Source organism: Tyzzerella sp. An114 (assembly GCF_002161055.1).
GTDB classification, from domain to species: domain Bacteria; phylum Bacillota; class Clostridia; order Lachnospirales; family Anaerotignaceae; genus Fimicola; species Fimicola cottocaccae.
The window spans coordinates 230,687-288,357 of sequence record NZ_NFLT01000002.1 but is presented as its reverse complement, the minus strand read 5'-3'; the positions used below and the strand labels follow the sequence as shown (position 1 = coordinate 288,357).

Annotated in this window: 53 protein-coding genes and 1 pseudogene (1 of these 54 cut by a window edge); 14 read left to right on the top strand and 40 right to left on the bottom strand. The window is 34.8% G+C overall.

Annotated elements, in window-relative coordinates; genetic code table 11:
• From B5E58_RS03150 to dprA, 14 genes are all read right to left on the bottom strand, one after another.
• Positions 1–1,810: the start of a PolC-type DNA polymerase III gene (locus tag B5E58_RS03150; protein WP_088108226.1), read on the bottom strand. 2,528 nt of this gene lie to the left of the window's left edge; only the first 1,810 of its 4,338 coding nucleotides appear in the window; the start codon lies at positions 1,808–1,810; the stop codon falls past the left edge of the window.
• 26 nt (positions 1,811–1,836) lie between these two features.
• Positions 1,837–2,895 (bottom strand): flavodoxin-dependent (E)-4-hydroxy-3-methylbut-2-enyl-diphosphate synthase, encoded by a 1,059-nt coding sequence (gene ispG, locus B5E58_RS03145; RefSeq protein ID WP_088108225.1) that lies wholly within the window; start codon positions 2,893–2,895, stop codon positions 1,837–1,839.
• A 111-nt stretch (positions 2,896–3,006) separates the two neighbouring features.
• Positions 3,007–4,095: an RIP metalloprotease RseP gene (rseP, locus tag B5E58_RS03140; protein WP_158097652.1), complete on the bottom strand. Its 1,089-nt coding sequence runs from the start codon at positions 4,093–4,095 to the stop codon at positions 3,007–3,009.
• Positions 4,096–4,124: 29 nt separating this feature from the next.
• Positions 4,125–5,279 carry a 1-deoxy-D-xylulose-5-phosphate reductoisomerase gene (locus tag B5E58_RS03135; RefSeq protein ID WP_088108252.1) on the bottom strand — a complete coding sequence of 385 codons (1,155 nt, stop codon included), beginning with the start codon at positions 5,277–5,279 and terminating at the stop codon, positions 4,125–4,127.
• A 26-nt stretch (positions 5,280–5,305) separates the two neighbouring features.
• Complete coding sequence (locus B5E58_RS03130; RefSeq protein ID WP_088108223.1) at positions 5,306–6,121, bottom strand: phosphatidate cytidylyltransferase; 816 nt, start codon at positions 6,119–6,121, stop codon at positions 5,306–5,308.
• Positions 6,122–6,138: 17 nt separating this feature from the next.
• Positions 6,139–6,879 (bottom strand): isoprenyl transferase, encoded by a 741-nt coding sequence (locus tag B5E58_RS03125; RefSeq protein WP_088108222.1) that lies wholly within the window; start codon positions 6,877–6,879, stop codon positions 6,139–6,141.
• A 75-nt stretch (positions 6,880–6,954) separates the two neighbouring features.
• Positions 6,955–7,509, bottom strand: coding sequence for a ribosome recycling factor (gene frr / locus B5E58_RS03120; protein WP_088108221.1), 555 nt, complete (start codon positions 7,507–7,509; stop codon positions 6,955–6,957).
• Between the two features lie 39 nt (positions 7,510–7,548).
• Positions 7,549–8,247: a UMP kinase gene (gene pyrH / locus B5E58_RS03115; protein WP_242956581.1), complete on the bottom strand. Its 699-nt coding sequence runs from the start codon at positions 8,245–8,247 to the stop codon at positions 7,549–7,551.
• A gap of 318 nt (positions 8,248–8,565) precedes the next feature.
• Entirely contained in the window at positions 8,566–8,985 is a 420-nt protein-coding gene (locus B5E58_RS03110) for a DUF1810 domain-containing protein (RefSeq protein WP_088108220.1), read from the bottom strand.
• 17 nt (positions 8,986–9,002) lie between these two features.
• The gene (locus B5E58_RS03105) at positions 9,003–9,305 is read right to left on the bottom strand and encodes an HNH endonuclease (protein ID WP_088108219.1); all 303 of its coding nucleotides are present in this window, start codon (positions 9,303–9,305) and stop codon (positions 9,003–9,005) included.
• Positions 9,306–9,578: 273 nt separating this feature from the next.
• Positions 9,579–10,511 carry a translation elongation factor Ts gene (gene tsf / locus B5E58_RS03100; RefSeq protein ID WP_088108218.1) on the bottom strand — a complete coding sequence of 311 codons (933 nt, stop codon included), beginning with the start codon at positions 10,509–10,511 and terminating at the stop codon, positions 9,579–9,581.
• A 101-nt stretch (positions 10,512–10,612) separates the two neighbouring features.
• The gene (rpsB, locus tag B5E58_RS03095) at positions 10,613–11,344 is read right to left on the bottom strand and encodes a 30S ribosomal protein S2 (protein ID WP_088108217.1); all 732 of its coding nucleotides are present in this window, start codon (positions 11,342–11,344) and stop codon (positions 10,613–10,615) included.
• A gap of 186 nt (positions 11,345–11,530) precedes the next feature.
• Positions 11,531–13,630: a type I DNA topoisomerase gene (gene topA / locus B5E58_RS03090; RefSeq protein ID WP_088108216.1), complete on the bottom strand. Its 2,100-nt coding sequence runs from the start codon at positions 13,628–13,630 to the stop codon at positions 11,531–11,533.
• A gap of 11 nt (positions 13,631–13,641) precedes the next feature.
• On the bottom strand, positions 13,642–14,739 hold the full coding sequence (dprA, locus tag B5E58_RS03085) for a DNA-processing protein DprA (protein ID WP_088108215.1): 1,098 nt from the start codon (positions 14,737–14,739) through the stop codon (positions 13,642–13,644).
• 235 nt (positions 14,740–14,974) lie between these two features.
• Here dprA and B5E58_RS03080 point away from each other — a divergent pair, with 235 nt between their 5' ends.
• On the top strand, positions 14,975–16,501 hold the full coding sequence (locus B5E58_RS03080; protein ID WP_088108214.1) for a YifB family Mg chelatase-like AAA ATPase: 1,527 nt from the start codon (positions 14,975–14,977) through the stop codon (positions 16,499–16,501).
• A gap of 164 nt (positions 16,502–16,665) precedes the next feature.
• The gene (locus tag B5E58_RS03075) at positions 16,666–17,343 is read left to right on the top strand and encodes a fructose-6-phosphate aldolase (RefSeq protein WP_088108213.1); all 678 of its coding nucleotides are present in this window, start codon (positions 16,666–16,668) and stop codon (positions 17,341–17,343) included.
• Between the two features lie 107 nt (positions 17,344–17,450).
• On the opposite strand, the gene gap is transcribed toward B5E58_RS03075, so the two are convergent.
• Complete coding sequence (gap, locus tag B5E58_RS03070) at positions 17,451–18,458, bottom strand: type I glyceraldehyde-3-phosphate dehydrogenase (protein ID WP_088108212.1); 1,008 nt, start codon at positions 18,456–18,458, stop codon at positions 17,451–17,453.
• Positions 18,459–18,926: 468 nt separating this feature from the next.
• Entirely contained in the window at positions 18,927–22,703 is a 3,777-nt protein-coding gene (locus tag B5E58_RS03065; RefSeq protein WP_088108211.1) for a phosphoribosylformylglycinamidine synthase, read from the bottom strand.
• A gap of 224 nt (positions 22,704–22,927) precedes the next feature.
• On the opposite strand from B5E58_RS03065, the gene B5E58_RS03060 reads away from it, so the two are divergent.
• Positions 22,928–23,320, top strand: coding sequence for a zinc ribbon domain-containing protein (locus B5E58_RS03060; RefSeq protein ID WP_088108210.1), 393 nt, complete (start codon positions 22,928–22,930; stop codon positions 23,318–23,320).
• A gap of 37 nt (positions 23,321–23,357) precedes the next feature.
• Here the strand turns inward: B5E58_RS03060 and sigF are convergent, their stop codons facing one another.
• The 18 genes from sigF to ulaG all read right to left on the bottom strand — a co-directional run bounded on the left by sigF (position 23,358) and on the right by ulaG (position 39,612).
• Positions 23,358–24,074 (bottom strand): RNA polymerase sporulation sigma factor SigF, encoded by a 717-nt coding sequence (gene sigF, locus B5E58_RS03055; RefSeq protein ID WP_088108209.1) that lies wholly within the window; start codon positions 24,072–24,074, stop codon positions 23,358–23,360.
• 10 nt (positions 24,075–24,084) lie between these two features.
• Positions 24,085–24,522, bottom strand: a complete 438-nt coding sequence (spoIIAB, locus tag B5E58_RS03050) for an anti-sigma F factor (protein ID WP_088108208.1) — start codon at positions 24,520–24,522, stop codon at positions 24,085–24,087.
• Positions 24,519–24,869, bottom strand: coding sequence for an anti-sigma F factor antagonist (gene spoIIAA / locus B5E58_RS03045; RefSeq protein WP_088108207.1), 351 nt, complete (start codon positions 24,867–24,869; stop codon positions 24,519–24,521). Before spoIIAA ends, spoIIAB begins: the two co-directional genes overlap by 4 nt.
• A 162-nt stretch (positions 24,870–25,031) precedes the next feature.
• A complete protein-coding gene (locus tag B5E58_RS03040; RefSeq protein WP_088108206.1) occupies positions 25,032–27,140 on the bottom strand; it encodes a glutamine synthetase III family protein in 2,109 nt (702 codons plus the stop codon).
• A 266-nt stretch (positions 27,141–27,406) separates the two neighbouring features.
• Positions 27,407–28,111: an HAD family hydrolase gene (locus tag B5E58_RS03035; RefSeq protein ID WP_088108205.1), complete on the bottom strand. Its 705-nt coding sequence runs from the start codon at positions 28,109–28,111 to the stop codon at positions 27,407–27,409.
• Positions 28,112–28,363: 252 nt separating this feature from the next.
• Complete coding sequence (locus tag B5E58_RS03030; RefSeq protein WP_088108204.1) at positions 28,364–29,296, bottom strand: transketolase family protein; 933 nt, start codon at positions 29,294–29,296, stop codon at positions 28,364–28,366.
• Entirely contained in the window at positions 29,296–30,120 is an 825-nt protein-coding gene (locus B5E58_RS03025) for a transketolase (RefSeq protein WP_088108203.1), read from the bottom strand. Before B5E58_RS03025 ends, B5E58_RS03030 begins: the two co-directional genes overlap by 1 nt.
• 38 nt (positions 30,121–30,158) lie before the next feature.
• Entirely contained in the window at positions 30,159–30,812 is a 654-nt protein-coding gene (gene fsa / locus B5E58_RS03020; RefSeq protein ID WP_088108202.1) for a fructose-6-phosphate aldolase, read from the bottom strand.
• Between the two features lie 56 nt (positions 30,813–30,868).
• On the bottom strand, positions 30,869–31,558 hold the full coding sequence (locus tag B5E58_RS03015; protein WP_088108201.1) for an L-ribulose-5-phosphate 4-epimerase: 690 nt from the start codon (positions 31,556–31,558) through the stop codon (positions 30,869–30,871).
• A 2-nt stretch (positions 31,559–31,560) separates the two neighbouring features.
• Positions 31,561–32,223 carry a ribulose-phosphate 3-epimerase gene (rpe, locus tag B5E58_RS03010; RefSeq protein WP_088108200.1) on the bottom strand — a complete coding sequence of 221 codons (663 nt, stop codon included), beginning with the start codon at positions 32,221–32,223 and terminating at the stop codon, positions 31,561–31,563.
• 240 nt (positions 32,224–32,463) lie between these two features.
• On the bottom strand, positions 32,464–33,123 hold the full coding sequence (locus tag B5E58_RS03005) for an HAD family hydrolase (RefSeq protein ID WP_088108199.1): 660 nt from the start codon (positions 33,121–33,123) through the stop codon (positions 32,464–32,466).
• Between the two features lie 18 nt (positions 33,124–33,141).
• Positions 33,142–34,191: a hypothetical protein gene (locus B5E58_RS03000; protein ID WP_088108198.1), complete on the bottom strand. Its 1,050-nt coding sequence runs from the start codon at positions 34,189–34,191 to the stop codon at positions 33,142–33,144.
• A 15-nt stretch (positions 34,192–34,206) separates the two neighbouring features.
• Positions 34,207–35,052, bottom strand: coding sequence for an L-ribulose-5-phosphate 3-epimerase (locus B5E58_RS02995; protein ID WP_088108197.1), 846 nt, complete (start codon positions 35,050–35,052; stop codon positions 34,207–34,209).
• Positions 35,053–35,131: 79 nt separating this feature from the next.
• A complete protein-coding gene (locus B5E58_RS02990) occupies positions 35,132–35,917 on the bottom strand; it encodes a DeoR/GlpR family DNA-binding transcription regulator (protein ID WP_088108196.1) in 786 nt (261 codons plus the stop codon).
• Positions 35,918–36,090: 173 nt separating this feature from the next.
• A complete protein-coding gene (locus B5E58_RS02985) occupies positions 36,091–36,396 on the bottom strand; it encodes a PTS sugar transporter subunit IIB (protein ID WP_088108195.1) in 306 nt (101 codons plus the stop codon).
• Between the two features lie 112 nt (positions 36,397–36,508).
• Positions 36,509–37,987 carry a PTS ascorbate transporter subunit IIC gene (locus B5E58_RS02980; protein ID WP_088108194.1) on the bottom strand — a complete coding sequence of 493 codons (1,479 nt, stop codon included), beginning with the start codon at positions 37,985–37,987 and terminating at the stop codon, positions 36,509–36,511.
• A gap of 29 nt (positions 37,988–38,016) precedes the next feature.
• On the bottom strand, positions 38,017–38,475 hold the full coding sequence (locus tag B5E58_RS02975) for a PTS sugar transporter subunit IIA (RefSeq protein ID WP_088108193.1): 459 nt from the start codon (positions 38,473–38,475) through the stop codon (positions 38,017–38,019).
• Positions 38,476–38,508: 33 nt separating this feature from the next.
• Positions 38,509–39,612, bottom strand: a complete 1,104-nt coding sequence (ulaG, locus tag B5E58_RS02970; RefSeq protein ID WP_088108192.1) for an L-ascorbate 6-phosphate lactonase — start codon at positions 39,610–39,612, stop codon at positions 38,509–38,511.
• Positions 39,613–40,193: 581 nt separating this feature from the next.
• On the opposite strand from ulaG, the gene B5E58_RS02965 reads away from it, so the two are divergent.
• The 4 genes from B5E58_RS02965 to B5E58_RS02950 are packed head-to-tail and all read left to right on the top strand — an operon-like array spanning position 40,194 to position 43,855.
• On the top strand, positions 40,194–41,156 hold the full coding sequence (locus B5E58_RS02965) for an ABC transporter permease (RefSeq protein WP_330395602.1): 963 nt from the start codon (positions 40,194–40,196) through the stop codon (positions 41,154–41,156).
• Positions 41,144–42,121, top strand: coding sequence for an iron chelate uptake ABC transporter family permease subunit (locus B5E58_RS02960; RefSeq protein ID WP_088108190.1), 978 nt, complete (start codon positions 41,144–41,146; stop codon positions 42,119–42,121). The genes B5E58_RS02965 and B5E58_RS02960 overlap by 13 nt, the downstream gene beginning before the upstream one ends.
• A 1-nt stretch (position 42,122) precedes the next feature.
• A complete protein-coding gene (locus B5E58_RS02955) occupies positions 42,123–42,875 on the top strand; it encodes an iron ABC transporter ATP-binding protein (protein ID WP_088108189.1) in 753 nt (250 codons plus the stop codon).
• 14 nt (positions 42,876–42,889) lie between these two features.
• Positions 42,890–43,855, top strand: coding sequence for a siderophore ABC transporter substrate-binding protein (locus B5E58_RS02950; protein WP_088108188.1), 966 nt, complete (start codon positions 42,890–42,892; stop codon positions 43,853–43,855).
• A 41-nt stretch (positions 43,856–43,896) separates the two neighbouring features.
• Here the strand turns inward: B5E58_RS02950 and B5E58_RS02945 are convergent, their stop codons facing one another.
• On the bottom strand, positions 43,897–44,241 hold the full coding sequence (locus B5E58_RS02945; RefSeq protein ID WP_242956584.1) for a sigma-70 family RNA polymerase sigma factor: 345 nt from the start codon (positions 44,239–44,241) through the stop codon (positions 43,897–43,899).
• A 7-nt stretch (positions 44,242–44,248) separates the two neighbouring features.
• A complete protein-coding gene (locus B5E58_RS02940; RefSeq protein ID WP_088108186.1) occupies positions 44,249–46,078 on the bottom strand; it encodes a recombinase family protein in 1,830 nt (609 codons plus the stop codon).
• A gap of 88 nt (positions 46,079–46,166) precedes the next feature.
• On the opposite strand from B5E58_RS02940, the gene B5E58_RS02935 reads away from it, so the two are divergent.
• From B5E58_RS02935 to B5E58_RS02905, 7 genes are all read left to right on the top strand, one after another.
• The gene (locus B5E58_RS02935) at positions 46,167–46,541 is read left to right on the top strand and encodes a TnpV protein (RefSeq protein ID WP_088108185.1); all 375 of its coding nucleotides are present in this window, start codon (positions 46,167–46,169) and stop codon (positions 46,539–46,541) included.
• A 148-nt stretch (positions 46,542–46,689) separates the two neighbouring features.
• Positions 46,690–48,018, top strand: a complete 1,329-nt coding sequence (locus tag B5E58_RS02930) for a TrkH family potassium uptake protein (protein ID WP_242956580.1) — start codon at positions 46,690–46,692, stop codon at positions 48,016–48,018.
• Positions 48,019–48,036: 18 nt separating this feature from the next.
• Positions 48,037–48,684: a potassium channel family protein gene (locus B5E58_RS02925; RefSeq protein ID WP_088108184.1), complete on the top strand. Its 648-nt coding sequence runs from the start codon at positions 48,037–48,039 to the stop codon at positions 48,682–48,684.
• Positions 48,685–48,722: 38 nt separating this feature from the next.
• Positions 48,723–49,256 carry a hypothetical protein gene (locus B5E58_RS02920; RefSeq protein WP_088108183.1) on the top strand — a complete coding sequence of 178 codons (534 nt, stop codon included), beginning with the start codon at positions 48,723–48,725 and terminating at the stop codon, positions 49,254–49,256.
• Between the two features lie 73 nt (positions 49,257–49,329).
• Positions 49,330–51,327, top strand: coding sequence for a DUF4118 domain-containing protein (locus B5E58_RS02915; RefSeq protein ID WP_158097651.1), 1,998 nt, complete (start codon positions 49,330–49,332; stop codon positions 51,325–51,327).
• On the top strand, positions 51,293–51,991 hold the full coding sequence (locus tag B5E58_RS02910) for a response regulator transcription factor (protein ID WP_088108181.1): 699 nt from the start codon (positions 51,293–51,295) through the stop codon (positions 51,989–51,991). The genes B5E58_RS02915 and B5E58_RS02910 overlap by 35 nt, the downstream gene beginning before the upstream one ends.
• Before the next feature lie 285 nt (positions 51,992–52,276).
• Positions 52,277–53,602: a hemolysin family protein gene (locus B5E58_RS02905; RefSeq protein ID WP_088108180.1), complete on the top strand. Its 1,326-nt coding sequence runs from the start codon at positions 52,277–52,279 to the stop codon at positions 53,600–53,602.
• Between the two features lie 65 nt (positions 53,603–53,667).
• On the opposite strand, the gene mobQ is transcribed toward B5E58_RS02905, so the two are convergent.
• The 4 genes and pseudogenes from mobQ to B5E58_RS02885 all read right to left on the bottom strand — a co-directional run bounded on the left by mobQ (position 53,668) and on the right by B5E58_RS02885 (position 57,646).
• Positions 53,668–55,383, bottom strand: coding sequence for a MobQ family relaxase (gene mobQ / locus B5E58_RS02900; protein ID WP_088108179.1), 1,716 nt, complete (start codon positions 55,381–55,383; stop codon positions 53,668–53,670).
• 354 nt (positions 55,384–55,737) lie between these two features.
• Entirely contained in the window at positions 55,738–55,959 is a 222-nt protein-coding gene (locus tag B5E58_RS02895) for a DUF3847 domain-containing protein (protein WP_088108178.1), read from the bottom strand.
• A 128-nt stretch (positions 55,960–56,087) separates the two neighbouring features.
• Positions 56,088–56,930 (bottom strand): annotated as a pseudogene (locus B5E58_RS02890) (ATP-binding protein).
• Positions 56,927–57,646 carry a replication initiator protein A gene (locus B5E58_RS02885; protein ID WP_088108177.1) on the bottom strand — a complete coding sequence of 240 codons (720 nt, stop codon included), beginning with the start codon at positions 57,644–57,646 and terminating at the stop codon, positions 56,927–56,929. Before B5E58_RS02885 ends, B5E58_RS02890 begins: the two are co-directional and overlap by 4 nt.
• Positions 57,647–57,671 lie beyond the last annotated feature (25 nt).

Genomic DNA, 57,671 nt, shown 5'->3' with positions numbered 1-57,671 from the left:
TTACTGTACGACTAGATAAAACATTTATATCTTCAAGAGTATATACATCTTTATCTTTCATCATATCAATAAATTTTATAAAAATTTCAGCTGTAGCCTGAGCATCATTTACAGCTCTATGGTGTCCCTCTAAAGACACTCCAACAGCCTCAGCAACAATATCAAGTTTATGTTTTTTAAGGTCTGGAAGGAGAGTTCTTGCCAATTCAAGAGTATCTAAAACTGTATTATCAAAAGGTTTCATTCCTAAAACTTTAGTATTATGTCTTATAAAACCAACGTCAAAACCTGCATTATGTGCCACAATAACATAATCCTTACAGAAATCCATAAACTGTGAAAGAACAACTGAAATATCAGGAGCATCTTTTACCATATCATTTGTTATTCCTGTAAGTTTTGTTATATCCTCACTTATAGGTATTTGAGGATTGACAAATGTACTAAATTTATCTGTAATCTGACCTTTTTCTATTTTTACAGCTCCAATTTCTGTAATTTTATCTTTTTCCCTTGAAAGACCTGTTGTCTCAATATCAAATACAATAAATGTATCATCAATATTTTGACCTTTAGGACAAGTTACAACACTTCCAAGGTCATCTACAAGATAAGCCTCAACACCATAAAGAACCTTAATTCCAGCTTTTTTAGCTGCGTCCATAGCGTCAGGAAAAGCCTGAACAACACCATGGTCAGTTACAGCAATAGCCTTATGTCCCCATTTTGCAGCTCTTTCTATGTATTTTTTGACAGATGTAACACCGTCCATACTACTCATCTGTGTATGTAAATGAAGTTCAACTCTCTTTTCAAGGGCATTGTCCATTCTTTCAGGTGGTTTTTCAGCTATACAAATATCTTTTGCCAAAAGGTTTATCTCTTTTGCATATTTGTCAAACTGAACATCTCCCCTAACTTTAAGATAAGCATTGTTTTTAATAATACTACTTAATTCTTTATCAAAAACATTTTTAGAAACAAAGAATTTTACTGTTGTAGAGTCGGAAAGGTCTGTTATATCGAAGGATACAATATATTTTTCTCCTTTTATTTCTCTCTTATCCACATTGAAAAGGTGACCTTCTATTATTACCTTTTCCCCTTCTATCTTAGAATTTATAATCTTTATTACATCTCCTGTAATTTCTTTTCCTATAAGTATTCCGTTTTTAACTTTTTCAGCAACATACTCTATTTTTTCATCAGCCTTTGTTTTTTCTTCTTTAGCCTGATTTTCTATAACAGTATTTAAAATATCTTGCTCCCTATTTTCAACTTCTTTATAAAAACATTCTTTCTGTTCATCTGTAAGTTTTTCATTTTTAAAGAAAACACGTATATTTATATTATTTTGTTCTTTAAATTTTTCTTCAATTTTTTTATCCATGCCCTTTTTAAACATATAATAAGATGCATTATTTTTAACACGGATATAAAGTTTATTTTCTTCAATATCCCACATGGCATTTCTTATAATACCACGACAAAGAGGACTTTCCTCTGAAATCATATGAACTATATTATCCCAGCTTTTTTCAACAATATCTGAAACAGAAACCTCTCCCAGAATATTAAATGACAATGAAACTATAACATCATTAACCCCAGGAAGTTGTTCCATAAGCTCATATTTGAACACATCAAGAACTTTTTCATCTACTATATGGTCCATAACCATTTTTATTTCCATTATTTTTTCACGTTTGTGAATTTGTATAGAATTTATAACAGCTTCACCAAAAGTCTCTTTTATTCTAGGTGAAAGGGATATTTTTTCAAAAACAGTATTAAATTTTTTAGCAGTCATAAATTATCTCCACACTTTTCAAACTCTTAAAGTTTATCAATCTCTTTCATAAGCTCAGAAACAAGGATTTCTTCAGGAACTTTTCTCAAAATTTCGCCTTTTTTAAATATAAGCCCCTCGCCTTTTCCTCCAGCTATTCCAATATCAGCTTCCTTAGCTTCTCCTGGTCCATTTACAATGCAACCCATAACAGCAACTTTTATATCTTTATCAATGTTTTTACATTTTTGTTCAACTTCTTTTGCTATTGATATTAAATCAATTTGAGTTCTTCCGCAGGTAGGACAAGAAACAAATTCAATTCCAAATTTTCTCATTCCTAAGTCCTTTAAAATTTCTTTTGCTGCATAAATTTCATCAACAGGGTCGCCAGTAAGTGAAACACGTATTGTGTCACCAATTCCCCTTGAAAGTATAGCACCTATACCGACAGCAGATTTAACAGTTCCAGACCAAGTTGTTCCAGCCTCTGTTATTCCAACATGGAGAGGATAAGGAATTTCATCGGAAAGTATAGAATAAGCCTCAATACTAAAAGGAACACTTGAAGCCTTTATTGATACAACTATATCTTCAAAATTGTATTTTTCAAGTATTCTCACATGATTTAAAGCACTCTCAACAAGACCTCTAGGAGTTACACCCTTATATTTTTCAACAAGATATTTCTCCAAAGAGCCACTGTTTACACCTATTCTTATAGGAATATGTCTACTTTTAGCCATATCAACAACTTGTTTTATTCTGCTTTCATCACCGATATTTCCCGGATTTATTCTTATTTTATCAATGCCCCCTTCCATAGCTTTAAGGGCAAGTCTATAATCAAAATGTATATCAGCCACAAGAGGTATATGAATTTCTTTTTTAATTCCTTTTATAGCCTCAGCAGCTTCCATATCAGGCACAGCAACTCTTATAATCTCACAGCCGGCTTTTTCAAGGTCAAGTATTTGTTTTACTGTTGATTTAATATCTCTTGTATCTGTATTACACATAGATTGAATTGCAACAGGATTTGTTCCACCTATTAAAACATCACCTATTTTTACTTCTCTTACTTGTTTTCTCTTTATAAATTCCATAGCATTTTCCTCCGAAAAACACAAACTTTTCCAATAGTTAAAAACAGTCTGAACTTCATAAGAAATCCAGACTGAAATTTTGTAAAATATTTATCGTCAATATAATTGGTTTCAGCCTAAAAATATTCTTGCAATATCATTATAAGCTATAAAAACCATAAATGCCATAAGAAATGCAAAACCTATAAAATGAACCATACCTTCTTTTTCAGGGTCAATAGGTTTTCCCCTAAAGGCTTCTATTATAAGAAAAACAAGTCTTCCTCCGTCCATAGCAGGTATAGGGAAAAGATTTAAAGCTCCAAGGTTTGCACTGAGTAATGCTGCTATATATGATATATTTGCAATAGCTGCACCTATACTGTATTTTATACCCTGCTCGTAGGACTCACCAACAACCTCTATTATACCAATAGGTCCTGCAACTTCGTCCATAGACACATTAAATGTAAAAAGTCTTATAAAACCTTCAACAGTTGAACGTATATAGAAAAACATTGTATTAAAACCTGTCACAATAGTTTCACCAATTGTGGCTTTATCGAAACTATCATAATCTTTGTCAAATATACCTGTTTTTACTGCTGGATTAAAACCTATAATCCATCTTCCGTCCTCTGTTTTGTAAGGTTCAACAGTTATATTAACTTTTTCACCATTTCTCTTAACTTGAAGTTCAACAGTTTCACCTTGATTTTGTGCCATAAAAAGACTTAAATCTTCATATACAAATATATGAGTATTATTTATTTTAGTGATTTTATCACCTATCATTAAACCAGCTTCAGCAGCATTTCCACCTGCCTCAAGTCCTGCAACAATAGGCTGTGCAAAACCTGATGTTCCAACAAGACCTGTACATATTATGAAAGCAAGAACAAAATTCATAATAGGACCAGCTGCAACAACAGCTATTCTTTTAAATACACTTTTACTGTTGAAAGCTCTCTCATCTTTTAAATCTTCATCCTCTCCCATCATTCTACAAAATCCACCTAATGGAAAAGCACGTATTGAGTATAGAGTTTCACCAAATTGTTTTGAAACTAATATAGGTCCCATTCCTATGGCAAACTCCTCAACAAATATCCCACTTTTTTTAGCTACAATATAATGACCAAATTCATGTACTAATACAAGAATACTGAAAACAATTATAGCTATTATTAAAGGCAGAATATTTGAAAAAATATTTGTCAAATAAATCACCTCTTAAAAACAATATAGAATTATTTTACTGTCTGATTATATACGAACTCTCTAGCCCATTTGTCCGCTTCAAGAACAGTTTTCAAATCATAATTATATACAGGACTATATGAATTCATAGTTTTTTCTATCAATTCAGGTATCTGTAAAAATGATATTTCTCTGTTTAAAAATCTTTCAACGGCAACTTCATTTGCTGCATTCATTACAGCAGGCATTGTTCCACCTTCATTAATTGCTCTAAAAGCAAGACTTAAACATTTGAATGTATCCATATCAGGTTTTTCAAAAGTTAAATTATTATGTTCAAACAAATCAAGTCTAGGAAGATTTGTATCAACACGTTTAGGATATAACAAAGCATACTGTATAGGAAGTCGCATATCTGGTGCTCCAAGCTGTGCAATAACAGCTCCGTCCTCAAATTCAACTGCTGAATGAATAATACTCTGTGGGTGTACAAGAACCTGTATTTGATTTACATTTACATTAAAAAGCCATACAGCCTCTATAACTTCAAGTCCTTTATTCATAAGAGTAGCTGAGTCTATTGTTATTTTTCTACCCATAACCCAATTAGGATGTTTTAAGGCATCATCAACAGTGACATTTTTAAGTTCATCTATTGTTTTTCCTCTAAAACTTCCACCAGAAGCTGTTAAAAGTATTTTATAAATATTATTATCATGCTTTCCCTGTAAACACTGGAAAATTGCAGAATGTTCACTGTCAACAGGAAGTATTTTTATACCCTTTCCCATAGCTGTTCTCATTACAAGTTCACCGGCAGAAACAAGAGTTTCTTTGTTTGCCAAAGCAATATTTTTATTTGATTTTATAGCTTCAAGAGTAGGCTCAAGTCCCACATTTCCAACAACAGATGTCAAAACTGTTTCAACATTTTCCATTGTTGCAACTTTAATAAGACCTTCCATGCCTCCCAAAACTTTTATATTTTCACTTTTAAGTCTTTTTTTAAGCTCAATAGATTTTTCTTCATCCATAACAGCAACTATTTCAGGTTTAAATTCTAAAGCCTGTTTTTCAAGTAAATCTATATTATTATTGCCTGTTATACCATGAACTTTTATGTCATCACCCTTAACCGCTCTAACTACATCAAGGGCTTGAGTTCCTATTGAACCAGTTGAACCAAGTATTGAAATATTATTTATCAAAATATTCACCTCTTTATAGAGTTTTATCTCACATTAATAAGGAATAACATTAAATAATATACAACAGGAGCTGTAAGAAGAACGCTATCAAAACGGTCTATAATTCCACCATGTCCTGGTATAAGATTTCCAAAATCCTTTATGCCTGTATATCTTTTCATAGCTGAAGCGGCAAGGTCTCCAATCTGTGCCAAAACAGAGCCTATTGCTCCTGTAAGGACACATAAAAGAATAGTATTGACATGTTCAAGTACAAAATATGAGTCCATAACAGTTCCATATATAAAACCTATAACCATAGCTGTCACAATTCCACCAATAGAACCTTCTATTGTCTTTTTAGGACTCAATGTAGGTATAAGTTTGTGTTTACCTATGGCAACACCTGTAAAATATGCACCTGTATCACAGCCCCATGCACATATAAATGAAAGCCATACAAAATAGATACCATAAGAGTATTCTCTTATAAGGTATATGTGGGAAATAAGAAAGCATACATAAAAATATCCGAAAAATCCCACAAAAGATTCAGTTATATTTGTATGATTATGAAAAACAACAGTATATATAAGAAAAACAAGTATAAATACAGAAACAAAAATATTAAATATATTATTTTCATTTATTATTGTATTTATAAAAAGAATATATATTACTGCAAAAATATATCCTATATAAGCAACAGGCTTTTTATCTATTGAAAAAGCCTTATAAAATTCATGCATACCTATCAAAGATGCTGCAAGAATACCAATTTTAAGCCATATTCCTCCAAAAAAAACAACAGCTATCAAAACCGGAAGAAGAATAACGCTTGATATAATTCTCACCAACATAAAAATCACCCCTAAAATTATCTACCGCCAAATCTTCTGTTTCTGTTTTGATACTGATATACAGCCTCAACAAGGTCTTCCTCTTTGAAATCAGGCCAAAGTTTATCTGAGAAACAGAATTCTGAATAAGCTATCTGCCAAAGAAGGAAATTGCTTATTCTCTCCTCACCACTTGTTCTTATTATAAGTTCAGGGTCAGGAATATCCGCTGTATCAAGATTTTTAGAAATAATGTCTTCGTCTATATCGTCAGATGAAATTTTTCCCTTTTCAACATCTTTACATATTTTCTTTACACATCTTCTAAGTTCATCTCGACCACCATAATTTAAAGCGATATGTAAATTAAGAGCATCTTTATCCTTTGTAACTTCCTCAAGATTTTTAATACTTTCCTGAATATCATAATCAAGTCTTGTAATATCACCTATGGCATCCATTTTTACATTGTCTTTTTTAGCTCTCTCAGTATATTTCTTAACATAGCTTCTTAAAAGGTCCATTATACCGTCAATTTCTTCCTGTGACCTTTTCCAGTTTTCTGTTGAGAAAGCATATACAGTAAGATGTTTTATACCAATTTTTTTAGCAGCGTCAATTATACCTTCAAGAGCGTCAGCTCCCGCTTTATGACCGGCTTTTCTTGGAAGAAAACGCTTTTTTGCCCATCTACCGTTACCGTCCATAATTATTGCTACATGCTTAGGTATATTTTCACTGTCAAGTGTGACTTCCTCTTTACCATTAAAGTAAAACATATTAACCCTCCATGATTAAAAAAACACCCCTCAAAAAGAGGGGCAAAATACTTAAAAATACTTTTTATTTTTGTATTATACAGAAAGAATATCTTTGCATTTTGACTCTGTCTTTTTGTCTATTTCAGCAATGAATTTATCTGTAATTTTCTGAATTTTTTCTTCAAGAGATTTTAATTCATCTTCTGGAATTTCTTTTTTCTTTTCCATTTTTTTGAAAGCGTCAATGGCATCTCTTCTTATATTACGTATAGCAACCTTTGAAGCTTCTGATTTCTTTTTAACATCTTTTGTAAGCTCTTTTCTTCTTTCCTCTGTAAGTTCTGGGAAAACAAGACGTATAACTTTACCGTCATTTGATGGATTTATACCAAGCTCTGATGTATTTATAGCCTTTTCAATAGCTTTTAAAAGAGAAGCGTCCCAAGGCTGTATCTGTATAAGTCTAGCTTCAGGTACAGTTATATTTCCAACCTGGTTTATAGGAGTTGGTGTTCCGTAGTAGTCAACTGTTATACGGTCAAGTACATGAGGGTTTGCTCTTCCTGCACGTATTGTATTAAATTCAGCGTCAAGAGCTGCAATAGTTTTTGTCATCTTTTCCTCGTAAATAGCAGTTTCGTTTGCCATAAGATATTCCTCCTAAAAATTAAATTTTTTAAAAATGCATTAAACTGTAACAAGTGTACCTATTTTTTCACCTTTTACAGCACGCATAATACTTTTTTCTTCATTAAGTCCAAATATAACAACAGGTATTTTCTGTTCATAACAGAGGTTTGCCGCAGCCATATCAATAACTTTAAGATTATTCTTTATAATGTCATGACATGCAATCTCTTCAATTTTTTTAGCATCTTTATTTACAGCTGGGTCGCTGTCATAAACGCCATCAATATTTTTTGCAAAGAAAAGTGCATCTGCATCAAGCTCAGCACCTCTTAATGCTGTAATTGTATCTGTTGAGAAGAAAGGATGTCCTAATCCTCCTGCAAATATAACAACTTTGCCATCTTTAAGATGAGCAAGTGCTCTTTCTTTTGAGAACTGTTCTGTTATTGTACCTATTATTATAGGTGTCTGTACAACTGCACCAATTCCAGCCTGTCTAAAGGCATCAGCAACATAAATTGCATTCATAACAGTTGCAAGCATACCGATTTGGTCAGCTTTTGTTCTGTCCATTTTTGAATCGGCACTTCTACCTCTCCAAAAGTTTCCCCCGCCAATAACAAGACATACTTCTGTACCATTTTCAACAATTTCTTTGATTTGATTGACAAGTCCGGTAACAATATTGTCATCAAAATTCTCAGTTTCATTTGATAAAGCCTCTCCACTTATTTTAAGAATAATTCTTTTATACATTACAGCAACCTCCTTCATCTTATAATGTATCATAATACAGAGACAATTTCTATACCTATTTAATTATTATTATAAACTATAATGTAAAAACTGTAAAATACACATTTTGACATATTAAAAATTTTAGTAATTTTTCAATATGTTTTGTCACCGCCGAAAATTATATCATACTTACAAGTCTTATTCAACAAAATTCAACAGTATAAAATTAAAAATATAAAAAAATAATATTAGATTACAATATACCTATAAAAATGTAAAAATTTTCATAAAAAAACTGATTGAAAAATTCAATCAGTCTTCAGTAAAATATAAACTTTATTTAAAATCATTTAAAATTTTCAATGTAAATTTATCTTCCTCACCATTAAAAAATTTATCAATAACATTTTTAAATATTTCATTTCCAGAAACTTTCCAAAAAAGAGTCATTGAAGATTTAAGTTTCATATCATCAGGAAAACCAAATATCTCACTGGCATTATTTGACTTAAGTTTTAAAAGTTCCTGACATATTTCTATAAGACGACCACCTAAAACTTCATCTTCAATATAAGCTCTAGCCTCATCAATATCAGATATAGCATAATAAGCTGAATAAGAACTGTTGCCTAGTCCTTTAATCTGAGGAAAAATATACCACATCCAGCAACTATCTTTTCTTCCGCATTTTATTTCATTTAAAGCTGTATCATAACTATATTTTTGTGCTTCATGAAATCTTTTTAAACTTTCCATGGTATATTCTCCTTTCTTTACTTAAACAAATTTTTAATACTATTTTTTACATTCTTCTTAATATTCTTTTTTGTATTTTTGACAACATTTCTTGAGTAATCTTTTACAATATTAAAATCCACATTATCCTGTTTTGAACGGTTACAATGTTTACACATACATTGGAGATTGTTTAAGTTATGTTTACCTCCCCAATTTTGAGGTATAATATGGTCAATGTCAACATCACTTTTTCTCAATTTTTTGCCACATCTAACACATGTATACCAACCATGATTAGATTTATTGTTTTCAAAATATTTATCTCTATATCCAGCCATATAAATTCCTCCTTATTATACAATAATACAATAAATTGTATTAAAATGCTATATTTTGTCTACAAAATAAAACCATATATAATAAGAATTTAGAATTAAATTTTAAATAAAAAAGCCCTATTAAACCTATAATCATAAAATATTATGAATACAAGCTAATAGGGCTTATTTTATTAAATATAAAAGAAATTAAAAATATCTAGTATCCAAAATGTTTATGAGTATGTTGAAAAGATTGAATACTGTTAATTTTAAACTTCAAAATTAAATTTATTACTGAGCTGCTTTTGCTACTTCTTCAGCAAAGTTTTCTTCTTTTTTAGCTAAACCTTCGCCTGTTTCAAAACGAACGTAACGAGCGATTGTTATAGGAGCTCCTACAACTTTAGCTACTGAATCAATGTACTGTTTTACTGACATATCACCATCTTTAACGTATGGCTGTTCAACAAGACAGATTTCTTTCATTTCTTTGTTTAATCTACCAACAATCATCTTTTCAATGATATTGTCTGGTTTAGAAGCATTTTTAGGGTCGTTCTTAGCCTGCTGTGTAAGGATTTCTTTTTCTTTTTCAATGAAGTCAGCAGGTACATTATCAACAGCGATAAATTTTGGATTTAAAGCTGCAATCTGCATAGCAACGTTCTTTCCTAATTCTTCTAATTCTGGAGCTTCTTTTTCACAAGCAAGCTCAATAAGAACACCAATTCTTCCGCCACCGTGTACATATGATACTAAAGAACCAGCTGTTTCTCTAACGTATTTTTCAAAACGTCTGATATTTAAGTTTTCTCCAATTACAGCAACCTGCTGGCTGAGAGCTTCTTTAACTGTGAAAGCTTCATCAAGGCTCCATTTTTCAGCGAAGAACTCGTCCATGTTTGCAGCTGATGTTGAAGCAGCCTGTTTTGCAACATTAGCAACATAATCTTTGAATGTCTGGTTTTTAGCAACGAAGTCTGTTTCTGAGTTAACTTCTACGATAGCAGCTGTTTTCTTGTCATCTGATACATAGATGTCAACAAGACCTTCAGAAGCGATACGTCCAGCTTTTTTAGCTGATGCAGCTAATCCTTTTTCTCTTAAGAGTTCAACTGCTTTTTCCATATCTCCGTCAGTTTCTGCTAATGCTTTTTTACATTCAAGCATACCAACGCCTGTCATTTCTCTAAGTTCTTTTACCATACTTGCTGTTATAGCCATTTTAATATACCTCCATATCTGGGTTTTATATTTCGTTCTTTAACTTGAAAGACCTCAGCCCATTTATCTTATGGCTGAGGTCTGGGCATACTCTTTTAAAATTATTCAGCTGTTGCTTCTTCTACTTCTTCTTCAGCAGCAGTTGTCTGCTCGCCCTGTCTTGATTCGATAACTGCATCAGCAATCTTAGCAGCGATAAGTTTTACTGCACGGATAGCATCGTCATTACCTGGGATTACATAATCAACTTCTTCAGGGTCACAGTTTGTATCAACAATAGCAACGATTGGAATACCAAGTGTATGAGCTTCCTGGATTGCTATTCTTTCTTTTCTTGGGTCAACAACGAACATAACATCTGGAATTTTTTTCATTTCTTTAATTCCGCCAAGGTTCTTGTCTAATTTTTCTTTTTCGTGAAGTAATGCAGCAACTTCTTTTTTAGGAAGAACTTCGAAAGTTCCGTCAGCCTGCATTTCTTCAAGCTCTTTTAATCTTGCAATTCTTGTTTTGATTGTTTCAAAGTTTGTAAGCATACCACCTAACCATCTCTGGTTTACGTAGTACATTCCACATCTTTCAGCTTCTTCTTTGATTGAATCCTGAGCCTGTTTCTTTGTACCTACGAAAAGGATTTCTCCACCTTCTTTGATAGCTTCAGCAACTGCAAAGTAAGCTTCGTCAACTTTCTTTACTGTTTTCTGAAGGTCGATGATGTAGATACCGTTTCTTTCTGCGAAGATGTATTCAGCCATTTTAGGGTTCCATCTTCTTGTCTGATGTCCAAAATGAACACCTGCTTCTAATAACTGTTTCATTGATATAACGCTCATTTTTATCCTCCTCTGGTTAATCCTCCCCATCTCAATTCGCAGACAACAACCTTTTTAAAAAGCACCAGTTCTGCTTTGAGATAAGTGTGTTTTATTAGTTACCTGTGGTATTATATCATAACTAAAAAAATATTACAACTATTTTATTTTACAATTTATATTTTAATTTTTAATAAATTTAAAATACTATTTTTTTGACTCCTCTATATATCCACACTGTACATTGGAACAAACGATTTTAGGATTTTTAGTTCCCTTTTCAACCATATAGCTTCCACACTGTGGACATTTTTCACCTGTTGGCTTATTCCAAGACATAAAATCGCACTCAGGATTATTTTCACATCCAAAATATTTTCTACCTTTTTTAGTCTTTTTAATCTGAACTTTTCCGCCACATTGAGGGCATAAAACCCCTGCATCTTCAAAGAATGGTTTTGCATTCTGGCATTCTGGAAATCCTGGACAGGCAAGGAATTTACCATATTTTCCATATTTTACAACCATATTTCTTCCGCACTTATCACATATGACATCTGTAACTTCGTCTTTAATCTCAACTTTACTAAGTTTTTCTTGTGCATCAGAAACAGCTTTACTAAAATCAGGATAAAAATCTCTTATAATCTGTTTCCATTCCTGTTTTCCAAGTTCTACTTGGTCAAGATTATCCTCCATATGGGCTGTAAAATCAATATCAACAATATCAGGGAAATACATTTTCATAACATCATTTACAACTTCACCTAATTCTGTTGGATAAAGCATTTTAGCCTCTTTTACAACATAATTTCTTGATTGTATTATTGTCAATGTTGGAGCATAGGTACTTGGTCTACCTACTCCAATTTCCTCAAGAGTTTTTACAAGAGAAGCATCTGTAAAACGTGGTGGTGGCTGTGTAAAATGCTGTGCCGGTACTATTTCATTAACTTTTAACACAGTACCTTTCTCAACCTCCGGTATTTTACCTTCCGCCTTTTCATCATCGTTTTTATCATAAACTTCAAGGAAACCTTTAAATTTAATTACAGAACCTGACGCTCTAAAAACATATTTATCAGCAAATATTTTTATAGACTGTGTCTCATACACGGCAGGAGCCATTTGACTTGCTATAAATCTTTCCCATATAAGTTTATAAAGTTTATATTGCTCTTTTGTCAAAGACTCCTTAACACTGTCTGGAGTTCTCGATGCATTTGTTGGACGAATAGCCTCATGAGCATCTTGAGTTTTACCCTTTGATTTATATACAGCTCTTTCAGGATTTAAGTATTCACTAGGGAAATTCCCAAGTATAAAGCTTTTTGCGTCTTCATAGGCTTCATCAGAAATTCTTACAGAGTCAGTTCTTATATATGACACAAGACCAACTGTGCCCTCTCCCTGTATATCAACACCCTCATAAAGCTGCTGAGCAACCATCATTGTTTTTTGAGTTGTCATATTAAGATGTTTACTTGCTTCCTGTTGAAGTGTACTTGTTGTAAATGGAGCAATAGGATTTTTAACCCTTGTTCCCTTTTTATTTTCCTCAACAACAAAATCACAATTTTCAAGGTCTGAAAGTATTTTATCAACTTCATCTTTACTTTTAAGTTCTATTTTTCCATCTTTTATTCCAACAAATCTTGTTGCAATTTTTTTATTATTCTTATCTTTTAAAATAGCCTCTATTGACCAATATTCTTCAGGAATGAAACTGTTTATTTCTTCTTCCCTGTCACATATTATTCTTAATGCAACAGACTGAACACGTCCAGCACTTAAGCCTTTTTTCACCTTTTGCCATAAAAGAGGACTTATAGTATACCCAACAACTCTATCAAGAACACGTCTTGCCTGTTGAGCATTTACAAGGTCCATATCAATATCCCTTGCCTCTTTTATAGATTTTTTAACAGCATTTTTTGTTATCTCGTTAAATGTAATTCTGCTTACATCTTTTTCATCAAGATTTAAAGCTGTTATAAGATGCCAACTTATAGCCTCTCCCTCACGGTCAGGGTCAGTTGCAAGATAAACTTTATCAGCACTTTTAGCTTCTTTTCTAAGTTTGCTTAAAAGCTCACCTTTTCCTCTTATAGTTATATATTTAGGTTCAAAATCGTTTTCTATATCAATACCCATTTGGCTTTTAGGAAGGTCTCTAACATGACCCATAGAAGCCTCTATTTTATATGAACTTCCAAGAAATTTTTTAATTGTTTTTGCCTTTGCAGGTGACTCAACAATAACTAAATTTTTCTTGACAGATTTTTCTTTTTTATTTGCAGTAGCCATATTCCACCTCTTTAACTAAGTTTCCTAATATATTTCATAGAAGGCAGTTTTTGTATATACCCTGAAATTTCAAGGGTAAACAAAATATACTGTATCTCTGTTATATCTTTTTTAAGTTTATTTACTATTTCATCAACACTGACAGGTTCAAAGGAAAGAAATTCATAAACAGCCTTTTCATCATCTGACATATTTTCTGTTGTTTCATTTATATATTTTTCTTTTTCTTCTTCCTCATAGGATATACCAAGTTCAAAGAGAATATCATCAAAACTTGTTATAGGAGGACAACCTTGTTTTATAAGTTCATTTGTTCCAGCACTATATTTACTTGTTATATTTCCCGGAACAGCAAAAACATCTCTACCATTTTCCAAAGCACTTTCAACTGTTGAGAATGTTCCGCTGTTTAATCCAGCTTCAACTACAACAACAGCTCTAGAAAGACCACTTATTATTCTATTTCTTGCTGGAAAATTATAAGATAAAGGAGCTGTTTTAGGTGGATATTCAGAAATAACACACCCATTATTTATTATTTTTTCCATAAGACTTCTATTTTCAGAAGGATAACAAATATCAATACCATTTCCTAAAACAGCTATTGTTTTGCCTTTTCCAGCAATAGCTCCTTTATGTGCAACAGTGTCAATACCTCTTGCCATACCACTTACAATAACAAAGTTTCTTTCTCCCAAATCTTTCGCAATATTAAATCCTACACTTTTACCATATTCAGTACATCTTCTTGTGCCTATTATGCTTATTCTTTCAAGACCATCATCAGGCATTGTTCCTTTAATATAAAGACCTAAAGGGGGGTCATATATATTTTTAAGGCTTTTAGGATATTTATCATCAAAATACGATATGAAATTTATATTGTCTTTATCCATATTTTCAATAATTTTATAAATATTATCTTCATTTCTGGATTTAATTATTTTCATTACAGTTTCGTATTTTACGCCTTCAATCTTTGAAAGTTCAACACTATCTGCACTCCAAATATTTTCGGGGTTTTTAAAATATTCAATAAGTTGAAAAATTTTCTTTCTTCCAACGCCATAAATATTTGAAAGCCACAGCATATAAAAATCTGTATCCATATCTTTTATCCCCCCATTTTCTCATTATGCACACTATAATATATTCTTTTTGGAATAAATTCAATAAAATTTTTTTGTCCCACCAGTATAAAACTTTTAAAAAAATTATGTTTTTCCTTTAATTTAAAGCCTTTAAGCAATTCAAAAAATTTTTTAAAACTATATAAATATGTAGAAAAAATTTTAAATAATTGATATGATTTTTAATATAAAACAAGAAAAGAGGTTTTTTATTATGCTCTCAAAAATTATAAGCTGTGCTCTTTTTGGTATTGATGGAAATAGAATTGATGTTGAAGTAGATATAAGCAACGGAATGCCTGCTTTTGATATAGTCGGATTACCTGATTCAGCAGTCAAAGAGTCAAAAGAGAGAGTCAAAACAGCTATAAAAAATTCAAATATATCATTTCCTGTTAAAAGAATAACAGTAAATCTTGCACCAGCAGACATAAGAAAAGAAGGACCTTCCTTTGACCTTCCTATTGCTGTTGGTATACTGTCATGTATGGGTATTATAAATATAAAAAGTACAGAAAAATTTATGTTCACTGGTGAATTATCTCTTGATGGAACAATAAAGCCTATAAACGGCATATTACCAATGGTATTTTCACTCTATAACGAAGGAATTGAAAATTTTATTGTTCCTTTTGAAAACAGAAATGAAGCCAGTTTAATAAAAGGTGCAAATATATTCCCTGTAAAAAACATAAATGAATTAATAGATTTTTTAAAAAACAATAATATAAAACCTTATGTGAATAATATATCAGAAAATATTCAAAAATCATCAAGCTATAATTTAGACTTTTCCGATGTAAAAGGACAGGAAAATGTAAAAAGAGCAATGGAAATTGCTGCTGCTGGATATCACAATATACTTATGATTGGACCTCCCGGCTCTGGCAAAACAATGATGGCAAAACGTCTTCCATCAATAATGCCACCTCTTTCCTTTGAAGAATGTATAAACATAACAAAAATATACAGTGTGGCAGGACTTTTAAAAGACAAAAACTATTTATTAAAAGAAAGACCTTTCCGCTCACCTCATCACACTATATCATCAGCAGCTTTGGCAGGTGGTGGTAGAATACCTCGTCCCGGTGAAGTCTCACTGGCAACAGGAGGAATATTATTTCTTGATGAACTTCCGGAATTTAGTAGGAGTTCATTAGAAGTTTTAAGACAACCTTTAGAAGACAAAACAGTTACAATATCAAGAGCCCAAGGAATACTTACATATCCGGCAGATTTTATGCTTGTTGCAGCAATGAACCCTTGTCCTTGTGGATATTATGGCACAGATGACCGTTGCCATTGTACAGATAATGAAATTATAAAATATACTCATAAGATAAGCGGCCCTCTTCTTGATAGAATTGATATTCAGGTTGAGGCATCACAAATAAATTATGATGATTTTGAAAATTATTCAAAAACTGAAACTTCTGAAGATATATTAAAAAGAGTTATAAAAGCTCATAACATACAGAAAAAACGTTTTGAAAATGAAAATATTTTGTTTAACTCTCAAATGTCACCAGCACAAATAGAAAAATTCTGTGTTTTAGGTAAAAATGAAAAAGCTATTATAAAAAGAGCTTTTGAAGCTTTAAAAATGAGTGCCAGAGGTTATCACAAAACACTTAAAATTGCAAGAACAATAGCTGACATTGATAATTCTGAAAATATAACCGTAAAACATATTGGAGAAGCTATACAATACAGAAATCTTGACAGAAATTATTTTGAATAAAAACATTTGATGTCAGACATTTATTTACAATAAAAAACCTTTTTATACTATAATATTTACTTTATTTTGCAGTTATATTATAATTACCTTGAAAGGAGGATTTATAAATAGGGAAAATTTGATTTGATTATTTTAAAAACTTTATATTTAGGAGGCATAAAACAATGATTGTAATGATTGACAGTGCAAATTTAGAAGAAATCAAATATTTATTCAACTATTTTCCTTATGATGGTGTAACAACAAATCCTTCAATATTAAAAAAAGAAAACAGAAACCCTTTTGAACAGCTTAAAGATATTAAAAATATAATTCCAAAAGATACTATGCTTCATTGTCAGGTATTATCAAAAAATGCTGATGAAATGGTAAAAGAAGCTGAGTATATAGTAGAAAAATTTGGAAAAGATACATATATAAAAGTTCCTGTAACTGAAGAAGGATTAAAAGCTATAAACATACTTTCAAAGAAAGGTATTAATACTACAGCAACTGCAATATACACAGCCATGCAAGGTTATATGGCTGCAAAAGCAGGAGCAAAATTTGTTGCACCTTATGTAAATAGACTTGATAATTTAGGCTATGATGGTGTACAAGTTGCTAAAGATATACACACTCTTTTAAAAAATCATAATTTTAATTGTAAAGTTGTAGCAGCTAGTTTCAAAAATTCACAGCAAATTTTAGAACTTGGAAAATTTGGAATTGAAGCTATAACAGCATCTTTTGATGTTTTAAGAAATCTTTATATACATCCTGTAACAGACAAAGCTGTAAATGATTTCTGTAATGATTTTGAAAAAATAGAAGACAATCATAAAACAATGCTTGATTATTAAAGAAATTAAGAGCTGATATTTAAAATATCAGCTCTTTTTATTTGTCTAAAAATAATAAAAAAAGAGTGCAGAAATCTGCACTCTTTTATAGCAAAATAATATTAAAATTATTCAGCGTCTACTTTAGCCATGTGAAGGATAAGGTCACAAACTTTGTTTGAGTAACCCCATTCATTGTCATACCAAGATACTAATTTAACGAAGTTGTCGTTAAGAGCGATACCAGCTTTAGCATCGAAGATTGATGTATGAGGATCGCCGATGAAGTCTGTTGAAACAACATCGTCTTCTGTGTATCCAAGGATACCTTTTAATTCGCCTTCAGCAGCTTCTTTAACAGCAGCTTTGATTTCTTCATAAGTAGCTGGTTTAGCAAGACGGCATGTAAGGTCTACAACTGATACGTCAAGTGTAGGAACACGGAATGACATACCTGTTAATTTTCCGTTTAATTCAGGGATAACTTTACCAACTGCTTTAGCAGCACCTGTTGATGAAGGAATGATGTTGTTAGAAGCAGCACGTCCACCTCTCCAGTCTTTCTTTGAAGGACCGTCTACTGGTTTCTGTGTAGCTGTTGTTGAGTGAACTGTTGACATTAAACCTTCGATAACACCAAATTTGTCGTTGATAACTTTTGTTAAAGGAGCAAGACAGTTTGTTGTACAAGAAGCGTTTGATACAACGTTCATATCTTTTGTGTATTTGTCGTTGTTTACACCCATAACGAACATTGGAGCGTCTGCTGATGGAGCAGAGATAACAACTTTTTTAGCACCGCCATTGAAGTGAGCAGAAGCTTTTTCTGTTGTTGTGAATACACCTGTTGATTCAACAACATATTCAGCACCTACTGAAGCCCAAGGAATATCTTTAGGATCCATGCAGTTAAATACTGTGATTTCATTTCCGTTAACTACAAGTTTACCATCTTTGATTTCGATAGTACCTTTGAAACGTCCATGGATTGAGTCATATTTAAGCATGTATACCATGTATTCAAGGTCGATGAATGGGTCATTGATAGCAACAACCTGTGCACCCTCTTTTGTTAAAGAAGCACGGAATACAAGTCTACCGATACGTCCAAATCCATTAATACCAATTTTAACCATTTAAAAATTCCTCCTCTTATTAAAACTTTTAAAAAGCCTTAGGTTTATTACCTTTATAAATTATACCATAAAACAAGTATATTTTAAACATTTTTTATTATAACATTATTAAATATATGTTTGGAAAATTAAGTCAAAATACGCCACTTTTTTATAGATATATGACATTTATATTTAACTTATAACAGCATTTTTTAGTTATTTTAACAACTCAAATTATATCAATATGATAATTATGCTAAATTAGGGTTGGGATTGTTAAAAAATTATTTTAACAAAATTATACAACCCTAATTTAATAATGCACAAAATTATACAATATTATATAACAAATATAATCAATAATCTCTTTTAAGTATATTAATTATAGACACTGTAAGTAATGCAGATGAAACCACAAAAGCCACAGAGCTTAAAACCAAATTTGTTATTTTCATGTCCAAACCTCCCTAAACATATATTAATTATTTATTTAAAGTAGTTTACACCAGACTCAAAAATCTTCTGATTTTTATTTCCGGCAACATTTTTATAAAGACCTTTTCCAATACGCTCAGAATGTCCCATTTTTCCTAATACACGACCGTCTGGACTTGTTATACCTTCAATAGCCATCATTGAGCCGTTAGGATTGTATCTTATATCATAAGTTGCCTTTCCTGCTGTGTCAACATACTGAGTTGCAACCTGTCCATTTGCTATAAGTTCATCAATAACATGTTTAGGAGCAACAAATCTTCCTTCACCATGAGATACAGGTATTGTATGAATATCATCAGGTTCAACACCCCAAAGCCATGGTGATTTATTTGAAGTAATCTTTGTATCAACAAGGCATGAAACGTGACGACCTATTTTATTGAATGTAAGTGTAGGACTTTCAGCGTCAATATCTCTTATTTCGCCATATGGAACGAGACCAAGTTTAATAAGAGCCTGGAAACCGTTACATATACCAAGCATAAGACCATCTCTGTTATTTAAAAGGTCCATAACAGCTTCTTTTATTCTTGGATTTCTAAATGTTGCAGCGATAAATTTACCTGAACCGTCAGGCTCGTCACCAGCACTAAATCCACCTGGGAACATTATTATCTGTGACTGTTTTATTGTTTTTTCCATTTTAACAATAGTTTCTTCAAGAGCCTGAACAGAAAGATTATTTACAACAACAGTTTCAACGTCAGCACCAGCATTTATAAATGCTTTTGCAGAGTCATATTCACAGTTTGTTCCTGGGAATACTGGTATAAATACTTTTGGTTTTGCAAGACCTATTCCTGGGAATTTCTTTTCAGGAACAACAAATGTATCTATTATTGGAGCGTCCTCAAAATCTGATTTTGTTTTTGTTGGGAATACTTTTTCAAGTGGTTTTTCCCATGTATTAACCATATCTTTGATAGCTATCTCAGCACCCATAACTTTTATTACAGGTTCAGGTATAGTCTCTCCAAGAATTACAGCATCTATTCCCATAAAATCAATAACTTTTGCATTTGTAAGTTCAAGTACAAATGAACCATATTCAGGTTTGAAAAGTTCTGTTGCTTCTATTTCGTCTCTTAAATCAACACCAATATAGTTACCAAAGCTCATTTTTGAAATAGCCTCTGCAATACCGCCTGTTCTTACAGTATGAGCTGATATACAGATACCTTTCTCAATAAGACTTGAAACAAGTTTAAACATTTCTTTGATATAACCATAATCTGGAAGGTCATATTTATCACGTTTAACAGGAAGGTATACAACTTTATTTCCAGCCTTTTTAAATTCAGGTGATATAATATTATCAACATTGGCAACATCAACAGCAAATGAAACAAGTGTTGGAGGAACAGTTAAATCCATAAATGTTCCAGACATACTGTCTTTACCACCAATAGCAGCTGTACCCATATTCATCTGTGCTTGGAATGCACCTATAAGAGCTGCAAAAGGTTTGCCCCACTTAGCATGGTCTGTTCCAAGTTTTTCAAAATATTCCTGGAATGTAAGTCTTACACTCTCATAATTTCCGCCTGTTGCAACTATTTTAGCAAGAGACTCTATAACAGCATAGGAAGCACCATGGAAAGGACTCCATTTTGATATTTCTGGGTTATATCCATAACTCATAAGAGTTGCAGTTGTTGTGTCAGCTGTAAGCATAGGAACTTTTGCTGCCATAGCTTCTGGAGGAGTAAGCTGATTTTTACCACCATAAGGCATAAGAACAGTGTTTGCTCCAATAGTTGAGTCAAATCTCTCAACAAGACCTTTCTGACTTGCAACATTAAGATTTTTAAGGTTTTCAAACCAAGCTGCTTTTATATCATTTTCAATAAGTATTTTTTCAACAGATGTATTATTGAAATATCCACCTTTAACAGGCATTTTTACATCTACTTCAGTTCTCTGTGTTGCACCGTTTGTGTCAAGGAAATCTCTTGATATATTTACAATATCTTTTCCTCTCCATTTCATAACAAGTCTTCTGTCATCTGTTACAACAGCAACTGGAGTTGCTTCAAGATTTTCATCATTAGCAAATTTTATAAATTTGTCAACGTTTTCTTTCTCTACAACAACAGCCATTCTCTCCTGAGATTCTGAAATAGCAAGCTCTGTTCCATCAAGACCTTCATATTTCTTTGGAACAGCATCAAGATTTATAACAAGACCGTCTGCAAGTTCTCCGATGGCAACGGAAACACCGCCAGCACCAAAGTCATTACAGCGTTTAATCATTTTACTAACTTCTGGATTTCTGTAAAGTCTCTGAAGTTTTCTTTCAGTAGGTGCATTACCTTTCTGAACTTCAGCTCCACAAGTTTCAATAGATTCAATAGTATGTTCTTTAGAAGAACCTGTTGCACCGCCACAACCGTCACGGCCAGTTCTTCCACCTACAAGTATTATGATGTCATCTTTTGCCGGAACTTCTCTTATAACATTTTCTTTCTTAGCAGCTGCAATTACAGCACCAATTTCCATTCTCTTGGCAACAAATCCAGGGTCATAAACTTCTGCAACCTGACCTGTTGCAAGACCAATCTGGTTACCATAAGAACTATATCCTCTAGCTGCCTCTGTAACAATTTTTCTTTGTGGAAGTTTACCTTCTATTGTTTCAGAAACAGGAACAGTAGGGTCTGCCGCACCTGTTACACGCATAGCCTGATATACATAGGCACGTCCTGAAAGTGGGTCACGAATTGCTCCACCTAAACATGTAGCAGCACCACCGAAAGGTTCAATTTCTGTTGGGTGATTGTGAGTTTCATTTTTGAACATGATAAGCCACTCTTCTGTCACTCCGTCAACATCAACAGGAACAACTATTGAGCAGGCATTAATTTCTTCTGACTGGTCGAGATTATCAAGTATACCTTTTTTACGAAGAGTTTTCATACCAAGAACAGCAATATCCATAAGGTTTATATCTCTATCCTTAGCCTTATCTCCATAAACATAATCTCTTTCTTCAAGATATTCATTATAAGCTTTTTCAAAAGCATCTTTATAGAAACCATCTTCAAAAGATACTTTATCAATTTTTGTTTGGAAAGTTGTATGACGACAGTGGTCTGACCAATATGTATCAATAACTCTTATTTCTGTAACAGTCGGATTTCTCTTTTCAGTGTCTCTGAAATATTTCTGACAGAATATAAGGTCTTCATTGCTCATAGCTGTTTCAAGCTCATTTCTTAAGGCAATGATTTCTTCTTCAGATTTATCAATAAATCCTTCAAAGCTCTTTATATCCTCAGGATAATTCATTTCCATTTTAAGACTTTCTGGTTTTTCAAGAGAAGCCTCTCTACTATCAACAGGGTTTATACAATAATGTTTTATTCTTGAAACTTCATCATCAGAAAGTTCTCCTTTTAAAACAAAAACTTTTGCCACTGTAATAGTAGGCTTTTCTGCCTGTGAAATAAGCTGAACACACTGCATTGCAGAGTCTGCTCTCTGGTCATACTGACCTGGAAGATATTCTGTTGCAAAAACAGTTTCATCTTCGCCAAATTCAACTTTTTCTTCATAAATAATATCAACCGGAGCCTCTGCAAAAATTGTTGTTTTTGCACTTTCATAATCTTTGTCAGAAATACCCTCAATATCATATCTATTAAGTATTCTGATACCTAAAAGTCCGGCAATATTAAGATTTTCTCTTATGTCTTCAAAAAGATGTGTTGCCTCAACATCGCACCCTTTTTTCTTTTCAACATAAAGGCGTTTTATACTATCCATATATACATCCCTTCCGTATAAGATATAATTTGATGAACAACATAATTTACTTAACTTTTTTGTTGTAATATGTACTGTTTTATTTTATCATGTTAATTAAAATATGTAAAACATATATAATGGAGTTTGAATATAAAATTAATTATATATGTTATTTATAAATTTAAAAAATTTTAACAAAAGTATTAATACAATTGGTAAAATATTACGGAGGATTTTTTTAAATGTTTTTTATATTTGGTATTTCCAACGGAATTAAGGATTTGAATTTTTCAAAAATGGTAATTTGCAAAAATTGTGGAAAATATGGTCGAATTGAATTTTTTATGGTATATACATACCTAAGTTTATTTTTTATACCTGTTTTTAAGTGGGGTAAAAAGTTTTATTGTAAATCAACTTGTTGTAATGCTATATTTTCTGTAAGTGACGAAATAGGTCAAAAAATACTTAAAGGTGAAAATCCTGATATTGATGACAGTGACCTTATTTATGAGTATACAGAAGGATATAATAACTACAACAACTATAATAACAACTTTAAATGTCCTAATTGTGGTTATCCTGTAAACTCTGAATTTGAATACTGTCCAAAATGTGGAAGTAAAATAAAATAGCAAAAAAATCTCCTGATTTTACAGGAGATTTTTTATTTTATCTATAAAACTTTTTTCTTATGTTTTCTAAAACTCTTTTTTCAATTCTTGATACTTGTACCTGAGATATTCCAAGAATTTTTGAAATTTCCGTTTGAGTTTTATCCTCAAAATATCTCATAAATATAATACTTCTCTCTTTTGGTTCAAGTTTACAAAGTATTTCCTTAAGAGCAATTATATCAACAAAATTATCTTCCTCATTATCTTCTGATAATTTATCTATCAAAAATACAGGATTTCCATCATTTTGATAAACTGTTGAAAATATTGACTCAACATCTCTTGAAGACTCCAAAGCAACAATAATATCATCAACAGGTATTCCCGTTTTTTCTGAAAGTTCTGAAATTTGAGGTTCTCTCCCATTTTTTCTCAAAAATTCTTCTGTCTCATATTTTATTTTCATAGCTGTTTCTTTTACAGGTCTACTAACTTTTATTATTCCGTCATCTCTAAGAAATCTTTTTATTTCTCCAAGTATCATAGGTACTGCATATGTTGAAAATTTAACATCATAAGTCATATCAAACTTTTCAATACATTTTAAAAGACCAATAGAACCAATCTGAAAAAGGTCTTCCATGTCACAACCTCTAGTTCTAAATCTTCTAACAATACTCCATACAAGACCGGCATTCTCTTTAAGTATCTGCTCTTTAGCTTGTCTGTCTCCTTGCTGTGCACGTTCTATAAGTTCATAAATTTTATCCACAGCAATCACCTCACAATGATGAGGTTTTATCTATTTTTTTAGTCATAGTGACTTTTGTTCCCACGCCCTTTTCACTTTCAACAGTTACAGTATCCATAAATGTTTCCATAACTGTAAAGCCCATTCCTGAACGTTCTTCATCTATTTTTGTAGTAAAAAGAGGTGTTCTTGCTTTTTCAATGTTTTCAATGCCTTTCCCCTTATCTGTAATCTCTATGTACACTGTATTTTCTACATAACCACAAAAAAGCTCCACAATACCTTCTTTACCCTCATACCCATGTATTATAGCATTTGTGACAGCCTCAGACACAGAAGTTTTAATATCTGATATATCACTCAGTGTAGGGTCAAGCTGCATTATAAAAGCTGATACAGCTATTCTAGCAAAGGCCTCATTTCTTGAGTCAGAATTAAAAGACAATTTCATTTTATTTTCATAATTCATTTTATCACCCCCGAAATAGCAGAAACAGCCTCATCAAGGGTTTCATAACATTTTATAATTTTATAAAGACCTGATATTTTAAATATTCTGTCAAAAGTTTCATTTACTTTAGCAACAACAACTTTTCCGCCAAAATTTTTTACATACTTATATCTACCTATAACCATTCCTATTCCTGAGCTATCCATAAATGTTACTTTTGAAAAATCAAAAATCATATTTTTAACATTTAAACTATAAAATTCATCTTCTATTCTTGTTCTTATTTCTTCTGCTGTATGGTGGTCAATCTCACCTTCTATGGAAACAATAAGTATATTATTTACTTTATCAAAATTTAACTGCATTTTTATTCCTCCTTTTGATGAAATAATTATACAATATTTTCCATATTTTAAGATTGATAATCCTTCGTATTTTATTTACAGATTATTTTATAAATTTTTATATTAAAACATTTAACAACAAAAAAAGATGCTTTTTTAAAAAAAGCATCTTTTTTATAAATATTATATATTAAATAAAAGTTCTCCGTATGTTGGGAAAGGCCATACTTTCTGGTCAACAATAAGCTCAAGTTCATCTGCTGGTTTTCTAAGTTCTTCCATAGCAACAGCAACAGCATCTTTAAAGTATACAGCTTTTTCAGCTGTTTCTCCCTCAAAATTAACAGCTTTATCTGTAACTTCTGCAAGATGTTTAAGAGCATTGTTAAACTCCTTAAGGTTTTCTGTAACTTTTCCAAGTATCTCTTTTTCAACAGAAGGGTCTCCACCTGCTGCAATTATTGAATTTATATCATTAGCAAGCATTCCAGAGTATTTCATTACAGCTGGTCTTATCTGTTTTGAAGCCATATCAAGCATAGTTCTTGCTTCTATTGTTATCTGATTTATATAAGCTTCATATGTTATTTCCGCTCTTGAGTGAAGCTCAACATCTGAAAGAACACCATGACGAGTAAATACTCCAATAGCTTTTTCTGTAATAAGACTTGGAATAGCATCTACCATATATCTAAAGTTTGGAAGTCCTCTTCTTTCAGCTTCTTTAACCCATTCTTCAGAATATCCATTACCGTCAAAAAGTATTCTCTTATGCTCAACATAAGTTTTTCTGATAAGTTCATGAACACAAGCATTAAAATCTTCAGCTTTTTCAAGTTCATCAGCAAACTCTTTAAGTACATCAGCAACTATTGTATTTATAAAGAAGTTAGGTCCTGCTATTGACATTGAAGAAGGAACCATTCTAAATTCAAATTTATTTCCTGTAAATGCAAAAGGTGAAGTTCTATTTCTGTCTGTTGCATCTTTTTTAAGAGCTGGAAGTGTACTTACGCCAATCTGCATTTTTTCTCCCTGTATACTATTTTCAACATGACCTGCCTCAAACTGTTTTAATATATCTTCAAGCTGGTCTCCAAGGAATATTGAAATTATAGCTGGCGGAGCTTCAGCAGCACCAAGTCTATGGTCATTTCCAGGGTTTGCAGCAACCATTCTTAAAAGGTCAGCATGAACATCAACAGCTTTTATTACTGCAACAAGGAAAAGAAGGAACTGTGCATTTTCGTGAGGAGTTTTTCCTGGGTCCAAAAGGTTCTGTCCGTCATCAGTACAGAGTGACCAGTTATCATGTTTTCCACTTCCATTTACACCAGCAAAAGGTTTTTCATGAAGAAGACATACAAGACCATGATGACTTGCAATTCTCTTAAGAGCCTCCATAATAAGCTGATTATGGTCAGTAGCTATATTAGCATCAGCATATACAGGAGCAAGCTCATGCTGTGCTGGAGCAACTTCATTGTGCTGTGTCTTTGCAGAAACACCAAGTTTCCAAAGTTCAACATTAAGTTCATGCATAAAACAAGCAATTCTCTCTTTTATATTTCCAAAATAGTGGTCATCAAGTTCCTGACCTTTTGGAGGTTTAGCACCGAAAAGTGTTCTTCCTGTAAAAATAAGGTCTTTTCTCTGTTTGTAAAGCTCTCTATCAACAAGGAAATATTCCTGTTCAGCACCTACTGATACAATAATTCTTCTTGATGTTGTGTTACCAAAAAGTCTTAAAACTCTTAATGCCTGTAAATTTATAGCTTCAAGAGAACGAAGAAGAGGAGTTTTTTTGTCAAGAGCCTCTCCTGTGTATGAACAGAATGCTGTTGGTATACAGAGAGTAACACCGGAAGCATCTTCTTTTAAGAATGCAGGTGATGTACAGTCCCAAGCTGTATATCCTCTAGCCTCAAATGTTGTACGAAGTCCTCCTGATGGGAAAGAAGAAGCGTCAGACTCTCCTTTAACAAGTGTTTTACCGGAGAATTCCATTATAGCAGTACCATCACCCATAGGAGTAAGGAATGCATCATGTTTTTCAGCTGTAATTCCTGTCATAGGCTGGAACCAGTGTGTATAATGAGTAGCACCTCTCTCAATAGCCCAATCTTTCATAGCGTTAGCTACAATATCAGCAACATCTGAACGAAGTCTTTCTCCATTTTCAATAGTGTTTTTAAGCTCATTGTATATTTTTTTAGGAAGTCTCTCACGCATAACTGCGTCATTAAAAACATTCATTCCGAATATTTCAGGTATTGAAACCTTTTCGTACATAAAAAACCTCACTGTCCTTTCAATTTATAAAATTAAACCCTAGTTTGAAATTATTAACTTTTGAAATATTTTCAATTTTATCATTTTAATTGTTACAACGCAACGATAAGAGAATAATTTTATTATTATATATTTTTTATACAATATATAATTAATACTATATTGTACATAGCAATTAAAACTCTTTTTAAAAAATTTAGATTTTTACACAACAAAACAACAAAATTTAAAATTTTTAATATTAAAAAAGTATATTATTACATAATTCAAATACATATATTTTTTATAATTTCAAAAAGTTCTTCTTCATTTTTAGCACAATAATCAGCCTTTATATGACTTTCAACAACATAATTTCTTTTGTTAAGCCATACTGTTTTCCAACCGGCATTATATCCGCCCTCTATATCATTTTTAAAAGAGTCTCCCACATAATATATATCTTTTGATAAAAAGGCTTTTTCCGCCGCTTTAAAAATAGATTTATCAGGCTTTGCAAAACCTACATCCTCAGAAATAAAAATATTTTTGTCCTCTATCCATTTATAAAGACCTAAATTTTTTATTTTATTTTTCTGATGTTTTGTAAGACCATTTGTTATAATTCCAATATTAATATTTTTACTACAACAAAAATCAAGTATATTTTTAATTGTATCACTTATTTTTATATTGTTCTGATTTTTACTATATTCATATTGAAAATCAAGAGCAGATTTATCAGATACTTTTATACCTTGTGCTTCAAAAGCCTTTGAAATTCTATATATATACATCTCCTCCATTGTTATTTCGCCCTTACAGGATTTTTCAAAAACCTCATCACTGTATTTATGTCTATCTGAATAAAGTTTATTAATATCAACATTTTTTATATGACCAAAAACAGTTTCAAAGGCTTTTTCAAAAGGTTCTCTTTGATTGTAAAGTGTATCATCAACATCAAAAAATATAGCAATATTATTACTCATAATTCCCTCCAATACCAAAAAGGGCTGTTATAAATAACAGCCCTTTAAACTTTATTTTTTATAAACCAATTAAAACCATTAAAATATTATATAAACCGAAAGATTTTAAAAAATTATCACAAAGAGTATGTTTGTTGTTTGTTTATGTATTAAAAAATTAATACTTTAAATTGCAAGGTATTTTTTTATTCTTATTTTTTGTATTTTTTATTCATTATATCAATAGAAAGGTTTTTTGTAAATAAATTACTATTAAATAAATTTTTTGATAGAATTGTAAATTCCTTCACTGTCAAGACCATATTTCTTGATAAGCTCAACAGCTGGTCCAGACTCACCAAATGTGTCCTGAACACCTATTTTACATACTGGAACTGGGCATTTTGCTGATAATACATCACATACAGCACTTCCAAGTCCTCCTATTACTGAGTGCTCCTCAACTGTAACAACTTTTCCACATTCTTTTGCTGCTTCTACAATTAAATCTTCATCAATAGGTTTGATTGTATGTATATTAATTACTTTTGCCTCTATTCCTTCTTCAGCAAGTTTTTCTGCTGCTATAAGAGACTCATTTACTTCAAGTCCTGTTGCTATAATTGCAAGGTCTTTTCCTTCTCTTAAAACTATACCTTTTCCAAGTTCAAATTTATAGTCTGGTCTGTCATTTATAACAGGCACTGCAAGTCTGCCAAATCTTAAATATACAGGTCCCTGATGTTCATAAGCTGCCTCAACTGCTGCTTTTGCCTCAACATCATCAGAAGGGTTTATTACAACCATTCCAGGTATTGTTCTCATAAGTGCTATGTCTTCATTACACTGATGTGTTGCTCCGTCTTCACCTACGGATATTCCGGCATGAGTTGCTCCTATTTTTACATTAAGTTTTGGGTATCCAACTGAGTTTCTGACCTGTTCAAAAGCACGTCCTGCTGCAAACATTGCAAAGGAGCTGGCAAAAGGTACTTTCCCTGTTGCTGCAAGTCCTGCTGCAACACCTATCATATTACATTCTGCTATACCACAATCTATATGACGCTCTGGAAACTCTTTTAAAAATATTCCTGTTTTTGTTGCTCCTGCAAGGTCTGCATCAAGAACAACTACTTCAGGGTGTTTTCTTCCAAGCTCTAAAAGTGCATTTCCGTAACTTTCTCTTGTTGCGATTTTATCAGCCATTATAAAGCCCCCTCCTTCTCAAGGTCTGCCATTCCTATTTCATACTGTTCAGCGTTAGGTGCTGCTCCATGCCATGAAGCTTTATCCTCCATGAATGAAACTCCTTTTCCTTTTACTGTCTTAGCAATAATAGCTGTTGGCTGTCCTTTTGTGTTTTTTGCCTCATCAAAGGCTTTCTTTAAATCGTCAAAATCATGACCATTTATATTTATAACATGGAAATTGAATGCTTCAAATTTCTTGTCAATAGGATATGGAGAGTTTACATCCTCAATTTTACCGTCAATCTGAAGACCGTTATTGTCAACTATAACAACAAGATTATCAAGTTTTCTGTGTCCTGCAAGCATAGCTGCTTCCCAAACTTGTCCTTCCTGAATTTCACCGTCTCCTAAAAGTGTGTATACTCTGTAACTTTCATTTGAAAGTTTAGCTGATATAGCCATTCCAACAGCCGCTGAAATTCCCTGTCCAAGAGAACCACTTGACATATCTACGCCAGGTATATGTTTCATATCTGGATGTCCCTGAAGATATGAACCTACATGACGAAGTGTTTTTAAATCTTCTACTGGGAAAAATCCTCTGTTTGCAAGAGCTGCATAATATCCAGGAGCTGTATGTCCTTTTGAGAGAACAAAACGGTCTCTATCTGCTTTTTTAGGATTTTCAGGGTCAATATTCATTTCTTCAAAGTAAAGATATGTATATATGTCAGCTGCTGAAAGTGAACCGCCTGGATGTCCTGATTTTGCACAATAAACAGCTGTTAAAGCGTCTTTACGAACTTTATTTGCTATCTTTTTTAATTCTGTTTTGTCCATAATAACCTCCCAAAAAAAGTTATAATACAATCAATTTATTATTCTCCAAAAACTGCTTTGTAGTCTGCCTGGAATTTGAGAATGCCTGCATCTGTTAATGGGTGTTTTGTCATCTGTTCAATAACTGCATATGGAACTGTTGCAATGTCTGCACCTGCTAATGCACACTCCATTACATGGATTGGGTGTCTAACACTTGCTGCGATTATTTCTGTTTCAATTCCTGCTACACTAAACATTTCAGCTATTGTACGGATTAAATCTGCTCCATTTTCAGAAATATCATCAAGTCTTCCAAGGAAAGGAGATACATAAGTTGCTCCAGCTCTTGCTGCAAGTAATGCCTGGTTTGCACTGAATATAAGTGTAACGTTTGTTTTAATTCCTTCTTTTGAGAGAACTTTTACAGCTTTTAATCCTTCAACTGTCATAGGGATTTTTACAACCATGTTAGGGTGTATTGCTGCAATAGCTCTACCTTCTTTAATCATACCTTCAGCATCAACAGTTGTAGCTTTAACCTCACCGCTTATAGGTCCGTCTACTATTGTTGTGATTTCTCTTATTACTTCCTCAAAATCTCTACCTTCTTTTGCAATAAGTGAAGGGTTTGTAGTAACACCACATATTACTCCCATATCATTGGCTTTTCTAATATCCTCTACTTTAGCTGTGTCAACAAAAAACTTCATAAATAATCCCTTTCCTTTCTCTTTCTTATATTTTAAGTTTAAAATACCATTATCAATTATTTCTGACCATAGTAAGCATTAGCTCCATGTTTTCTGTAATAATGTTTATCTTTAAGTTCCTGTGGAGCTTCTTTAACTTTAGGCATAATCATTTCTGTTCTAGCAGCCATTTTTGCAACTTCTTCAAGAACAACTGCATTATGAACAGCCTCTTTACCATATTTACCCCATGTAAATGGTCCATGGTTTTTGCAAAGTACAGCAGGCATAGCAACATAATCTTTATCTTTGAAATAATCTGCTATAAGAACACCTGTATTTTTTTCATAAGCTTCTTCAATTTCATCTTTTGTAAGATTTCTTACACAAGGAATTTCACCATACATATAATCAGCATGAGTTGTACCATAGCAAGGAATAGCTCTACCTGCCTGAGCCCAGCTTGTAGCCCATGGTGAATGAGTATGAACAACTCCTCCAATATTAGGGAAAGCTTTATATAATTCAACATGTGTTGCTGTATCTGATGAAGGATTTAATTTACCCTCAACTTTGTTTCCATTAAGGTCAACAACAACCATATCATCTGGTGTAAGTTTGTCATAATCAACACCACTTGGTTTTATAACAAATAATCCTGATTCTCTATCAATTTCACTTACATTACCCCATGTAAAAGTAACAAGACCATGTTTAGGAAGCTCCATGTTTGCTTCATAAACTCTTTTTTTAAGTTCTTCTAACATATTTACTTTCTCCCCTCTTCAAAAATCTTACAAAACTCTTTTATTCTTTCCTCTTTATTTTCACCAAACACAGAGGAACCAGCTACAAGAACAGTTGCTCCCGCTTCTATAACCTCTTTTGCATTTTTAGGACTTATACCACCGTCAACCTGAATATCAGTATTTAAACCAAGTCTATTACACATATCTCGTGTATCTTTTATCTTTTGTGTCATTTTTTCTATATATGACTGTCCTCCAAATCCCGGATTTACTGTCATAATAAGAACCATATCTATATCCTGTATTATGTAATCAAGAACATTTATTGGTGTAGCAGGATTTAAGGCAACCCCAACCTTAAGCCCTAACTTTTTAATATTTTGTATTGTTCTGTGAAGATGTGTACAAGTTTCGGCATGTACAGTAATTCCGTCAGCTCCGCACTTAGCAATACTTTCAATTATGTTATCCGGATTACTTACCATAAGATGAACATCAAAAAACATATTTGATACTTTTCTCATAGATTGTATTACAGGCATACCGAGAGAAATATTAGGAACAAAAGTGCCGTCCATTACATCTATATGAAGCATTTTAACTCCTGCTTTTTCTATAACGTTTAATTCTTCTCCCAGTCTTGAAAAATCCGCTGATAAAACAGAAGGTGCCAATTGAACCATTCTATCATCTCCCATTTTATTTTTTATTTTTATTTATAAAATTTGTAACCTTGAAACCATATTTTTTTACTAATTTTTTCTATATTTTACTATATTTTACTTGAACAAAACCAAAAAAAATAAAAGCTATGCTAAAACTCGTAAAAATAAAGCTTTAGACAGTTACATTTTTAAAAATATAAATTTTTATACCATAAAATATATCAAAATCAACCTTCTCTAAATTTACAATTTTTATAATTAATATAACATTTCTTCGATATTATGTATAATGTCCCAATAAGAAATATTATTATACCAAACAGCTTTCATGCCACATTTTATAGCACCTTCCACATCATTTTTAAAGCTATCACCTATAAAAATACATTCTGAAGGCTTAAAAGTGGATTTCTCAATGCAATATTCAAAAAACTTTTCAGAAGGCTTCTCACACCCAACCTCTTCACTTGTAACAATAAAATCTATATATTTTGAAATCCCAAGTTTTTCAAGTTTTTTATACTGCATATATGCAGTCATATTTGTTCCAACACCTATTTTTATATTCAAACTCTTAATATACTCCATAAATTCCCTTAACCCCTTTTCAGGAATAATGTTGTCAATAAGTGTATTCCAATATAATTTATACATATTCATAGTATGTGGAAACAAAGGTTTGCCAAGTTTTTCAAGGAAAACTTCATAACGTATCAATCTATTATGAATTGCTGAACTATTTTTACCCAATCTCAATTCAATTTCCTTTTGAACCTCTTTATGCTGTCTGTAAAAGTCTTCTCTATCTATGAAAAAATTATCATGAACATAACAAGCCACCTTCTCAAAAGCTTTATTATGTGCAAAATCATAATCATACATAGTACCGTCAATGTCAAATATAACTGATTTAATCATAACCCCAATTATTTATAATCAATCTTTAGAAATATATAATGCAACTTCGTCAACCTCTCTATTTGTTGAAAGTATTACATCTTTTCCATCTTTGTTGTAAACACATATATTAGCTGGACCACAATCATGGTCAATTATTTCATAACCATAAGATTTTGTTTCTTTATTGTATGTAAATACTATAAGGTCTCTATCGCCTTTTCTGTGTCCAATAACGATAGCAGGTTTTCCACAAAGCATGCCACCATATATAGCATGTGTAAAGTCTGCACTCTTATCATAATCATATACTTTTTCAAATTTTCCATCTTTCTTTTTGTATATGCTTATAAATTCTCCATGGAAAGGAGCAAGTACAGCAAGTTCTTTTTCTCCATCTTCGTCAAGGTCAACAAGAACTGCATCAGATGCAGGTGTATCAAGAAGCTGTTTTATTTCCCATTCTCCCTCTGGTGTTTCTGGAGGAATAAACTGGAATACACCCTGGTCTGCTGATACAACAGAAGTCATAACTCCGTCTTCCATTACTCTGTAATATCCATGATTTTTAAGCATATTGTCTTTTATAACTTTAAGTTCAAGCTGATTGTCTTCATTAAATTTACTTAAATCTCCTGGAAGAACAGCTGCATAAACTTTACCCGGCATTGACCAGTCTTCTTTAAACTCATGACCTGATTTTAAAGCACAAGCTATAATATAACGAACTCCGTTTCTTTCAAGAATATCAAAACGGTGAACGTGTGGAAGGTCTACAAGAGTACGTACTTCCCAGTTTCCTTTTTCGATAGGTGTTACAATAACAATTTTTGCTTCTTTTGAATCATTTGGAGAATAGAATTTATGTGTAGAAAGGAACTGACCGTTTGTTCCAGGAACCTGAACCATTGTCATAACTCCGCCCGGCTCTGTCCAAACTGTGTCTTCCTCATTACCATCAAGGTCAAATAATATACAACGGTCAACTTTTTCAGCTGCTACAAGCATATGGTCTTTTCCGTTATAATGAAGTGGTGCAATAGAATAACATTTTGTTAAATTAGATATTACTTTCTTTTCAAATTTCATAATCCATACCTCTTTTTATATCTGTTTATTTAAAATACTACTCATCATGTCATGAGCTTCTTTAAGGTCTTTTTTCCAATCTTCACTGCCAACATACCAGAATTCTGTAACATACTTACGTACTCCCAAATCCCAAGCAGTTTTTATTGCAGCTTCAAAATCAACATGACCTGTACCAAAAGGAATTTCTCTAAATTTTCCCGGAACAGTTTCTTTAAGATGCATTGCAGCAATATGACCTGCACCTGTTTTTAAATCATCAAGGACATCTGTACCATAAGTTTTTGCCGCATTTGTAATATTTCCAATATCAGGATAAACCTGAAGATATACAGAATTTACAATATTTACATATTTCATAGCTTTTTCAACAGTGTTCATAAATTCTGTTTCCATTGTCTCAAAGCCCATTACAACACCGGCTTTTGCAGCCATTTTTGTTGCTTTAATAAGATTTTCTTCAAATCTTTCAACAGTCTCCTTTGAAGACTCCTCATAATATACATCATAACCTGCAAGCTGTATTATTCTTATTCCAAGGTCTTCAGCAAGTTCAATTGCTTTTTCCATTATTTCCATACCACGTTTACATGTTTCTGGGTCATTGCTTCCAAGTGGATATTTTCTGTGACCACTTAAACACATACTGCGGATTGGAACACCAACTTCATACATTGTTTTTACAAGTTCAAGGCGTTCCTCTTTACTCATATCAAGTCTTGCAAGTTTTTCATCTGTCTCATCAATACTTATTTCAACATAGTCAAAACCAGCTTCTTTTGCTGCACTAAGTTTTTCCTTCCAGGTAAGTGAAGAAGGCATAGACTTTTCATATAATCCTAAAGTAAAAAAATTTGCCATAACAAACCTCCTAATGTTAGTCGTTATGGCAAATTTTCTTTTCATACTCTGTTTAAAAATATGTCTTCGCCATAACGACTTATAAGAAATCACTCTTTTTAACCAGATGAATTTTAACTCCCTTTTCTCTAAGAAGTTCTAAAACATCAGCTGGAGCTTTTTCGTCAGTAATTAAATTTGTTACCTGTTCAATATTGCAACTTATAAAACTACTGTTTTTCCCTATTTTCGTATGGTCTGCGACAAGATACATTTCAACGGAAGCATGTTCAATCATTAACTTGTTTATGTTTACTTCATTGGCATTTTCTGTGGTCATTCCACTTTCTGGAGATATACCGCTACATCCTATAAAGGCTTTTTTAGCATACACTGTCTGTAAATTTCTGATAGCATAATCACCAACCATAGCCTCTTTTGGGTGTCTGAGCTCTCCTCCTGTCAATATAACGCTTAAACCATCATTTTTCTTAGCATGAATAGCTTTTCCGTTATTGGTTATAACAACAACATTCTGTTTATCTACAAATTCCAAAACTTTTAAAGCCGTGCTACTGGAATTTATAAAAATTGTATCCCCATCATCAACAAGTTTACCTGCATATCTGGCTATAAGCTCTCTGTATATTTGCACGTCGTCCTCATCTTGGTACTGTCTTTCCTGGTCTGCCAGTTTTGATAAAGCACCGCCATAAAAACGAACAAGCATCTTGTTGTCCTCCAGGTATTGCAAATCTCTTCTTATTGTAACAGGAGAAACATTAAATCTTTCTGCAAGCTGTTCAACCCTGACTTCATGGTTTTCTTCCACTGCCTCCAAAATCATATTCCTACGATTTTCTACATATGCTCGTTCCCGTTTCATTAATAATCTCCTTATTGTCAAAATAGATTTTTTTGCTTTATGCCTACATAGTTATAGTATCTCTATTTATCGAATAAATCCAGTATTTTTATTACAATTTTTTAAATTTATATGTCCTGTCTTATTTTACGAAAATAGTAATATACTTACTGTATCAAATTACCAATTAAACATTAGTCGATAATTCCGTGTTCTTTCATTTTCTGTTCCATTTCCTGAGCAGACATAATATTTCTAAGACCAATAACAGTTGTTCCTTTTTTCTCAGCATCTTTAAACATATTAGTAAAGTTCTGAGCACAGAATACTACATCAAACTGAGAAGCAGCGCTTTTTCCTTCTGAAAGTGCACAGTGATGAACTTTACTTGCTTTAATTCCTAATTTATCAAGAACTTTCTGCATTGTCATTTTCATCATAAGACTTGAACCTGCTCCATTTGCACAACATACTAAAAAACTCATATTATCTTTTGCCATGATAAATCCCTTACCTTTCTTAAAATAAATACTATATTTTTTCATCTTACCTGCAACAGTTTAAAATAAACTGTTACAGGCATTATATAATTTTTAAAGCATAAATATCAACTTATTTTACACGACTAGCTTTAAGTTCTTTATAAGCTTCATAATCTTCAGTCATTTTGAAGTAACCTTCTTTATCCAATCTGTACTGGATTTGAGGGATTGCAAGAAGTCCAATAACAACTATTGCGATACCAGCGTAGCTTAAGAATTTCATAAGTCCTGTCATTACAGGCCATACAACTGCCCAGTCCCACATTCCAAGGTATCCGCCATAAGCTGCAAGGCCAACCCAACCTGCAATTAAAGCTGAACCAAATACCTGACATAAACCAGATATGAAAGGAAGTATGAGAGCTGCTTTAATACCGCCTTTTTCATTAGCAAAAACAGCGATTGTAGCATTGTCGAAGAATACAGGAACGAAACCACATATAACAAGTACTGGACTCTTTAAAACTATTAATATAGCTATTGCAATAATCTGTCCTACGAAACCTGCAAGGAAACCTAAAGGAACAGCATTTGCAGAACCGAAACCAAATATAACAGCACAGTCAACACCAGGAACAGAACCTGGAAGAAGTTTGTCTGCGATACCCTGGAAAGAAGCTGTAAGCTCTGTTACGAAAGTACGTACACCAAGCTGAAGTATAGCAAGGTAAACTGCAAAGTATAAACAAGTCTGTATTACATAGAATACCATACTAGCACCTTCTGCAAGGAAGCCCTGTTCTGTAAGGTAATCTCTACCAAGTATAACAAGTATTGCACCAAAGAATATTAACATAAGTATTGAAGTACAAACCATGTTTTCGTTGAATATTGACATGAAACCTGGAAGTTCAATATCATCAATTTTTTTAGCTTTTTTACCTTTTCCACCGAAAAGTTTTTCTGCAAGCCATGTATTAAAAGCAATACCAAAATTCTGCTGATGTGCAAGACAGAAACCTGCACCGTCTGTTAATTCCTGACAAGGTTTAATTGTCATATTAGCACCTACTGCCCAGAAAGCACCAAGTACTAAAGCCATTACAATTATAAGTGTTACATCGTTTGTTAAAAGGAATGGACATGCAAAGAGTATTAACCAGTAAGCAGTAGCTGCCTGCTGTACCTGAACGTGTCCTGTTGTGAATAAAGCACGAAGTTTTGTATATTTGCTGAAACGAACAAGCAATATATTTACAATGAATGCTATAAGAAGAAGTATCATGGCATTACCAAAGCCTTTTCCAAAAACTTCTTCAACACCTGCTGTTACAGCGTTCTGTCCAAAATATGGGTCTATAACCATAGCGTCCATATTAAAACGGTCTTTAAGTCCTACAAGTACAGGACGGAAGTTGCTTACAAGTCCATTTGAACCTACTGTTAATATTAAATATCCTACAATAGCTTTAATTACACCAGCTAATACATCATACCAAGGCTTTCCTAATAATACATAACCTATAGCAACAATAAGACCAATCATAAATGCTGGCTGCTGTAAAACGTTAGTCGCAAAATATGACCATATACTCATCAAAATTTCCATAGATTTTCTCCCCCAAATCTTTCAATTACTTATTTATCAAGGTATTTTTCCTGAAGTCTAATGAGGTCTTCCGGAGTTTCTGCCTTTGCAAGCTCTGCAAGAAGCTCTTCATTTGAAAAGATTTCTGTAAGCTTCATAATATTTTCCATATGCTGGTCTGGGTTACATGATGCTATTGTGAAGAAAAGGCTTGCGTCTTTCTCTGGGTCATTTTCATCAAAACTTACAGGTTTTTCAAGTCTCATAAAAGCAATAGCTGTTTCATTAACTCCCTCTGCACTAAGCTGTGAATGTGGCATAGCTACATTAGGAACTATTATTATGTAAGGGCCGTATTCTGTAATACAATCTATAATTGAATTTACATATACTTCCTCTATTGTGCCGTCTGCGAGTATAGACTCGCAGCTCATACGCACAGCTTCCTGCCAGGAAGGAGCTTCCTTGGCAAATTTATAATGTTTCTTTTCAACAAACTCTCTTAACACAATTGACCCCTCCTAAAACAATTACAAAAGATATTATAAACAAGAACGGAAAGGAATGTTCTGTGGAGCTTCGAAGCAATCCTCAAAACCTCTCTGATGATGATAAGCTCTTTTATCTTTATCTGTTGGATAAACATATTTTCCGCCAACTTCCCAGAAGAATGGGTGGAATTTGTAATCAAGACGGTCTTTTTTCATATCATATAATACTCTGATTTCATTTACATCTGCCATAAAGTTTGTCCATACATCATAGTGGATAGGAATAACAACTTTACACTGTAATGCTTCGGCCATTCTTAAAATGTCACATGATGTCATCTTATCCTGCATACCGATTGGGTTTTCACCGTATGAACCGAAAGCAACATCTACATCATAATCTTTACCATGTTTTGCAAAATAGATTGAGTAGTGTGAGTCACCACTGTGATAAATGTTTCCGCCTGGTGTTTTGATAAGGAAGTTAACAGCTTTGTCATCCATATCTGTTGGGCAAATTCCTGTTAATTCTTCTCTGTCTGGACCTGTTTTGTCTGTTGTAACAATACAAGTTCTGTCAAAAGAATCAAGAGCAACTATCTCAATATCTTTTATTTTAATTGTATCACCAGGTTTTACTGTTATACAACGTTCAGCAGGTACTCCCCAGCTAATCCATGTTTCAACTGATTTTTTAGGTCCGATAAATGGTACAGGTATTTCTTTTCCGTTCTCATCAACTGTTGTCATGTTGCTCTGAATAACATGAGCAGCATACTCTGCACTCATATGATCCTGATGATAATGTGTAGCAAGCACAGCATCAACCTGTTTAATTGCAAATGGGTCAATAACGAAAGGTACAGCTCTTAAGTTTGGCTGCATTTTTCTAGCACCACACATATTTGCCATCTGATGTCCAACTTTCATAAGTCCGTCACCATGTGTTCTTTTTCCGTTACCACACCAGAGGTCGATAGTGATATTACATCCGCCAGGTGTTTTGAACCACATACCTGTACAGCCTAACCACCACATTGCTACTGTTCCTGGTTTTACGACTTCATTTTCAATGTCTTCGTTTAACCATGTTCCCCACTCTGGGAATGTGCTCATAATCCATTTCTCTCTTGTCATTTCGCTTACTTTGCTCATACAGTATAACCTCCTAAAATTTTTAATATTTTTAAACAATCATATAATTCATTTTATATGATTTATTATTTCCTTGTGATACTATATTAACATTCGTTTTGATTTTTTTCAATACATTTTTATGATTATTTGCTGTTTTTTATGATTATTTTATATGATTTATGATTGATTTTATAGTTTTATGATTATTATATGCGTTTTATTTATTTTTAATCGTTTTTTATGAGCGTTTATGATTGTATTATATAATTTAAACATATATTTTATATATTTCAATCAAAAACTGTTAACATTAACTTTTACATAAAATTAATATAAAAATTGAAAATTAATGAAAATATAACCTTCACTTACTACATAAAAATATTTACAATAATCAAATTAACATATATATCAGTTACAAAATAAAATTTATAATAAAAAAATAATTGACAAAGTAATATTTTTTTGATAACCTATATCAGAAGATAGCGCAAGCTAACTTTTTTATTGGGATGAAGTTAGCTTATTCTAACTAAGAAAGGAGAATTTTTATCAAAACATACTACTCAACAATTATTTTAACAATAACTTTAATAGTTTTGTCCTTTATATCTCTATTTATCGGAGTAATTGATATTGATATTTTTTCACTTATGACAGGTGATATATATCAAATTGAATTATTTTTTATATCACGACTTCCAAGACTTTTAGCAATATTATGTACAGGATTTGGAATGAGTGTAGCCGGTCTTATAATGCAACAATTGTGTATGAATAAGTTTGTATCTCCCACAACAGGTGCAACAATTTCATCAGCTCAATTTGGAATATTAATAGCATTGTTATTCATGCCAGCATCAACAATATGGACACGTGCAATATTTGCTTTTGTATTTTCAATACTAGGAACAATAATTTTTGTATCTTTCGTTCAAAAAATACAGTTTAAAGATGTTGTAATGGTTCCCCTTGTCGGTATAATGTTTAACAACATTATAGGTGGAGTAACAAACTATATTGCCTATAAATACGAAATGACTCAAGCTTTATCATCATGGCTTGTAGGTCACTTTTCTTCAGTTATTCGTGGAAGATATGAAATAGTATATATGGTTTTACCACTTATAATAATAGCATTTATATTTTCAAATCACTTTAATATAGTTGGTATGGGAAAAGATTTCTCAAAAAATTTAGGTGTAAATTATAACTTAGTATTGTTTTGTGGTCTTGCAATATCCGCTATGATTACAGGAAGTATTGTAGTAGTTGTAGGTTCAATATCTTATATAGGTCTTATTGTTCCAAACATTGTCACAATGTTTAAAGGGGACAAAATAAGAGGAACATTGATTGATACAGCCCTTTTTGGAGCTTTATTTGTTCTAATATGCGACATAATAGGCAGAGTTATAATATTACCTTATGAACTTCCTATTGAACTTATAATAGGTGTTCTTGGAAGTATACTTTTTATTATAATGCTGTTCTATCGTCTCAACAATGGACGTAAAGCCATAGCATTAAAAATTGGAGGTAAATGTTCATGCAGTCAATAGCCAAAAGAAATAATACAAACAAATTTATAGTATTAACATTTATGGCAATTATAGCTGTAATAACATACATGTTAATAGACTTAAATTTTGAAAACTCAAGATTACTTTCATTTGCTATGAAAATAAGATTTCCAAAACTGATTGTTATGATTATTGTGTCCATTTCAATAGGTGGTGCTTCAATAATATTTCAGTCAGTAATAAATAATAGAATTGTAACACCATGTTTACTTGGTATGAACTCTCTATATTCATTAATACATACAGCAGTTGTATTTTTTGCAGGTTCAGCAAGTATAATTGCAACAAATTCAAATTTATCATTTGCCTTTGATTTAATTTTAATGGCTGTTGTTGCAACAACAATATACAGTTATCTTTTCAAAAAAACAAAGCACAATGTTTTATATGTACTTTTGATAGGAACAGTTTTAACATCATTATTCACAAGTATACAGACAACATTGACAAGAATTATGGACCCTAACGAATATGACACTTTACTTTCAAGTCTTGTTGCAAGTTTTAACAATATAAACACTGAAATAATTATATTTTCAATCATTCTTCTTGTATTACTTGCCTATGCTTTAAGAAAAGAGTTAGCTCTTTTAGATGTTATAACTTTAGGTAAAGCACAAGCTATAAACCTTGGTGTTGACTATGATGTATGTATAAGAAAACTTCTTTTAGGTGTTACACTTTGTATAGCAATAGCAACAGCTATGGTAGGACCAATATCATTTTTAGGTCTTATAATTGCAAATTTATCAAGACAATTATTTAAAACATACAGACACACCCATTTAATTTTAGGTTCTACTCTATTTGGAATTATTGTTTTAATAGGCGGTCAAATTATAGTTGAACATGTATATACATATTCAATGCCTATAAGTGTATTTATAACAGTTGGAGGAGGAATATATTTCCTATATTTATTATTAACAAACAGGAGAGTATAAAATGATTATTGAAAAATTAAGTAAACACTATGACGGAAAAAAAGTATTAAACTCTGTCAGTTTTGAAATACCTAAAAAATCTGTAATATCAATGATTGGACCTAATGGAGCTGGAAAGTCAACAGTTTTAAATATAATTTCACGTTTAATGGCTCAAGATGAAGGTGTTGTAAACTTTGAAGGTAAAAACATAAAAAAATATAAAAGTAATGAACTTTCAAAACGTCTTGCTATATTGACACAAACAAACAACGTTCAAATGAAACTTACAGTCCGTGAGCTTGTGTCCTTCGGTCGTTTCCCCTACTCCGGAAACAGACTTACAGAGGAAGACAAAAAAATGGTTGACAAAGCCATATCTTATATGGAATTAAATGATTTTGAAGACCGTTTTATAGATGAACTTTCAGGTGGACAGCGTCAAAGGGCTTATATTGCAATGGTAATTGCTCAAAACACAGAATATGTAATGCTTGATGAACCTACAAACAATCTTGATATTTATCATGCTACAAATATGATGAAAATTGTAAGAAAATTATGTGATGAACTTGGAAAAACAGTTATACTTGTTCTTCATGAAATAAATTACGCCGCTTTTTATTCTGATTATATTTGTGCCATGAAAAACGGACAGATTGCAAAATTTGGAACTGTAAAAGAAGTTATAAACAAAGAGACACTTTCGGAAATATATAATGTAGATTTTGAAATATTAGAAATACAAGGAAAACCATTATCAATTTACTATTAATTTGGAGGATTATCATGAAAAAAATCACTAAAATTTTTGCATTAATGTTAGTTGTAGCAAACTTAGTTGGTTGTGCCACAAAAACACAGGAGACAACAGAAGTAAAAGATACAATTACAATAACATCATTAAACGGAAACAAAGAAGAAATTCAGTTGGAAGTTCCTTTTGATCCACAGAGAGTAGCAATACTTGATATGCCATCTATGGATATTATTGATAATTTAGGTCTTGGTGATAGAATTGTTGGTTCTGCAAAAACATCTTTAGACTATTTACAAAAATATGTAACAGATGAAAATGTAAAAAACATAGGAACAATAAAAGAAGCTGATTTGGAAGCTGTTGCATCTGTTGAACCTGATATTATATTTATTGGTGGTCGTTTAAGTGAGTCTTACGATGCATTAAGCCAGATTGCCCCTGTTGTATATCTTTCAATAGATACTGAAATCGGCACTATGGAAAGCATAAGAAAAAACGCAAATACTATTGCATCAATATTTGGAAAAGAAAATGAAGTTGAAGAAAAACTTGCAGATTTTCAAAATCGTATAGACAAACTTGCAGAAAATGCAAAAGGTAAAAATGCCATTATAGGTATGGTTACAAGTGGAAGTTTTAATATTCTTGGAAATGACGGAAGATGCTCAATAATAGGAAAAGAAATAGGATATGAAAATATAGGTATCATAAATAAAGAAGAAACTTCAACTCATGGAAATGAATCATCTTTTGAACTTGTACTTGAATTAAACCCAGACTACATTTTTATTCTTGATAAAGATGCTGCTATTGCAACAGATGGAGCTAAACTTGCAAAAGAAATTGTTGAAAACGAACTTGTAATGAAAACTGATGCTTATAAAAATGGAAATATTATTTATTTAAAAAATCCTGATGTATGGTACACTGCTGAAGGTGGAATTACTGCTTTAGATATTATGTTACAGGATTTAGAAAGTGAATTATTAAAATAATATATAAAAACCTCCTAAAATAAAGTTAGGAGGTTTTTTATTTAATAAAAATATTTTCCAAGTTTTTCAACTGCTTTTTTCTCTATTCTGCTTACATAAGAACGACTTATATTTAATTTTTCCGCTATCTCAATTTGTGTCATCTCATCCGTATTAAAAAGTCCGTATCTCATTATCAATATATCTCTTTCCCTATCCTCAAGTACATCATTAAGTTTATTTAAAAGTATTTCTATTTGTTGCTTTTTATATATTTTTTCATCTATATCTTCCTGTTTAGAACTTATAATATCCATCATAACTATTTCATTTCCGTCACTGTCGCTACCTATAGGTTCTTCAAGATATAAATCAGAACTGTATTTTTTTCCAGCTCTAAGATACATCAATATTTCATTTGCTATCCTCCCCCCAATGCGTTTTTGATGCACTGAGGGGATTAGTTTTTCCCAGGCAGTCATCCTCCATATCGTCAATATCATAATCGACATCAGAGAAGTTTACTAATTCATCTGTTCCATCAGCATCATCGTTATTATCAGATGCAACAGCAGCAATTTCCGGATATTCGATTTCATCATCTTTGACACCGAACAGAATGACATGAGCGTTGACACCGTCCCATACCACCTTACGTACGATGGTACGAATGGCAGCACGTTTCTGTTCGACAGTCATTTCATCAATACCATCCTTGAAGATCGTCAGCAGCTGACGAAGCAAATCAAATTCAATATCGCTGAGAGCGTGCTGTGAAGTCAGCCCCTCCAGTTCCTGAATACGCTGTCCAAGAGACTGGTATTCTCCATTCAACTGCTCAATTCGTTTGGTTACATGAGCCTTGGCAGGGCTGTCTCCCATATCCACAAGGGAGTCTACCAGAGAATTGATTTTCTTCTCTGTCTCTGCCTTTTCCTTTCGCAGATCATCCAGTCGCTGTTCATAGTCCATGCGATTACCGGTATAAAATCTGCGGCTCTGTTCCAATTGTGCAATGAAAGTATCCTTGTCCTCTGCAAGCATTTTAATCTGCTCGATTACAGCCATATCCAGTGTATTGCCATTGGCATTTTTACTGTTGCATACAGAACGCTGACTGCGTTCTTTCATTTTGCAAACATAGGTGTAAATCACTTTGTCATCCGCAGTTTTGCGCTTGCTCATTTTCGGATACATACGCTCACCGCAGCTACAGAACAACAAGCCAGTCAGAAGTGCTTCATTACTGCGTGGTTTTCTGAAAGATTTGGATTTGTTTCGTTCTAAAGATTCTTGAATCTGTACCCACACTTTACCTGGAACCAAACCCGGATGCTTGCCGACAGATACAATCCACTCGCTTGCAGGCAGGTATTTTGTAGCTCTGCCTTTTTCCTGATCGGTGCGATTGTAAGCCATAATACCGTGCTTGTTGTCAAAGGCATCTTTCTCCGAGAACAGGTCTGTGTCGTTCTGGATGAAGAAATTATAGGCATCTTCATCTGCAATCATATAAACCGGATTCTGCAAAATAGCTTTGATGGAAAATCGGGTAAAGTAATTGTTGTTCTTTGTCTTGATACCTTGTTTGATCAAAGCTGCTTCTGTCAATGTCAGTGAATCTGTTTCTATATACAAGTCATAAATCATTCTGACAATATCAGCTTCATCCGGAATTAGTTTCAGCTTGCAGGCTTTCTTTGATTTACCATCAATGGTAATGCTCTTAACTGCTTCGGAAGCATAGCCAGTAGGTGTTGTGCCACCAAGCCAGCGACCGGTCTTTGCCAGTTCGTGCATATTGTCACGGATACGCTCCGCAATGGTTTCACGCTCCAGCTGAGAGAAAACAGATGCGATATACATCATAGCTCGTCCCATAGGAGTGCTTGTGTCAAACTGCTCTTTAATAGAAACAAAAGAAATATCCAGACGAGCCAGTTCTTCAATCAGGCTGGCAAAGTCACTTATATTACGGCTGATACGGTCAAGACGATAAACTATGATAGCTTTGAACTTACGCTTCTTGGCAGCATCCATCATCTTCTTAAAATCCGGACGATTCAGATTGCCACCGGAAAAGCCCTCATCTTCATATACCACAACTTTATCTACTGCTGCATCGCCAAAATGCACACGAACATATTCTTTACATAGTTCTACCTGATTGCCGATACTTTCACCTTTTCCGGTAAATTTTGACTTACGGGAATAGATAGCTATGATGTCTCCATTTTTCCGCATTTCATATCCTCCTTATCTTGATATGTGATGTGTCTTGTGGTATTATAACATAGCGTATCTATAAAGTAAACAGATTGGAGGTATTTCGATGAAATCATTGTTTGAAGAAATGGGCGGTACATATACATTGGGAGCAGACGGAATGTATTATCCGGATTTGGAACTGCCGGTTGATGAAGAACCCCACTATGGAAAGTATGGTCGTATGCGTAAAGCCTACATAAAAGAGCATCGTCCTTGGCTGTACACAGAGCTTTTGTTCGGAGGTAAACTGGTTTCTCACTTAAATAGCATTGATGATACAGCTCATCAGAGAATGAAACTGCTGATCCAACAAATGCAGGAGCAGCAAGGCGTAAATGAGGAATTAAAAGCTCGTGATCAGATGGGTTGGGTAGGTGCTTGTAATAATATCCGCAATGCTGCGGAAGAAATCGTCTTAAATGAATTGATATATTGTTAAAAATGAAGGCCATCACGGTTCTCTATTTGAGAACCAGTGATGGTCTTTATCTTAATGCGAATTTAATGCCAAAACTGGCATGCTAATGCCCATTTTATGGTTGAAATGCAATAATATAATTAAGAAAACGAACATTGGAGGTGTTGAGATGGGAAAACTGGAACGTAAATTATCCTCCTCACAGATGATCATTCTCGGTTTTGCCACTGTCATATTGTTGGGTGCGCTGCTTCTGATGCTGCCGGTATCCAGTAAAAGTGGAGAGATTACACCGTTTCTGGATTGTCTGCTGACATCGACTTCGGCGGTTTGTGTGACCGGACTTGTGGTTTATGATACGGCGGCACATTGGACAGCGTTTGGGCAGGCAATCATTATTGTGTTAATTCAAATCGGCGGCATGGGCGTTATCACAGTAGCTGCTGCGATTACAATGGCAGCAGGAAAGAAAATCTCCTTGATGCAAAGAAGCACAATGCAGGATGCAATTTCCGCACCGCAGGTTGGCGGCATTGTCCGATTCACTGGCTTCATCTTGAAAGGCATCGTAATTATTGAGCTTTTGGGCGCAGCGATCATGGCTCCTGTGTTCATCGGGGATTACGGATTTGGCGAAGGTCTTTGGATGGCAGTATTTCACTCCATCTCAGCCTTCTGTAATGCCGGTTTTGACATTGTAAATGATGGTATTCTGTTCAATTCTTTGATGGGATATGCTGCGAATCCAATTATCAATCTGGCAATCATACTACTGATTATCATCGGCGGACTTGGATTTTTGACTTGGAGAGATATTTGCACCAATGGCATCCACATAAAGCGATACCGTATGCAAAGCAAAGTTATCCTTACTGTTACCTCAGGATTGATACTGATTCCAACGGTCTACTTCTTCTTTTTTGAACTGGCACATCTTCCGTTTGCAGAACGCTTTTGGGGATCCTTGTTCCAAGCGGTTACACCGAGAACAGCAGGCTTTAACACCGTGGACTTGAATGCAATGAGCGAAACTGGACAGATGATTACATCATTGTTGATGATCATTGGCGGTGCGCCCGGTTCTACGGCAGGAGGTATGAAAGTTACTACCTTTGCAGTAATGATATCTGTCGCAGCGGCAGTCTTTCAAAAACGTCAGAATGGCCGTTTCTTCGGGCGACGCATCGATGATGATACCGTAAAAAATGCGGCAACGGTGTTCTTTATGTATATTTCGTTATTTCTTCTTGGTGGCATGGCAATCAGTAAACTGGAAAATCTTCCGCTTGTAACTTGCCTGTATGAAAGTGCATCGGCGATTGGCACAGTCGGTTTGACACTGGGTATCACACCGGAACTTGGAGCTATAAGCAAACTGATTCTGATTGCACAGATGTATATTGGCAGAGTTGGTGGGCTGACGCTGATCTTCGCTACACTGCCGGCAACAAAAAACACATTATCAAAACTCCCTGTCGAGAAAATCTCGGTAGGTTAAGAACAAGGAGGTTCTGTTATGAAATCGGTATTATTGATTGGTCTTGGACGATTTGGCAAGTTTATTGCTATGAAACTGCACGCTATGGGACATCAGGTTATGGCAGTAGATACCAGTGAGGAACGTGTAAATGCGCTACTTCCTTATGTTACCAATGCACAGATTGGGGACAGCACCAACGAAGAATTCCTTGCTTCTCTGGGTATTGACAATTACGATTCCTGTATTGTTGCCATTGGAGATAACTTCCAAAACTCTTTGGAAACCGCTTATCTTCTGAAAGAATTGGGCGCTAAAAAGGTTATTGCCCGTGCATCTCGTGAGATACAGGAAAAGTTTCTGCTACGTAATGGCGCAGATGAAGTGGTCTACCCTGAAAAGCAGTTGGCTGCATGGACAGCGATCCGTTGTTCCTCTGAGAATATCTTGGAGTACATTGAACTGGATGACGAATACGCTATTTTTGAATTGGAAATCCCACTTGAGTGGAATGGAAAAACCATTGTACAGTTAGATATTCGTAAAAAGTTTGGCATCAACATCCTTGGTATCCGTGAGAACGGAAGATTAAATATGAGCATTACGCCGGATACCGTGCTTGGTCGAAATAAATCGATTCTTGTGTTAGGACAGGAAAAAGCCGTTCACAAGTGCTTCCGCATATAATCAATCCTTTTTCAAATCAGGCTAAGGAGGTGTTCTTGATGAAGGATCTGTTTTTAATACTAATTCTGTTGGCAACTTTTGCATTTGGATACTATGTTGTAGTAAGATTCGGAGATTTCATCGAAGAAAACCAACGCCTAATCGCCGAAGGTAACCGAAATAACCAATGCAAGATTTGTATTGCAGCAGAAACCCCGATGCTGTTGAATTCCATTGCATCTGCATTAGAGAGCTGTTCTGAATCTGCTCCCCATATTGAGTTCTTTCTCAGTAGTGGACAAATCAATCGTCTCTTAGATAAACTGATAAATGAACGTATCGACATTCTTCTTCTGGCAGATGACAGCACAGAACCTTTGGGGCAACAATATGCTTCTGTTCTGATTCCATACGAAAAGACAAAGATGCTGGTAACCACGCTTGGTATAACGGTTGAAAATCTGGATGAGGAAAAATGGATTCGTGTTGTTTGGAAAAAGAGTTTGAAATCAAAAAATCGTGACCGAGTAATTACAGCATTGGAAATGGAACATTGTAGACTAAAATGCGGATATGCTGACTATTTAGACTGATTGTTCACATTTTCGAGGTAGAAATCAGGACTTTTGTATGGTAGAATCTATTACAAAATTGGAGGTGAGGATAATGAACAAACTAAATAACATTAACAGCAAGCAGGATCATATCCTCGCCTGTCTGTCGTCGGCACCGTCCAATGCAAAGATCATTCGTACCGCCGCAAGAATGGCAAAAGCCTTTGACAGTCAGTTTACAGCATTATTCGTTGAAACACCGGATTTTGCAGTGGCTACCGACGAAAATAAAAAGCGATTGGAGGAAAACCGCAAGCTGGCTGAACAGCTTGGAGCGACTATCGAAACGGTATATGGCGACGATATTCCGTACCAAATCGCAGAGTTTGCCCGCATCTCCAGTATTACTCGAATTGTTTTGGGCCAAAGCTCCGTTACTCAAAAGCATCTGTTTGGAAAGCCGACATTAACACAACTTCTGTTGTCCTATGTACCAGAGCTGGATATTCATATCATTCCAGATAAGGCAGCAGATACGACCTATCATCCCAAAAAGGCGAGGAAATACCATCACGAGCAAATCGTAAAAAACACTGTAAAGAGCGCTCTGATTCTGTTTGCGGCAACATTACTCAGTTTGTTGTTTCACGAGATAGGCTTTACCGATGCAAATATTATCATGGTGTATATTCTTGGTGTGTTGCTGACGTCTATTGCCACATCCCATCAGATATACAGCTTGATTTCATCCATAGCCAGTGTATTTATCTTTAATTATCTGTTTACAGTACCTCGATTCTCGCTCGCAGCTTACGATACCGGTTATCCGGTAACATTCGTAGTTATGTTTTTAACGGCGTACATCACAGGTACATTTGCCATTCGATATAAAGAACAGGCACGACAATCAGAGAAAATCGCCAAACGAACAAAGATACTTTTTGATACAGATCAGCTTTTGTCTAAGGCAGAAAACAAATTAGCCATTCTGCAAACTGCCGGACAGCAGATCAACAAGCTGCTCGGACGAAGTATAGTCATTTTTGACCACGAAGGTGGACGATTATCTGAACCGATACTTTTCATTTCGGATGAACAGCGATTTTACGATGAAGAAACAGAACTTGCGATTGCAGAGTGGGTTCTTCAGAACAATCATAATGCCGGAGCTACAACAAAGAACTTCCCGGATGCACAGTATCTGTATCTTGCTGTTCGTGTCAATGAACGAATATATGGTGTCGTGGGAATTGATGCAATGGCAGGTGCTTTGGATGCATCAGAGCAGGGCATCCTTTTGTCTATTCTCGGTGAAACAGCGCTTGCACTGGAAAATGAGAAGAATATCAGGGAAAAAGAAGCTGCAGCAATTCTGGCAGAGAGTGAACAACTTAGAGCTAATCTGCTGCGAACCATCTCCCATGACTTACGCACTCCGCTGACAACGATTTCCGGTAATGCAAGCAATCTTTTACACAACAGTCATAGCTTTGATGATGAAACCAAACAGCAGATTTATGCAGATATTTACGATGACTCCATGTGGTTGACCAACCTGGTGGAAAATCTTTTGTACTCTACTCGTATCGAAGAAGGTCGCATGATGCTGAAGACCTCTCCAGAGCTGGTTTCTGAAATCATCGAGGAAGCGATGCAGCATATCCGCCCCAATGCAAAAAAGCATTCCATCACTGTGAATTATGGGGATGATTTACTGATGGTACGGGTAGATGCAAAGTTGATCGTACAGGTCATCATCAATCTTGTGGACAATGCACTGAAATACACACCTTCGGACACCTTGATTAGTATCAGTGCTGAATGCAAGAACGGGATGGCGGAAATCAAAATCGCTGACACCGGCAAGGGCATCAGCGACGTGGAAAAAGAAAAAATATTTGATAAATTTTACAGCGGCGAACATAAAATAGCGGATAATCGCCGCAGTCTTGGGCTGGGTCTGTACCTCTGCAAAGCTATTGTGGAGGCACATGGCGGATCAATCCATGTTACGGACAATTTACCGCATGGTTCTGTGTTCCGTTTTGCCCTTCCGCTGGAGGAGGTAATAATACATGAAGAAATTTCAAATCCTCGTTGTGGAGGATGATGCTCCGGTACGCAATCTGATAACTACAACATTAAGAGCACATGATTACCGCTTTATTACATCAGGCACCGGTGAAGGAGCCGTGATGGAAGTAGCTTCTCATAATCCTGACATAATTTTACTGGATTTGGGACTACCAGACATTGATGGAGTGGAAGTAATACGCCGTGTCCGTAGCTGGTCAAACGTTCCAATCATTGTTATCAGCGCAAGAGCTGAGGATAATGATAAAATTGATGCACTGGATGCCGGTGCAGATGATTATTTAACAAAACCGTTCTCTGTTGAAGAATTACTGGCACGTCTGCGTGTTACCCAGCGCCGCCTTGCGCTGATACAAAATGTGAGCAATGAACAGGCGGTCTATCAAAACGGTCCACTTCGAATTGACTATTCTGTGGGTTGTGCTTATCTGGGTGACAATGAGCTGTCTCTGACTGCAATGGAATATAAGCTGCTGTGTTTACTTGCACGAAACACAGGCAAGGTATTGACACATCGTTTTATTTTACAAAATGTATGGGGAAGCAGTTGGGAGAATGACATTGGTTCTCTGCGTGTTTTTATGGCAACTCTGCGAAAAAAGCTGGAGAAAACCCCTGGCGCTCCACAATACATCCAGACTCATATTGGCGTTGGATATAGGATGCAGAAGGTGGAATAATGCTAAGAAACAGTTAAAAAATCTCTACTTACCCTTTGTTGATGGAGTTATTGTTGACATAGCCAGAGAGCTATTCTATAATAAAAAACATTATATTGTGGGAAAGAAGGTGAAATCACAAAATGGATACAAGCGACAGTTGTCCTGACCCTAACCGATGCAATTACAAAATCTATTTGTTCAGATATAGAAGTTAAGACACGACCCGTGCATTGGAATCCATGCATGGGCTGTGTCTTTTGCTTTTTTGAAGATAGTATATTGTTATTGCAGAAAGAGGTTAAAATGTTAGTATTGTTTTTATTACAGATTATATTGATTGCATTAAATGCAGTTTTTGCTTGTGCAGAGATTGCGGTACTTTCCATAAACGAAACAAAATTGGAAAGGATGGCGGATCAAGGAGATAAACGAGCAAAACGCCTGTTCCGTCTGACAAGAGAGCCTGCCAAGTTTCTGGCAACCATTCAGGTGGCAATCACATTGTCTGGCTTCCTGGGTTCCGCATTTGCGGCGGATAACTTCTCTGAGCCATTGGTGGATTGGGTAATTAATCTGGGGATTACTGTTCCCAGGGCTACACTGGACACCATCGCCGTTGTTTTGATCACTTTGATTTTGTCCTATTTTACTCTGGTCTTTGGCGAACTGGTTCCCAAGCGAGTGGCGATGAAAAAAGCAGAAGCATTGGGACTGGGCATTTCCGGTTTAATTAGCAGCATCTCCATCGTGTTCAAGCCTATTGTATGGTTCCTATCTGCTTCTACTGATGCTGTTCTGCGACTTCTGGGCATTGATCCTAACGAAGCAGACGAACAGGTCAGCGAGGAAGAAATTCGCATGATGGTAGATGCTGGCAGTGAAAAGGGTGCTATTGACGAGCAGGAAAAAGAATTCATCCAGAATGTCTTTGAATTTGACGACCTGACCGCAAGGGAAATTGCTGTCCATCGTACAGATGTTACTATGCTGTGGGTCGAAGATTCTATGGAAGAATGGAACAAAACCATCCATAACAGCCGTCATACTCTTTATCCCGTTTGCGGAGATTCCGCAGATAACATTATCGGTATTCTGAATGCCAAGGATTACTTCCGCTTAGACGATAAAGGACGAGAATGTGTGATGCAGAATGCTGTCAAAGCTCCTTTTTTCGTTCCCGAAACTATTAAGGCAGATGTCCTATTCCGCAAAATGAAAAAAAGCAGGAATATCATGGCCATCGTGCTTGATGAATATGGCGGTGTTGAAGGTATTGTGACATTAAACGACCTGATTGAACAGTTGGTTGGTGATTTAGGTGAGGACACTGCTGAGGAAGCCGCAGCAGAACCCCATGTCGAGCAAATGGATGAAAATATCTGGGCTATCATCGGCAATGTGGAACTATATGACATTGAACGGGCTTTGGGTGTGGATATTGGTATGGAGGATGTGGACACTTTCAGCGGACTTGTATTTGGCGAGCTGGATATGATTCCTAACGATGGGGAGCAGAATATCGAACTGGACTTCAAGGGGCTACATATCCATATTACTCATATCGAAAACCACCAGATTTCTAATGCTTTGATTAGCAAGTTGACCCTTTTGGAACCAGACACAGAATAATTTCGTTGCTGTGACACAATTAAAAAGCGGGAGTGCATTTTTACGATGCACTCCCGCTGATTTTGTTAGCGTTCTCTGTCTTTCTGTTTTTTTAGGGGGTGGTTCTGCCTGCGTTCTTGTTGGAACTTGCGCTGTTGCTCCTGTTTCAGTTGCTGAATTTTCTGTCCCTCGGCGTATTCGTCCAGCATAAGGGAAACCTCCCGTCTTCCGTCAACCACGGTTGTATAGCTATATTCGTCGGTATATCGTTCCTGTAATTTGTGTACAGCATCCTGCTCCATTTCGGGACGGATAGCCCGTCGTGCATTGTACAGGTCGATGGGATCAAAGTCTGCCGCCTGTTCCTGTAGTGAAGCAAATTCTCTCTGTGCTGCATCCAGCTCGGCAGAGAACTGTACCTCCTTGGCTTCCAGATTTTTCAGTGTATCTTTCATGGTGGACACGCTGGTTTTTACTTTCTTTACTTCCTTATCGTCAGCACAGTCCAACTGGTTCAAAAGCATAGTTCGTTCAGAACGTAGTTCTTCCAGATCTTCGGTTAGCTCTGTAATGCACTGGGATAGCTCCATCTGCTTCTTGACATAAAAAATGGAGGTACCTTTCTTTTCAGAGCGAAGGGATTTCTGCTCGCTGCTCTTTTCTCTGATTTCCTGTTTCAACTCCGCATAGCGCTCCAGGATAGGATCTGCGGCATCAACATATCTGGAAATGCTGCTCTTGCCTTTGCGGATATACCCAAGCTGATAACAGAAAATAATCATCTTCGCACGCAGAGATTCCATTGCTTTAGCAAGGGAGGGAATGGTATTTTTTACTGCATCCATCAGTTTCTTGACAGATGCCTTCACTTCTCGCAGCAGGGCATTGTCTGCCTTGATTTGACGGTTCAGCTCACAGCGGTCAGAAACAATTCCTATTGATTCCAGTTTTCTTACATGGTAGCCTTCGTGTACGGTGGGCTGTTCGGTCAGTCCTCTGGCGGCATGGCTGCGGCAGTCTACACGATCAGCAATACCATGGCGTTCCTGTTCCTCATTGATAATCATTTCCCAACTCTTACGCCACGCAAATATCTGTTCTTCGCTGTTCCAAAGCTCTGTAAGAGGGTTTTGTCTCCCATAACGGGTACTTTTAGGTGTCTTTGATGTTCTTATACATCCCTCAATTTTCTCAGCTTGAGATGGGGTTAAATACTCCTTTTTCTCCCCAAACTGATACATATATTGTTTCTCCCAGCCTTGTGTTTTGGCAGTTTTGAACTCATCAGCGATAAAACCACGTTCTTCGCAGCCACGCTTGCAAAGGTATTCTTTCTGGGTCTTTGCCTGCCATTTGCCATGTTCATCCAAGGGGCGCATGGTGAAAAGAATATGGCTATGTGGATTATGCCCCGGGGGGTACGGGTCGTGGATATTCACATCCGCACACATACCGAGATCTGTTCCCTGTTCTCGGATAAAACGCTCCAACATACCTTTCCAGTCATCCAAGGACAGATCCGATGGCAGAGCAACTACAAGCTCCCTTGCCAGTCGGCTGTCCTTTGTTTTTTCTACGGACTCCACCGCTTCCCATAGCACTTGCCTGTCTTTCCATTCTTCCGGTGCATACTGCGGCAGGAAGACTTCGCTATACAGACAGCCTTGCTTTCGGGTGTAATCGTGGGTCAGTCCATCGTAATCGTTGTAGAGTCGGGAGCAGGATGCGTAAGCAGCAGCCGCTATGACAGAACGGCCTGCACCACGGCTCACAACTTTTGTTTCCAAATGGAAAAAGTTCACTATTTTCCTCCTTCCTGTGCCGCAGCACATTTTTGTTTCTTTTTATGAAAAAGAAAATAGGTGCAGTCGGATGCTGCGCCTATCTCTGCGACAAAGCTGCCTGTGGCAGGTTTTCGCAGGCAGTTGACGCAAGGTAGGGTACAAATTGTACCCTTACTTACAAACGCTATAGCGATTGTACTTGTGGAAACTGCGTGGGCAATGACAGCAATTTGAAAAAGTGTGACATTGTACATAAGGCTCCATAGGAGCCGCAAAGCCTCGCAGAGCGCACGACCCCGAAGGGGATACCACCGCCCATTTTATGGGTGGTGAGTAAGTGCGCCCTTCGGGATAGCAGCAAAGCTGCCAGTATTATGCGTTCAATCGCTTTTTCAGTTCTATCTTCACGTCATCAAGCTCCATAGTCTGAACTTCCGGGAATACACTTTCCAATACAGCTCCCATCTGGATCAATCGTCTGGTTCTTGCTTTTCGCTCTTTCTGGCGGTTGCGGGCTTCAATCGCTTCCATTCTGTGCTGTGCCTGCAATAATTTCTTTTCATCTTCGGTCGTCATAGGTCTGTTATTTGCCATAAAATCTCCTTTCTGGTATCGGTGTGGTGCTGTAACCCGGTGTAGATGGTGCAGATACAATTCGCTTTGTAATCCCAAGGTTATCTGCGTACTGGTTGGCGAATTGTTCAGCACCATCGACTGTAAAATTAAGTACCGGAATTTAGTATTTTTCGTACTTCCTGCATATTTGCGGCTGCGTTCAGCTCTCGAATATTCTGATTGTTGATTTTCAAAGGAACACAACGCTCCAATACTCGGTCATAAATTCTGGCTCTTGCCAGATCTTTCGGATGCTTCAGTTCATCCAAAGTCAAATTCGTGGTTACAATCAAAGGTTTCTTGCTTCGATAACGGCTGTCAATCACATTGAACACCTGCTCCAAAGCAAATTCTGAGCTACGCTCAATGCCCAAATCATCAATAATCAGCAGACTGTATTTGTTGAAGCTGTCAATGAACTGGTTTCTATCATCGGAATACATTCCGGTCAGCGTATTCAGGATTCTGGAGAAATTGGTCATCAGAACCGGAATACCTTTATCTAACAGAGCATTTGCGATGCACCCTGCGAAAAAAGATTTACCAGTTCCAACATCTCCCCAGAGAAGCAGGCCCAAGGACTTCGCTTTCATTTCCTCCCAATGTGTCACATAATCATGTGCTTTCTGTATTTCCGGATTGTAGCCTTTATCATTAGCGAAGTTGTAATCATGCAGAGATTTGTCCTGCAAGCCGTTTGCCCTAAGTCGGGACACCTGTATGAGAAATTCCTGATGTTTACGTTCTGCTTCTTCTTTGTCATATTCTTCCTGCTGACAACGGCAACGAACCGTAGGGAGGAATACTCGCTCCTTCAGTTCAATTCAGTGCTGTCTGGGGGTGTGGCATTTGGAGCAATAGATCAGTCCGTCAGCTTCATTCAGATATTCATCCTTTGCCAGCTCTCTTGGCTGAAATAAATCGCCCACGGTATTTGCTATTGGTTTCATAGGCTTTCGTCCTCCTTACATTCATAGGTTCGTATGACAGGAGCAGGATGGTCTTGTAACGCCCAGCTTCGTATGGTAGCTGCATGGTTGGCATATTGCTTTCCGCTGGATACCATATATCTGGACAGCTTTTCAATGTATTCCTGATAGTGGGGTACTTCGCTTTGTAAAGCTGACAGTTCCTCCGTGGTCAGGAAAACATTTCGATAGGAACCATAGGCGGTACGATTATCCTTACTCTCTGAATTTATTCTTTTTATATTGTTCTTCTCTTTATTACTACTGGACAGTTTTCTGTCTGTCACAGAGACAGTTTGCTTTCCATCAGTAGGACAGTTTTCTGTCTGTCTTACAGAAAGATTTCTGTCCATCTGCGTCAGATACTCCGGTGGATATTTGACATAGATTCGGTTTGGGAAACCTGCGCCCTGACGTTTTCGTACAATCAGATTTTCTTTTTCCAGAGCCATCAGCGCAGTTTTAATGGACATTTCGCTTTTGTGCATGGCTTCTGCCAGATTCTTGATAGGAAAGAAAATGAACACATGACCTTTTTCATCCGTCCACCCATCATTTTTCTGTGACAGCCTTGCTCGGTCGAGCAAAATCGTATAAAGAATTTTGGCAGTTTCATTCAGTCCATCTTTGTCCAATAAAAATCTTGGAAATGCCATATACGGCGGTATCGAACTATCCTGTGTCAGAAATCGTGTCATGTGTTCACCTCCCTTCTGTAGGATC

Excerpts from the sequence above, each read along its gene's own strand:
- B5E58_RS02910 (WP_088108181.1), top strand. The coding sequence starts at position 51,293 with ATGAAGAAATTTCAAATCCTCGTTGTGGAGGATGATGCTCCGGTACGC.
- B5E58_RS02995 (WP_088108197.1), bottom strand. The coding sequence starts at position 35,052 with ATGGCAAATTTTTTTACTTTAGGATTATATGAAAAGTCTATGCCTTCT.
- ulaG (WP_088108192.1), bottom strand. The coding sequence starts at position 39,612 with ATGAGCAAAGTAAGCGAAATGACAAGAGAGAAATGGATTATGAGCACA.
- B5E58_RS02955 (WP_088108189.1), top strand. The coding sequence starts at position 42,123 with ATGATTATTGAAAAATTAAGTAAACACTATGACGGAAAAAAAGTATTA.
- spoIIAB (WP_088108208.1), bottom strand. The coding sequence starts at position 24,522 with ATGAATTATGAAAATAAAATGAAATTGTCTTTTAATTCTGACTCAAGA.
- topA (WP_088108216.1), bottom strand. The coding sequence starts at position 13,630 with ATGGCTACTGCAAATAAAAAAGAAAAATCTGTCAAGAAAAATTTAGTT.
- B5E58_RS03130 (WP_088108223.1), bottom strand. The coding sequence starts at position 6,121 with ATGTTGGTGAGAATTATATCAAGCGTTATTCTTCTTCCGGTTTTGATA.
- rpe (WP_088108200.1), bottom strand. The coding sequence starts at position 32,223 with ATGGTTCAATTGGCACCTTCTGTTTTATCAGCGGATTTTTCAAGACTG.
- gap (WP_088108212.1), bottom strand. The coding sequence starts at position 18,458 with ATGGTTAAAATTGGTATTAATGGATTTGGACGTATCGGTAGACTTGTA.
- B5E58_RS02990 (WP_088108196.1), bottom strand. The coding sequence starts at position 35,917 with ATGAAACGGGAACGAGCATATGTAGAAAATCGTAGGAATATGATTTTG.
- tsf (WP_088108218.1), bottom strand. The coding sequence starts at position 10,511 with ATGGCTATAACAGCAAGTATGGTAAAAGAACTTAGAGAAATGACAGGC.
- B5E58_RS03030 (WP_088108204.1), bottom strand. The coding sequence starts at position 29,296 with ATGGCTGATAAAATCGCAACAAGAGAAAGTTACGGAAATGCACTTTTA.
- B5E58_RS03065 (WP_088108211.1), bottom strand. The coding sequence starts at position 22,703 with ATGGATAGTATAAAACGCCTTTATGTTGAAAAGAAAAAAGGGTGCGAT.
- B5E58_RS02940 (WP_088108186.1), bottom strand. The coding sequence starts at position 46,078 with ATGCGGAAAAATGGAGACATCATAGCTATCTATTCCCGTAAGTCAAAA.
- B5E58_RS02935 (WP_088108185.1), top strand. The coding sequence starts at position 46,167 with ATGAAATCATTGTTTGAAGAAATGGGCGGTACATATACATTGGGAGCA.
- spoIIAA (WP_088108207.1), bottom strand. The coding sequence starts at position 24,869 with ATGCAGTTAAATTTTGATAAAGTAAATAATATACTTATTGTTTCCATA.
- B5E58_RS02945 (WP_242956584.1), bottom strand. The coding sequence starts at position 44,241 with ATGTATCTTAGAGCTGGAAAAAAATACAGTTCTGATTTATATCTTGAA.
- frr (WP_088108221.1), bottom strand. The coding sequence starts at position 7,509 with ATGGCAAACGAAACTGCTATTTACGAGGAAAAGATGACAAAAACTATT.
- B5E58_RS02930 (WP_242956580.1), top strand. The coding sequence starts at position 46,690 with ATGGGAAAACTGGAACGTAAATTATCCTCCTCACAGATGATCATTCTC.
- rpsB (WP_088108217.1), bottom strand. The coding sequence starts at position 11,344 with ATGAGCGTTATATCAATGAAACAGTTATTAGAAGCAGGTGTTCATTTT.
- B5E58_RS03125 (WP_088108222.1), bottom strand. The coding sequence starts at position 6,879 with ATGTTTTACTTTAATGGTAAAGAGGAAGTCACACTTGACAGTGAAAAT.
- B5E58_RS03040 (WP_088108206.1), bottom strand. The coding sequence starts at position 27,140 with ATGTACGAAAAGGTTTCAATACCTGAAATATTCGGAATGAATGTTTTT.
- B5E58_RS02950 (WP_088108188.1), top strand. The coding sequence starts at position 42,890 with ATGAAAAAAATCACTAAAATTTTTGCATTAATGTTAGTTGTAGCAAAC.
- B5E58_RS03080 (WP_088108214.1), top strand. The coding sequence starts at position 14,975 with ATGCTCTCAAAAATTATAAGCTGTGCTCTTTTTGGTATTGATGGAAAT.
- B5E58_RS03005 (WP_088108199.1), bottom strand. The coding sequence starts at position 33,123 with ATGATTAAATCAGTTATATTTGACATTGACGGTACTATGTATGATTAT.
- B5E58_RS03035 (WP_088108205.1), bottom strand. The coding sequence starts at position 28,111 with ATGAGTAATAATATTGCTATATTTTTTGATGTTGATGATACACTTTAC.
- fsa (WP_088108202.1), bottom strand. The coding sequence starts at position 30,812 with ATGAAGTTTTTTGTTGACACAGCTAAAGTAGAGGATATTAGAAAAGCC.
- B5E58_RS02915 (WP_158097651.1), top strand. The coding sequence starts at position 49,330 with ATGAACAAACTAAATAACATTAACAGCAAGCAGGATCATATCCTCGCC.
- B5E58_RS03075 (WP_088108213.1), top strand. The coding sequence starts at position 16,666 with ATGATTGTAATGATTGACAGTGCAAATTTAGAAGAAATCAAATATTTA.
- B5E58_RS02885 (WP_088108177.1), bottom strand. The coding sequence starts at position 57,646 with ATGACACGATTTCTGACACAGGATAGTTCGATACCGCCGTATATGGCA.
- dprA (WP_088108215.1), bottom strand. The coding sequence starts at position 14,739 with ATGGATACAGATTTTTATATGCTGTGGCTTTCAAATATTTATGGCGTT.
- B5E58_RS03110 (WP_088108220.1), bottom strand. The coding sequence starts at position 8,985 with ATGGAAAGTTTAAAAAGATTTCATGAAGCACAAAAATATAGTTATGAT.
- B5E58_RS02925 (WP_088108184.1), top strand. The coding sequence starts at position 48,037 with ATGAAATCGGTATTATTGATTGGTCTTGGACGATTTGGCAAGTTTATT.
- B5E58_RS03000 (WP_088108198.1), bottom strand. The coding sequence starts at position 34,191 with ATGAAATTTGAAAAGAAAGTAATATCTAATTTAACAAAATGTTATTCT.
- B5E58_RS03060 (WP_088108210.1), top strand. The coding sequence starts at position 22,928 with ATGTTTTTTATATTTGGTATTTCCAACGGAATTAAGGATTTGAATTTT.
- B5E58_RS02980 (WP_088108194.1), bottom strand. The coding sequence starts at position 37,987 with ATGGAAATTTTGATGAGTATATGGTCATATTTTGCGACTAACGTTTTA.
- B5E58_RS02985 (WP_088108195.1), bottom strand. The coding sequence starts at position 36,396 with ATGGCAAAAGATAATATGAGTTTTTTAGTATGTTGTGCAAATGGAGCA.
- ispG (WP_088108225.1), bottom strand. The coding sequence starts at position 2,895 with ATGGAATTTATAAAGAGAAAACAAGTAAGAGAAGTAAAAATAGGTGAT.
- B5E58_RS02960 (WP_088108190.1), top strand. The coding sequence starts at position 41,144 with ATGCAGTCAATAGCCAAAAGAAATAATACAAACAAATTTATAGTATTA.
- B5E58_RS02905 (WP_088108180.1), top strand. The coding sequence starts at position 52,277 with ATGTTAGTATTGTTTTTATTACAGATTATATTGATTGCATTAAATGCA.
- B5E58_RS03015 (WP_088108201.1), bottom strand. The coding sequence starts at position 31,558 with ATGTTAGAAGAACTTAAAAAAAGAGTTTATGAAGCAAACATGGAGCTT.
- B5E58_RS02895 (WP_088108178.1), bottom strand. The coding sequence starts at position 55,959 with ATGGCAAATAACAGACCTATGACGACCGAAGATGAAAAGAAATTATTG.
- B5E58_RS02920 (WP_088108183.1), top strand. The coding sequence starts at position 48,723 with ATGAAGGATCTGTTTTTAATACTAATTCTGTTGGCAACTTTTGCATTT.
- B5E58_RS03105 (WP_088108219.1), bottom strand. The coding sequence starts at position 9,305 with ATGGCTGGATATAGAGATAAATATTTTGAAAACAATAAATCTAATCAT.
- pyrH (WP_242956581.1), bottom strand. The coding sequence starts at position 8,247 with ATGTATAAAAGAATTATTCTTAAAATAAGTGGAGAGGCTTTATCAAAT.
- B5E58_RS03025 (WP_088108203.1), bottom strand. The coding sequence starts at position 30,120 with ATGGACAAAACAGAATTAAAAAAGATAGCAAATAAAGTTCGTAAAGAC.